This window comes from Rathayibacter sp. AY1E3 (assembly GCF_002932235.1).
Lineage (GTDB): Bacteria > Actinomycetota > Actinomycetes > Actinomycetales > Microbacteriaceae > Rathayibacter.
Genome location: NZ_PSVN01000017.1, coordinates 1 through 57,137 on the forward strand (window position 1 = coordinate 1; position 57,137 = coordinate 57,137).

The following is a 57,137-nucleotide window of genomic DNA, read 5'->3' on the forward strand; positions in this document are numbered from 1 at the left end:
CCCGCGCAGCCCTCGGCTCCCGCCCCGGTGCACCCCGCCCCGGAGGGATCGTTCTCGTCCCGCCGCGACCGCCGCGAAGCGGAGGGGCACCGGCTCCGCACCGCGCCCGCCCGCCGCGGAGCCTCCTTCTTCCGCCCGTCCCCGCGCACGCTGGCGCTCGCCGTCTCCGGCGGGCTCGTCGTCGTGGCCGTCGCGTCGAGCCTGAGCCTCACCGTCGGCACCGGCTCCTCGGCCGAGTCGGCCACCGCGACGCCGTCCGCTGCTCCGACCTCGACCAGCGTCGCCGTGCTCCCTGCGACGACCGCCTCCGCCCGGGTCGTCCTCAGCTCCGTCTCCACCACCTCCGGCACCGTCGCCGGCGGCACGAGCGTGACGCTCGAGGGATCGAACCTGGACTCGGTCGCCACCGTGCGCTTCGGCGAGGCCGAGGGCAGCGTCGCGGTCGACAACCCCGACCAGATCACGGTCACCGCCCCTCCGGCCGACGGAGAGGCAGCGGGCGAGGTCCCGGTCGCCTTCTTCGACGCCGACGGTCAGGCCATCACGTTCGACGCGGTCACCGACTCCGCCGCGGCGGTCACCGTCGACGGGACCCCGGCCGACGCGGTGCAGCCGGCCGTCGACACGTCGGGCGCCGCGGAGGGCACGACGGCCGAGGCCTCGACCGACCTCGCCGCCCCGACCGCGACCGCCACTCCCAGCCCCGCCGCGACCGGCGTGCTCGCCAGCACGAAGGTCGTCGCCTCGGCGATCACCTTCGCCTACACGCCCGACCCGGCGATCGAGGCCGCGAAGGCCCAGGCCGCGCTGGACGCGAGCCGCCTGGCCTCGCAGCTCGACTACCTCTCCACCTACTGGAACGACTACAACTCGGCCCAGTACGGCGTGATCTCGGGCAACGACTGCGTCAATTTCACCTCGCAGTCCCTGATCGCCCGCGGCTGGGAGATGGACGGCGAGTGGAGCTACTCCTCCTCCGGCGGCTACAGCTCCGCCTGGGCGTCGTCGACAGCGTTCAACGCCTACCTCGCCGCGCACCCCGAGCGCGCGACCGCCATCCCCGACTCCGAGCGGAGCCGGGTGAAGCCGGGCGACATCGTCCAGTTCGACTGGGACGGCTCGGGCGACTGGGACCACACGGGCGTCGTGACCAGCGTCGACGGCGACAGGATCCTCTACTCCTCGCACACCGCCGACAACCACGACCAGAGCATCGACGCGGCCTCCGCCGGCCGGATCATGTTCTGGGGCGTCTGACGCTCGACGCACCCGCTCCACGCACGACGACGGGGCCGCCACCGCTGATGCGGTGACGGCCCCGTCGAGGTTCCGGTCAGATCACTTCTTGAAGACGTCCTTGACGTCCTCGCCGACCTTCTTGGTGTGGGCCTTGGTCTGGTCGGCCTGGCCCTCGGCCTCGAGGCGCTCGTTGTCCGTCAGCTTGCCGACGGCCTCCTTGGCCTTGCCGACCAGGTTCTCGGCTGCGTTGCGGATCTTGTCGTCTGCACCCATGAGGGGCTCCTTCTGTTCGGTGTGACCATCCGCCGGCGGGTGCCGGGGAAGCTGCGGGACCGGGGTCAGGCGACCCGGTCCTCCTTGGAGAAGCCGGCCCGGGCGCTCGAGGCGACCTCGAGCAGGACCGGCAGGCGGGCGCCGAGCAGGGCGTCGAGCGCGTCGACCTCCTGGTGCACGGCGTCGACCACGGTGCGGGGCGAGACGCCGCCGCGGGGGAGGACGCGCACCTTCAGCGCCGTCTCGGAGCCGTGGCGGTAGGCCGCGACCGTGACGTCGAGGAGCTCCGTCCGGCCCGCGAGGGCCGTCTCGAGGACGTCCTCCGCGAAGCCGGTCGCGATCTCGATCCCTCCGGCGGGCGCGCCCTCGGCCTCGTCGCGGAGGACGGTGCCGGTGCGGCCGTGACCGTGGGCGAAGGCCATCACCAGCGCGAGGACGATGCCGAGGAGGCAGATCCCGACGACGGCGTAGAGCGGCCAGAGGACGGCGGCATCGCTCCAGGCGGTGCCCTCCTCGGGGGAGAGGCGCGACACCAGGGCCGCGCCCTCGCCGTCGGCGAAGGAGAGGACGGAGTCGCGGACCGGCTGCGAGACGGCGATCAGGACGGCTCCGGCGCTGACCAGCGCGAGCACGAGGCCCACGACGAGCAGGACGAGCCGGTTGACGAAGCGGTTGCTCGTGGTCATCAGATCCTCCCGGAGGTCGAGACGCGGACGGTGGAGCGCGGGGCCGGCTTCGCGCCGATGCGGGCGAGCTCCTCGTCGACGGCGCTCTGCACGGCGTCGCGGTCGACCGCGATGCCGGAGGCGGGGGTCACCTCGACCAGTGCGGTGCGCCGGCCGAGCGAGGCGCGGGTGTCCTCGCGGCGTGAGTGGGCGGCCGTGCGGGCTGCGCGGGCCAGGGAGGAGGCGATCACGCCGTCGTCCACGACCACGGCGAGGCGGTCGTCGTCCACGGTGTGGCGGGCCCGGGCCCCGGGCGCCAGTGCGAGCACCAGAAGGACCAGAGCGAGGACGCCCGCGCCGACGGCCACGCCGATGAGGGCGGGGTTCGCCAGCGACGCGACTCCGACGATCGCGCCCAGCAGGGCGGACGGTGCGGCGAGCAGGGGCGCGGCGCCGAGGATCGCGAGCACCGCCTCCGTGCCGACGTAGGCCGCGACCAGGGCGATGAGCACCAGGACGACGATCTGCGCGGCGGAGCGGGACTTGTGGGTCTCGCGACGGAGGTAGCGGCTGTAACGGGTGTCGGGCGCCGACGGTGCGGGGCTCATGCGACTCTCCTCGTGCTTCGGGTGCGGGTGCCCGTGACCCGGATGTCGATCCGGCTGACGGTGCGCCCGGTCAGCGCCTCCATGCGGGAGGCGATGCGGGTGCGGTCGCCGTGCAGGCGCTCGAGCAGGGAGCCGCCGGCCGGGGCGGTGCCCGGCTCGACGACGACCGGCGCGGTCACCGCGAGGGCGAGACCGCCCCTGTCGTCGGAGAGGCGGACGCGGATCGCGGAGACCTCCACGCCCAGCTCCTCGTGGACGATCGCCACGGCGGCGCGCTCGATGGAGCGGACGGTGATGGTGACGGTGCCCGCCACCGGCGATGCGGGACGCGTGTCGAGAGCGGTCACAGTGGGCTCCTAGCGAGAGGTGGTGCGGCCGCGGAACACGTCCACGAGGCTGCGCACGTCGAGGGTGCCGTCGGCGATGCGGGCGATCACGACGCCGAGGGCCATGAAGAGGGCGGTGAGGACGAAGCCCCAGAAGCCGAACATCAGGGCCGCGAAGGCGAGGATCGCGCCGACCACGACACCGAGGACGGTGCTGCGGCCGCCGGGGGCGGTGGGCGCGGGGCGCTGGAAGTCGCTCATCGGACGCGGCTCTCGGTGGCCTCGTCGTCCTTGTCGTCGCCGGGGATGTGCACGTCGACGACGGCGACGTTGATCTCGGAGACGGCCATGCCGACCAGCTCGGTGATGGCCTCGGAGACGGCGGCGCGGACGGAGTCGGCGACCTTCTGCATCGGCACGGGGTACTCGACGACGATGGTCACGTCGGCCGCGACCTGGGTCTCGCCGACCTCGACGCTCACGCCCTGGGCGTGGTCGGCACCGCCGACGGCCTGGCGGATCGCGCCGAAGGCACGGGCGGCGTTGTTTCCGAGGGCGAAGACGCCGGGCACCTGGCGGGCCGCGATGCCGGCGACCTTGGCCACGACGCTGTCGTCGATGACCGTGGTGCCCTGGGCGGTGCCGGAGGTCCGGGAGCCGCCGAGGCTCGTGACCGTGTCGACGGAGGTCTTGTCGACGCGGGTGGTGGAGGGGGTGCGCGTGGTGTCGCTCATGAGGTCTCCTGGACGTCTCATCGGCTGCCGTTGCTGAGCAGACCGGGGTCGAAGGCCCGTCGGAAATCCGGTCGGGCTGTGCTTTCATGAGTGAGACGGAGCCCGGACGGCGTTCGTCACGGTGCTCGGTGGACTTTTTCCTGAGCGTCACCTGAGAGGCGGCCCGAGGCCGCGTGAGCGGAGAGGGAGGAGGCGCCGTGCCCGGACTGGAAGCGGCGAGCGACGCGCTGCTCGCCGAGCGCTCCGCCGAGGGCGACGTGCGCGCCTTCGAGGTGCTCGTCAAGCGGCACCAGTCCATCCTCCGCGCCTACGCCTGGCGCCTCACCGGCTCGCAGGCCGACGCCTCCGACGCCGTGCAGAACGCGCTGATCACGGTCTGGGCGCAGCTCCCGCAGCTCAAGGAGCCGGCGAGCGTGCGCAGCTGGATGATGCGGATCGTCAGCCGCTCCAGCGTCGACCTGCTGCGCCAGCGCCGCCCGACCGACGACGTCGACGCCGTGGAGCATCCCCCGGCCCGAGAGCCCGGCCCGTTCGAGGCCGCCGAGCAGAGCGACGCCATGCGGGCTCTCGCGCACGCCCTGTCCGAGCTGCCGGAGTCGCAGCGGCAGTGCTGGGTGCTGCGCGAGGTCGGCGGGGAGTCGTACAACGAGATCGCCGATCACCTCGGTCTCACGGTGACCGCCGTGCGGGGCAAGCTCGCGCGCGCGCGCGAGTCGCTGGTCGTGGCGATGGAGGACTGGCGATGAGGGAGCAGACGCGATGAACGCGGACCAGGGTCCCGGCGACGGGCCGGAGCGCGCGGGGGAGCACGACGTCGTGCTGCCGCCCGCGCTCGAGCAGGAGGCGGACGCGACGGAGCAGGAGGGCGACGGCATCGGCATCGACGAGCTGAGCGACTACCTCGACCGCGGGCGCACTCCGTACGACCCCGCCATCGAGGAGTCGCCGGAGCACCGGCGCACTCTGCGCGCCCTCGAGCGCGTGCGCGCCCTCTCCGGCGCGCTCATCGACGACGACGCCGCACGCCTGCCCGCGCCGGAGGAGAGCTGGTTCGGCTCGATCCTCACCCAGGTGCGCCGCGAGTCGCGGGCCGGACGCGACATCCCGCTGGCGAGCGTCCAGCCCGACGTGGCGCTCACGATCACCGAGGGAGCGGTCCGCGGACTCGTGCGCGAGGCGGGCGACAGCGTCGCCGGCGTGCTGGTCGGCCGCTGCCGCCTGGTCGGCGACATCGCCGAGCCGGGCGCGGAGGTCGTGGTGGAGCTGACGATCTCGGTCTTCTGGGGGGTGCCGATCGCCGAGGCGGCCCAGCAGGTGCGCGAGCGCGTGCACTCGCGGCTGCTGACCCAGACCGAGCTGCGGGTGTCGAGGATCGACGTCCGCGTGGAGGACGTCTACGTCCCCGGGACGGAGGAGTCGTGAGCGGCCTCGAGGCGGCGGCCCCGGTCGATCCGGCGTCCGCGCTCGCTGCGGAGCTGCGCGCCCTGGAGGGCGTCGCGACCCTGATGCCGGCCAGGCCCGAGGTGCGCGACGTGCTCGCGCACGCGGCGACGGCGCTGAGCGCGACCGGGATCGTGGTCGAGCCGCTGGGCACCGCGAGCGGCGGCACGTTCGCCGATCCGGTCCTCGTCCGCGTCGCGGGGGACGAGGTGTCCGTGGCCGTCGATCTCTGCGTGACCGCGGAGGCGTCCGCGCCGGACGTGGCGCGCGCGATCGGAGCCGCGGTGCGCGAGTGGTGCGTCCGGGTGCATCCGGAGCTGCGGCCGCGGGTGACCGTCCGGGTCGCCGCGATCGACTAGCCGGATCCGCTAGCGGGCGCGGCTCTCCGCCGGGCGGGACGCCCCGCCGCGAGGAGCGGAGCCGGGCCGGGCGCTCTCGTGCTTCTTCGGAGTGCACCGTGCCGACCGGAGCGACGGTGCTCCGGGCCGCCCGGGGTCGGTGTCCGCTCCGTCCTCCTTGAGGAGCTTCCCCCTCAGGCGCGCTCGGCGAGGAACGCGTCCGTCTCGGCCGCCGTCGGCGCGGACACCGCCGCTCCGGCGCGGGTGACCGAGATCGCCGCGGCCGCGCTCGCCCAGCGGGTGAGGGCGACCAGCTGCTCCGGATCGTCGAGCCGTGCTCCCGTGGCGGCGAGCCGGGCCGAGAAGGCGCCGCAGAAGGTGTCCCCGGCGCCGGTGGTGTCCACGGCCTCCACCCGGAAGGCCGGGGTGCGCACCGGCTCGCGGTCGCGGACCGCCACGACGACGCCGTCGGAGCCGAGGGTGACCAGCACGAGCGGCACCAGCGCGGTGAGGGCAGCGGCGAGCGCGTCGTCGTCGGCGGCGGTGATGCCGCGATCGGCGGCGAGATCGCGGGCCTCGTGCTCGTTGACGATCAGCACGTCGAGCACCGCCAGGAGCTCCTCCGGCAGCGGTCCGATCGGGGCGGCGTTCAGGATCGACACCGTGCCGCCGGCGCGCGCGGCGCGGGCCGCCTCCGTCACCGTCGCTGTCGGGATCTCGAGCTGGAGGAGCAGGGCGTCGGCCGCCGCCACCAGGGCCGACTCCTCGGCGGTCAATCCGACCAGGGCGGCGTTCGCTCCGGAGTCGACGACGATCGCGTTCTCCCCGCGCTCGTCCACGGTGATCTGCGCGGTGCCGGTGCGGACGTCGCCGCGGCGGGCGCGCAGCTCCAGCGGCTCCTCGCCGAGGACCGCGGCGAGCCGGTCTCCCGCCGAGTCGCGTCCGAGGCTCGTGACGAAGACGGTGCCGGGCTCGGTCCGTGCGGCCGCGACGGCCTGGTTGAGGCCCTTGCCGCCCGGGAAGGTGCTCGCGTCGAGGGCGAGCACCGTCTCTCCGGGAGCGGGGATGCGGGCGACCCGGTGGACGTGGTCGAGGTTGGCGCTTCCGAGCACGAGGAGGGGCATGCCCTCGACGTTAGAGCACGCGCAAGGGGGTCCGCCGCGGGCTCGGCCGCACCTACGGTGGAGGCATGGAAACTCGAATCCTCGGACGCACCGGCGCCCCCGTCTCCGTCGTCGGCCTCGGAACCTGGCAGCTCGGTGCCGACTGGGGGGATGTCGCCGAGACCGACGCCCTCGCCGTGCTCGACGCAGCGGTGGAGTCGGGGGTGACCCTCTTCGACACCGCCGACGTCTACGGCGACGGCCGCAGCGAGCGGACGATCGGCGCCTACCGCGCGGCGCACCCCGACGCGCAGGTCTTCGTCGCCACCAAGATGGGCCGTCGCGCGGAGCAGATCCCCGCCAACTACGTGCTCGACAACTTCCGCGCCTGGACCGACCGCTCGCGCGCCAACCTCGGCGTCGACACCCTCGATCTGGTGCAGCTGCACTGCCCGCCCACCTCCGTCTACTCCGACGACGCCGTCTACGACGCCCTCGACACCCTCGTCGCCGAGGGCGCGATCGCCGCCTACGGCGTCTCGGTCGAGCGCACGGAGGAGGCGCTGACCGCCATCGCCCGCCCGAACGTCGCGAGCGTCCAGATCATCCTGAACGCGTTCCGCCTCAAGCCGCTCGACGAGGTGCTGCCCGCCGCCCGCGAGGCCGGCGTCGGCATCCTCGCGCGCGTCCCGCTCGCCTCGGGCCTGCTCAGCGGCCGCTACACGACCGAGACCGTGTTCGCGCCGGAGGACCACCGCAGCTACAACCGCGACGGCTCCGCCTTCGACGTCGGCGAGACCTTCTCGGGCGTCGACTTCGCGACCGGCGTGGAGGCCGCGCAGGAGTTCTCCCGCCTCGCCGACGACCACGGCCTCGCCCCCGCGGCGGCCGCACTCGCCTGGATCATCCAGCAGGAGGGCGTCACCTCGGTGATCCCCGGCGCCCGCTCGCCCGAGCAGGCCCGCGCCAACGCGGCCGCCGCCTCCGCCGCGCCCCTCGGCCCCGCCTGCATGGAGGCCGTGAACGCCCTCTACGACACCCACTTCCGCCCCACCGTCCACCCGCGCTGGTAGCCGGCCCTTTCCTCACCGCCGCTGAGTCGCCCGAGAAGGCTCGTCCTCCTGGGCGGGAACGAGCCTTCTCGGGCGACTGAGCGCAGCGCCTAGGAGTTCAGCGCCGCGTCCACGATCGTGCGCGCCTCGGCCTGGACCTCGTGCAGGTGGTCGAGGCCGCGGAAGCTCTCGGCGTAGATCTTGTAGACGTCCTCGGTGCCGGAGGGGCGCGCGGCGAACCAGGCGTCCTCCGTGACGACCTTGACGCCTCCGACGGCCGCGCCGTTGCCGGGCGCCTTCGAGAGCTTCGCGGTGATCTCGGACCCTGCGAGGGTCGTCGCCGCGATCGCGTCGCCGTCCAGCTTGCCGAGGGCCGCCTTCTGCGCCTTCGTCGCCACCGCGTCCACGCGCTCGTAGACCGGGTCGCCGAAGCGCTCGGTCAGCTCGCGGTAGAGCGCCGACGGGCTCTTCCCGGTGACCGCCACGATCTCGGAGGCGAGCAGCGCGAGGAGGATGCCGTCCTTGTCGGTGGTCCAGACGGTGCCGTCGAAGCGGAGGAACGAGGCGCCCGCGGACTCCTCGCCCCCGAAGCCGACCGAGCCGTCGACCAGCCCGGGGACGAACCACTTGAAGCCCACCGGGACCTCCCAGAGGCGCCGGCCCAGCGACTCCGCGACCCGGTCGATGATCGAGGAGGAGACCAGCGTCTTGCCGATCGCCGCGTCCTCGCGCCAGCCGGTGCGGTGGCGGTAGAGGTAGTCGATCGCGACGGCCAGGTAGTGGTTGGGGTTCATCAGCCCGCCGTCGGGGGTGACGATGCCGTGCCGGTCCGCGTCGGCGTCGTTGCCGGTGAGGATGTCGAAGTCGCCGGCGCGCGCGACCACCGAGGCCATCGCGCTGGGGGAGGACGGGTCCATCCGGATCTTGCCGTCCCAGTCGAGGGTCATGAAGCCCCAGGCCGGGTCGACCTCCCCGTTCACCACGGTCAGGTCGAGGCCGTGCATCTCGGCGATCAGCTGCCAGTAGTGCACGGAGGCGCCGCCGAGGGGGTCGGCCCCGATCCGCACGCCGGCCTTCCGGATCGCGTCGAGGTCGATGATGTTCGCCAGGTCCGCGACGTAGTGCGTGCGGTAGTCGTAGGTCTCGACCGCGGAGGGCTCGGCCGAGGTCACGCCGCGGTTGCCGTCGGCGATGAGCTCGTTGGCCCGGTCGGCGATCCAGGTCGTCGCGTCGGAGTCGGCGGGGCCGCCGTGCGGCGGGTTGTACTTGAAGCCGCCGTCGCGGGGCGGGTTGTGCGAGGGGGTGACCACGATGCCGTCGGCCCGGTCGGTGTGCGCGGGGTCGTTGTTGTAGCGGAGGATCGCGTGGCTGAGCGCCGGGGTCGGCACGAAGTCGTCGAACTCGTCCACGAGCACGCGGACCTGGTTGCCCACCAGGACCTCGAGGGCGGTGGTGAGGGCCGGGCGGGAGAGCCCGTGCGTGTCGGCGCCGATGAACAGCGGGCCGGTGATGCCCTGCTCCGTCCGGTACTCGACGATCGCCTGGGTGACGGCGGCGATGTGGTCCTCGTTGAAGGCCGTGTCGAACGAGGATCCGCGGTGGCCCGAGGTTCCGAACACCACCTTCTGAGCCGGGTCGGAGACGTCCGGCTTCTTCTCGTAGTACGCCCTCACGAGGGCCTCGACGTCGATGAGATCGGAGGCCTGTGCCGGCTTCCCTGCGCGATCGGTCATGCGGTCCATAGTGGCAGTTCGGCCCCCTCCAGGGGTACCGCGGCTGGCTAGGCTTGCGCCATGCCCGACAGCGCCCCCGAGACCCGTGCCTACAGCTATCTCGGGCCCAGCGGCACGTTCACGGAGGCGGCCCTCGCGCAGGTCCCGGAGGCGCGCGGACAGCTGTGGCGCAGCGTCGCGAACGTGGGGGAGGCGCTGAGCGATCTGGTCACCGGCCGCAGCGACGGCGCGGTGATCGCGATCGAGAACTCGGTCGAGGGCGGAGTGACGGCCGCGCAGGACGCGCTGGCGCGGATCCCGGGGCTGCGCATCGTCGGCGAGTACCTGGTGCCGGTGTCGTTCATCCTGGTCGGCCGCCCGGGGACGAGCCTCGAGGAGGTGCGCACCGTCGCCGCGCACCCCGTCGCCTACGGACAGTGCCGGGTGTGGCTCGACCGCGAGATCCCCAGCCACGAGCACCTGCCGGCCTCCAGCAACGTCCAGGCCACCGTCGACCTGCTGGGCGGATCGCCCGCGGACGCGGCCATCGCCCCTCCCGGGATCGTCGCCCACCACGACGTCGCGGTGCTGGCGGAGCGGATCGGCGACAACCCGAACGCCGTCACGCGCTTCGTGCACGTCTCGCGCTCGCACGCGCTGCCCGAGCCGACCGGCGCCGACAAGACCAGCGTGATCGCCGAGCTCCCGGCCGACCAGCCGGGCGCCCTGCTCGACATGCTCGAGCAGTTCGCGACCCGCGGGGTGAACCTGAGCATGATCCAGTCGCGGCCGATCGGCGACGCCCTCGGCCGGTACCGGTTCGTCATCGACCTCGACGGGCACGTCCAGGACGAGCGGGTCGCCGACGCGCTGATGGGGCTGCGGCGCTTCAGCCCGAAGGTGATCTTCCTCGGCTCGTATCCGCGCGCTGACCGCCGCCCGGTCACCTCCGTGCGACGCTACGACGACGAGGTGTTCCTCGAGGCCCGCGACTGGCTGCGCGGGATCCTCTCCCACGAGCCGGAGGTCGACGATGACCGGGGACGACGATGACCGGGGACGACGATGACGGGTCGCGACGATGACTGACGACGACGAACGGGTCGACCCGCGCTACGACCCGGCCTTCCAGCGCGGGTTCTCGGGACCGGTGGAGCGTCTGAGAGGCGACGAGCGGGCGTTCGCCAGGCCCGGCACGGGTGCCGCCCCCGGCGCTTCCGCCGCCACGTCCGGAGCCGCCGCTCGTCCCGCGCCCCCGGAGTCGCGCGTGGTCCGCCCCGGCTCCTCGTCCGTGCCGGGACCGCGCCGCATCATGGCCCTGCCCGACATCGCCGGAGCCGCCGAGGGCCGGCGGTCGCACCGCCTCGGCGCCGAGACCGCGCCCGCACCCCTGCCGGAGCCGGCCGCCGACCCCGCTCCCGCACCTCCCGCCGAGCCCGTGCGCGAGGCGCCCCTGCTGCGGAACCCGTGGCTCCTCGTGCTCCTGCTCGCCGGCCTCGCGGGGACCCTGATCGGCCTCGCGCTCCTCTACACCGGCTACTCCTCGCCGCCTCCGCCCTACTACGGCGACTCCGACGTGCCCTCGCCCGCGTGGATCCAGCGGCAGCTCCTCTACTACTCCTGCATCCCCCTGCTGGGCTGCCTGCCGGCGTCGCTGCTGCTGGCGGTCGGAGTGGCCGCGCTGCGGTGGCGCGGCGTCGTCGTGCGGCCCCGCGCCGAGGAGCCGCGCGAGTCCGCGCAGCTCCTCGAGGCCGAGGCTCAGACTCCGGACGCGCCGAAGAGCAGGCCGAGGAGGTAGGTCACCAGTGCCGCGCCGTAGCCGATCCCGAGCTGGCGCAGCGCCCGGGCCAGCGGCGGGGCGCCTGAGAGCAGCCCGACGACCGCGCCGGTGGCGAGCAGGGCGATGCCCACGAGCACGCAGGCGACGACCACCGCGGCGAGCCCCGTCAGGCCGAGCAGGTAGGGCAGCACCGGGATGATCGCGCCCGAGGCGAAGAAGCAGAAGCTCGACAGCGCCGCGCCCATGCCCGTGCCGATCGACTCGTGCTCGTCGACGTCGGGGTCTCCTGCGGGACCGCCCAGCGTGATGGGGGAGGTGACGGCGCCGCCGCGCAGGCCCGTGAAGACGGAGGCGGCACGCGCGTCGGCCTGCTCCTGGGTCATCCCGCGAGCGCGGTAGACCAGGGCGAGCTCGTTCGCGTCGACGTCCAGATCGGGGACGATGCGGTTCGCGTCGAGGTCCGGGCTGGAGGCCGAGAGCAGCTCGCGCTGCGAGCGCACCGAGACGAACTCGCCCGCGCCCATCGAGAGGGCGCCGGCGAGCAGGCCCGCGATGCCCGTGAACAGGACGACGCCCGTCCCGACTCCGCTCGCCCCCACTCCGAGCACGAGGGCGAGGTTCGAGACCAGGCCGTCGTTCGCTCCGAAGACCGCCGCGCGGAACGTCCCGGAGAGGCGGTTGCGACCGCGCTCGGCGAGCCCGCGGACGACCTCGCCGTGGATCCGCTCGTCGGCGGCCATCGCCTCGGTGGCGTCGTCGTCGTCGGCGTAGGGGGAGCGGGCCTCGGCGCGCTGGATCAGGGCGAGGACGAACACGGAGCCGAAACGGCGGGTGAGGAAGCCGAGGAAGCGCGTGCGGAGGTCCGGTCGGGGCGCGGGCTCCGCCGCGGAGCCGAGCAGCTCGCGCCAGTGCTCCTCGTGGCGTCCCTCGGCCACGGCGAGCGCGAGCAGGATCTCCCGCTCCTCGCCGGAGCGGCGGCCGGCGAGGTCGCGGTACACGGAGGCCTCGGCGAGCTCGTCGGCGAGGTAGCGGCGCCAGCGGCGCACCTGGTCGGGACTGGGGGTGGGGGCGGTGGTCGCCATGCGATCTCCTGGCTCAGGTCCGCCGACCCGCGCGAGAGGACCGGTCAGGACGTGCGTCGACTGACCGAAGGTCTCGTTCGCCCCGGCCGGAGCCGGGGTGGAGCGCCGGGCCCGGATCGTCCCGGACCAGCATGTCGACGCGCCTCGTCGTCCGCTCGGCGGACGGTGGGAACTACTCCCCTTCGCGGGGACCACCGTAGCCGAGATCGGAGGAGAACGCCCGGCCGATCCGCGGGCCGTCGGGCGGACGTCCGCCCGGCCCGGAGCCGGAGCGTCGTCGAGGACGCTTGCGCCGGGTCAGAGCGAGGCGGTCGCCCGGGCGGCGCGGCGGGCCTGGCGCTCGTGCTCGGCGTCCAGGAGCGTGCGCGTGGCGGGGACCGCCAGGAACTCGACCAGGGTGTCCGTCTCCTCGACGATGCGCTCGGCGCGGTCGAGCGGGTCGGTGCGCAGGAGGCGGCGGGCGGCGGACGCGACGTGCGCCGGCTTCGCCGCCAGGGCGCGCAGGCGCTCGTCGACGCGGCCGGCGAGGTCGGCGCGCGGCACGACCTCGGTCACGAGCTGCCACTCCAGCGCCTCGGACGCGCGGACCGGGCGGCCGGACAGCACGAAGTCCAGCGCGCGGCGGCGGCCGACGACGCGGGGGAGCGCGGCGGTGACTCCGACGTCCGGGACGAGCCCGACGTCGCCGTACGCGCTGAGGAAGAGGGCGGCGGGAGTCGCTATCACGATGTCGGCGGCCAGAGCGAAGGCGATGCCGGCGCCGGCGACCATGCCGTCGATCGCGCAGACGACGACGGCGCGGCTGTCCTCGAGCAGGCGGATGACCTGGGCGGTCGTGGTCGCGACGTCGCGCAGGTAGTGGTCCGGGTGCTCGGACCCCATGATCGCCGAGATGTCGCCGCCCGTGCAGAACGCGCGGCCGGCCGCGGCGATCACGATGACGGAGCAGCCGGCGTCGGCGTCGAGGTCGGCGACGGTGCTCAGCAGCAGTCGCGCGGTGCCGAGGTCGATCGCGTTGAGGGCGTCGGGGCGGTTGAGGGTGATCCGGGCGACGGAGCCGTCGCGCTCGAGGACGACGCCGGGGGTCGCGTCGATGAGGGGGGTGGCGTGCATGGAAGAGCCTTCAGGGGAGCAGGGGTGTCGAACGCGGGGGGACGTTCTCGGGGGACGACTCAGATTCGCAGCCGTCCGCGCGATCGGATGCCTCCTCGCGGCCGATGCTCAGCCGGCCCCGGGGGTACGCGCGGGCGGCGGCCCGTCCCGGCCCTCCTCTACACTGCTGGGGTGATTGATCCCGTACTTCTGCGCGAGAACCCGGACGTCCTGAAGCGCTCGCAGGAGGCGCGCGGCGACTCCGTCGAGCTGGTCGACGAGGCGCTCGAGGCCGACCGCGTGCGCCGTGCGGCGATCACCGAGGCGGAGCGGCTCCGAGCCGAGCAGAACGCCTTCGGCAAGACCGTCGCCAAGGCTCCGAAGGACGAGAAGGCGGCGCTCGTCGCCGAGGCCCAGCGCCTCGCCGCCGCCGCCAAGCAGGCACAGCAGGAGGCGTCCGAGGCCGACGACGCCTTCACCGTGCTGGTGAAGCGCATCGCCAACCCGATCATCGAGGGCGTCCCCGCGGGCGGCGAGGAGTCGTTCGAGCTCGTCAGGACGGTCGGCGAGCGCCCCGTCTTCGACTTCGCCCCGCGCGACCACCTCGAGCTCGGCGAGCTGCTGGACGGCATCGACATGCAGCGCGGCGCGAAGGTCAGCGGCGCGCGCTTCTACTTCCTCAAGGGCCTGGTCGCCCGCCTCGAGATCGCCCTGATGAACCTGGGCCTCGAGAAGGCGCTCGCCGCCGGCTTCACCCCGCTGATCACGCCCACCCTCGTGCGCCCCGAGATCATGGACGGCACCGGCTTCCTCGGCGAGCACGACGACGAGGTGTACCGCCTCCGCGACGACGACCTCTACCTCACCGGCACCAGCGAGGTCGCCCTCGCCGGCTACCACGCCGACGAGATCCTCGACCTCTCCGGCGGCGCGAAGCGCTACGCGGGCTGGAGCACCTGCTACCGCCGCGAGGCGGGCTCGGGCGGACGGGACACCCGCGGCATCATCCGCGTGCACCAGTTCAGCAAGCTCGAGATGTTCGTCTACACCCTCCCCGAGGACGCCGAGGCGGAGCACGCGCGCCTCCTCTCGTACCAGGAGGACGTCCTGCAGAGCCTCGGCCTGCACTACCGCGTCATCGACACGGCAGCCGGCGACCTCGGCCAGAGCGCGGCGCGCAAGTTCGACGTGGAGGCGTGGGTCCCCACGCAGGAGACCTACCGCGAGCTGACCTCGACCTCGAACTGCACCACGTTCCAGGCCCGCCGCCTCGACACCCGCTACCGCACCGAGTCGGGGAAGACGGCTCCGGTCGCCACCCTCAACGGCACGCTCGCGACCACCCGCTGGATCGTCGCCCTCCTCGAGACCCACCAGCGGGCGGACGGCTCGGTGCTCGTCCCCGAGGCGCTGCGGCCCCACCTCGGCGGCCTCGAGGTGCTCGAGCCCGTCGCATGAGCGCGGCCCGCGCCTCCGGCCGCCGCCTCGTCGCCCTCGACATCGACGGCACCGTCATGCACGAGGACGGCACCATCACCCGCGCGGTGACGGACGCGATCACCCGCGTGGCCGCCCAGGGCGACGAGGTGATGCTCGCCACCGGGCGCTCGCCCTCCTCCACCCTGCCGGTCGTCGAGCGCCTCGGGATCTCGCCCGAGTACGTGATCTGCTGCAACGGAGCGGTCACGCTCCGCCGCGACGCGTCCGGTGCGTACGTCCCCGAGACGGTCGAGACCTTCGACCCGACGGAGGTCCTCGAGACCATCCGCCGCTCCCTCCCCGACGCGCACTACGCCGTCGAGGACGCGGACGGCGCCTTCTTCTACACCGAGGCGTTCCCGGGCGGTGCCGTGATGGGTGCCGAGACGACCCACGTCCCCTTCGAGGAGCTGCTCGGCCGGCTGTGCACCCGCGTCGTCGTGATCTCGCCCGAGACCGGGATCGAGGAGTTCACCTCGCTGGTCGAGGAGATGGGCCTGCACCAGGTCAGCTACGCGATCGGCTGGACCGCCTGGCTCGACATCGCCCCGCACGGCGTCAACAAGTCCACCGCGCTCGAGGTCGTCCGCGAGGAGCTGGGCATCGAGCGGAGCGACGTGGTCGCGCTGGGCGACGGCCGCAACGACATCGAGATGCTCACCTGGGCCGCCGCCGAGGGCGCAGGGCTCGCGATGGGGCAGGCGCCCGACGAGGTGCGGGCCGTGGCCTCCGCCGTGATCCCCTCGGTTCACCAGGACGGCGTGGCGGTCGCGCTCTCGGCGCTGCGCTGACCACGGTCCCGCGCGCTCGGCGGTTACTATCGGGTGTCGCTCCTGCGGGAGCGGCCGGGAGGGCTGTCCGAGCGGCCGATGGAGCCAGTCTTGAAAACTGGTGGGCGGAAACGTCTCGTGGGTTCGAATCCCACGCCCTCCGCCACGCCGTCCGCCACGGAGCCCCGTTCTTCGCACCGCTTCCCGCCGGCGCCTTCCGACGCCCGTCCTGGCGCGCGACGACGGAGGGCCGCCCGCTCTCCTTCGGAACGCGCCACCCCTCTGTATAGGATTGCGCGACGCCCGGGACCGACGCCCGGCCCTCACCTCCGCACCACTGACGCCTCGACACCGGGAGACGGATGCGCCGCACGGGCCCTTCGACACAGACTCGCGACACTCCGCGCACGCCGCGCCCCTTCGTGCGGCACGGCCGCCAGAAGCGGCACACCCTCGCGCGGACCCTGGTGAAGGGAGCCGCCCTCGTGGGCGGTGTCGGCGTGGTCGCCTCGGTGTCGGTGGTCGCGATCGCGGCGACGCTGATCGTCCAGTCCGTGCAGCCCTCGGTCGACCTGCACCCGGGCGCGGCCGGCTCCAGCGTCGAGGCCGGAGGCGCCCCGGAGATCGGCGCACTCGAGGGCGGCTTCAACGTCCTCGTCGTCGGCAGCGACTCGCGGAAGGGCCAGGGCGACGCCTACGGCGACCCCGACGAGGAGACGAGCGTCCTCAACGACGTCAACATGCTGATGCACGTCTCGGCCGACCACAGCAACGCGACGGTCGTGAGCTTCCCCCGCGACATGTACGTCGACATCCCGGAGTGCGTGAACGCCGCCACGGGTGAGACGATCCCCGCCCGGTACGACACCAAGATCAACGAGGCGATGGGCAGCGACGTCAGCCTCGGCTGCGTGGCGGGGGTCGTCGAGGACCTCATGGGCGTCCGGGTGGACTACGGCGCGGTCGTGCAGTTCAACGGCGTGATCGAGATGTCGAACGCGGTCGGCGGAGTCGACGTCTGCGTCGCGACCGAGATCGCGGACCCCTACACGAACACCTACCTCGAGCCGGGCGTGCACTCGCTCGAGGGCATGGCGGCGCTGCAGTTCCTCCGCAGCCGCCACGGCATCGGCGACGGCAGCGACCTGACCCGCATCAGCAACCAGCAGGTCTTCCTCTCGGCGCTCGTGCGCCGGATCAAGAGCGCGGACACCCTCCTCAACCCGGTCGCGCTCTACGGGCTCGCAAAGGCGGCGCTCGGCAACATGACGCTCTCGACCGGTCTCGACAACGTGAACACGATGGTCCAGATGGGACTCGCGCTGAAGGACGTCGACCTCGCGGACGTCGTCTTCGCGCAGTACCCGACCGGGGCGACTCCGAGCGGAGTGGAGCCGGACCGCGCCGCGGGCGACGTCCTGGCGAGCGCCCTGCAGACCGATCAGCCGATCGCCATCACCGGCGGCACGGGCGCCGGCGCGACCGTGGAGGGCGAGGCGGCGGCCCCGGCCGACACCGCCGCTCCGTCGGGCCCGGCGACCGCGGATCCGCTGGCGACGGCCGAGGCGGCACCGGGCGCTCCTGCACCCGGCACTCCTGCAGCGACTCCCGAGGACGGATCCAAGGTTGCCCTGCCAGAATCGGTCACCGGCCAGAGCGCCGACCAGCAGACCTGCTCGGTCGGCTTCTTCGGCTGAGCCGAGGGCGGGCGGCACCACGGGTGCTCTCCACCTCGCGCGCTGACTCCGGGACGACACGCGTCCCGCAGCCGAGAGAGAGTACGACCCGATGAGCGAACGCGCGTCCACCCGGACCACAGCAGCACGGCACGGCCGCCTGCGCCGCCCGAGCGGCATGCGCTTCGCCGCGCGGATCCTCGCGGCCTGCGTGGGTGTCGGCGTGCTCAGCGCGGTCTGCATCGTGGCGATCGCCGCCTCGCTGATCGCCGGGAGCGCGCGTCCCTCCGTCGACCTAGGGATCGATTCGGGCGGAGGCGACGTGCCCGGGATCGGGGCGATCGAGGGCGGCGTCAACATCCTGCTCGCCGGCAGCGACAGCGCCGACGGATCGGCCGCCGGGGCCTACGGCGACCGTGCCGAGAACCTCAACGACGTCACGATGCTCATGCACATCTCGGCCGACCACTCGACCGTGGAGGTCGTCAGCTTCCCCCGCGACCTCTACGTCCCGATCCCCTCCTGCACCGACCCGGCCACCGGCGCCGTCTCGGACGCGGTGGACTCGGCGAAGATCAACACCTCGCTCGAGGCCGGCGGGCTGGCGTGCACCGTGCAGACGGTCGAGCAGCTGACCGGGCTCGAGATCCCCTACGCGGCGCTCATCCAGTTCGAGGGCGTCATCGAGATGTCGAACGCGGTCGGCGGAGTGGACGTCTGCGTCGCCACCCCGATCCAGGACGAGTACACGGGCCTGAACCTCGACGCGGGCACGCACACGCTCGTCGGCGCCGAGGCGCTGGCGTTCCTCCGCACCCGGCACGGCGTCGGCGACGGCAGCGACCTCACCCGCATCTCGAGCCAGCAGGTGTACCTCTCATCGCTGGTGCGCAAGGTGAAGAGCGCGTCGACGCTCTCGAACCCGGTGAACCTCTACGGCCTCGCGAAGGCGGCCGTCTCGAACATGCAGCTCTCCACCTCGCTCGAGAACGTGAACACCCTCGTGTCGATCGGCCTCGCGGTGAAGGACGTCGACCTCGCGAACGTGGTCTTCGTGCAGTACCCGACCTTCATCGACGGCAACGGCGTGTACCCCAGCGAGGACGCGGCGGCGGCGCTGAACGCGGCGCTCCTCGCCGACCAGCCGATCGCGCTGAGCGGCACCACCGGCGGCGGCTCGCAGTCGACGGGGGAGGAGCCCGGGGCGACCAACGCTCCGGCGGCCACGGAGTCGCCGGCCACCGACGCCCCCGCGACCGACGCCCCCGCGACGAGCGCACCCGACGGGCCGGTCACCCTCCCGAGCGACGTCTCCGGGCAGACCGCGCAGCAGGAGACCTGCACGATCGGCCGGCCCCTGTCGGACCAGTAGGCGGCTTCTCGCCTTCCCGCGGAGGGGCGGGCGCCCGTGTCGCGAGGCCCTCGCGGGTGCGGTTATGATGGTCGTCGTGCGTCCGCCAGCGGGCGCTCGGGAGTCGTCGCATAGTCCGGTCGAGTGCACCACCCTGCTAAGGTGGAGAACCCTTTATTGGGTTCCGTGGGTTCAAATCCCACCGACTCCGCATCGTCCGAAGGCCCCGCTCAGGCGGGGCCTTCGTCGTTCCCGGCGGTGACTGCGCCTGCCGCAGTACCGGCGTCTCCCGGCGGTGCGGGTGCCTGCCGCAGTACCGGCGTCTCCCGGCGGTGCGGGTGCCTGCCGCAGTACCGGCGTCTCCCGGCGGTGCGGGTGCCTGCCGCAGTACCGGCGTCTCCGGGCGGTGCCGGTGTCGCCGCAGTGCCGGGGTCTCGCGGTGCCGGAGCCTTCCGGCCGGTGCTCCGCCGCTCGCGCGCGGCGTCGGCGGCCGATGCGACCCGGCGCCTCAGCCGGCCGGGATCCGCCGCCGATCCGCCGGGCGGGTGCGCTCCCGGAGCGGCTACCCTGATCGGATGCTCAGCCCGATCCTCGACGCCCTGTCCGCCCCTCCCGCGCGGAGGGACGTCGCCTCGATCCGCGGTGCTCTCGCCGAGGTCGCGATCGGCGACTCGGTGCGCGTCCTCGTCCGCTCCCCGCGCTACGGCCTCTACGGGATCGAGGGGGTCGTCCGGCAGGCCGTCGGCGGCGAGCTCGTCGTCGCGGACGTCTTCCTCGGCACGGGGACCGAGATCCAGAGCATCGCCCTGGCTCCGGACGCTGACGAGGTCGGCGGGGAGCGCTCGGCAGAGGGACTCGAGCACGGGGATCCGGTGCGCGTGGCGTTCTCGACTCCGGCGCTCGGGTCGTTCACGATCACGGGCCCGCTGACGGCCGGCGGCCGCGACGGGTTCCTCCTCGTCGGCAGCTGGATCGTCGCGGACGGCGGCGAGCCAGGCCGCCACGTCGACCGCATCGAGCGCCTGACGGACGTCGGCGTGCACGAGAAGCACGTCCCCGGGCGCCGCTCCGCGGTCGAGGAGTAGCCCCTCAGCTCTGGCAGTGCGGGCACCAGTAGGTGACCCGCAGCTGCAGCTCGTCGTCGCCGAGCTCACCGCGCTCGATCGGAGTGCCGCAGCGCCGACACGGCTTGCGGTCGCGGCCGTAGACCCAGAGCTGCTGGCCCGGGCGCAGGTTGCCGGTCGTCGTGCGCTCGATCCGCTCGCGGTTCACGGTGATGAGCCGCTTCGCGAGCGCGATGGTGCGCACGAGGTCGCCGCTCCCGCCGACCGGGCGCGTGGGCAGCACGCCGCGCAGGAAGCACAGCTCGGCGCGGTAGACGTTGCCGAGTCCGGCCATGATCCGCTGGTCGAGCAGCGCGAGCCCGATCGGCCGCTCCGGATCGGCGGACAGGCGTCGCAGCGCCTCGTGCGCGTCCCAGTCGGCGCCGAGCAGATCGGGGCCGAGGTAGCCGACCACGTCCTCCTCGGCCGAGCGCGGGACGATCTCGAGGAGCCCGAGCTCGAAGCCGACCGCCTGCCAGTCCTCGGTCTCGAGGACGATCCGGGCCTGGAACGCCGGCCGGTGCCACTTCGGCCGCTCGCCCTCGCCGCGGGCGTAGAGGTGCCAGCTCCCCTCCATCTTGAGGTGGGAGTGGATCAGCGCGTCGCCGACCCGCATCAGCAGGTGCTTGCCGCGGGGGACGACCTCGTCGATCGTCTCGCCGGTGAGGTCGACCGTCGCGTACTTCGGCACGCGGACGTCGCATCGGGTCAGGACCTCGCCGTCCAGCGCCTCGGCGAGGTTGTGGGCGGATCGGTAGACGGTGTCACCCTCGGGCACGCGGGCTCCCTCCGGCGCTCACGAGCGCATCCTCAGGCCGCGCGGATTCGCGACGAAGCCGGCGGCGACGAGGGCGTCGCCGAAGGGCGTGCCGAGCGCGAAGACGCCGTCGATCTTCTCGACGGTCAGCTTCTCGACCCCGCGGGAGCGGACCAGCTGCGAGAGGGCGCCGGCCGCGTCGGCGAGAGCCGCCTCGTCGGCGGTGAAGGTGAGGGCAGTCTTGCCGCCGCGCTCGAGGTAGACCGCGAGCGCTCCGTCGACGACGGCGACCAGCGCGCCGGCCTTCCGACCGGGGCGGTGCCCCTCGCCCTGCGGCCACGGCAGAGCGGCGCCGAACGGATTGGCGGGGTCGGTCGCCGCGAGCGCGAGCACCGGACGTGAGCGCTCCTGCGCCTCGTCCTGCGGGGCGAACGTGCGGAGCCGGTCGACGCTGCCGGCGGTGCCGAACTGCGCTGCTCCCAGCTTCTCGATGAAGTAGCCCCTCCGGGCGCGGCCCTGCTGCTCGAAGCCGCTCAGCACCTTGTAGGCGAGGGCGAAGCCGCCCAGGACGCCCTCGGCCTGCACGGAGCCGCGGGTGACGATCCCGTACCGCTCGAGCAGCGTCTCGCCGAGCGCGTGCCCGCGGATCGTCGCGTCCGACTCCGCGAGCGGCACGATCGACCAGCGGCCGCCGGCGGTCGGCGGCCCCACGCGGGTGGCCATCGTGGGGCGGGCGGTCATCCGGCCCCGGGGCGCGCGGGCGCGGGCGGGGGCGCGCGGCTGGCGGTGGGCGCCGCCGGTCGAGCCGACGAGGGTGCGCAGCGGCGCCAGGGTGTCGTTCGTGACGAGCCCGGCCCAGACCAGCTCCCACAGGGCCTCGACGAGGCCCGCGTCGTCGGTGGAGCCGACCGCGTCGGAGAGCTGGCGGAAGAAGTAGCCGCCGCCCGATCCGAGCACACCGACGATCTCCTGCTGGAGCTCGGTCAGGGTCACGGACTCGGCGGCGGGGACGGGGAGGGTCAGCCCTGCCGTGTCGGCGAGGTGGAGGCTCACCCAACCGTCGTTGCCGGGGAGGGAGCCCGCGCCGGCCCAGAGGACCTCGCCGGTCGCGGTGAGCTCGTCGAGCATCGCGGGGGAGTAGTCGCGCACCCGGGCGGGCAGGATCAGCGACTCCCAGGCGGACGCGGGGATGGGCGCGCCGGCCAGCTGGTCGATCACGGAGGCCACGCCGTCGATACCGCGGAGCGAGCCGCCGACGTGCTGCCAGGCGGGGAGGAAGCGGGCGTACGCGGCCGCGTCCACCGGCTCCACCTCCTTGCGGAGCGCGGCGAGAGAGCGGCTCCGCAGGCGGCGCAGCACCTCGGCGTCGCACCACTCGGTCCCGGTGCCGGTGGGGCGGAACTCGCCCTCCGAGACGCGGCGCTCGCCCGCGAGGCGGCGCAGGGTGTCGGTGACGACCGCGACGCCGAGGCCCAGGCGGGTGGCGACGGCGGCGGCGGTGAAGGGGCCGTGGGTGCGCGCGTAGCGGGCGACGAGGTCGCCGAGCGGATCGCGGACGGGGTCGATGAAGGCGACGGGGACGCCGATCGGCAGGGGCACGCCGAGAGCGTCGCGGAGCCGGGAGGCGTCCTCCATCGCGGCGTACCGCTGCTCGCCGCCGAGGCCCACGGGCAGGACGCGCTTGGCCTTCACGAGCGCGGCCACGTCGGCCTCGAGCACCGCGCGCTCGATCGCGGGCGCCTTCGCGACGTCCGCCGAGGCGACCGACTCGTCGACCAGGCGCTCCCCGAGCTCGTCGAGCGTCAGCGGGCCGAGCAGCCGGAGCAGGTCGGCGGCGCCCTCGAGCCCGCGGAGGCGGCGCTCGGGCTCGACGCGCTGCAGCTCGCGCTCGATCTGCGCGAGGACGGCCGGGTCGAGCAGCTCGCGCAGCTCCGCCCGGCCGAGCAGCTCGCCGAGGAGCGTCGCGTCGACCGAGAGCGCCGCGGCACGGCGCTCGGCGAGCGGGCTGTCGCCCTCGTACATGAAGGCCGCGACGTAGCCGAAGAGCATGGACCGCGCGAACGGACTGGCGGTCGGCGTCTCGACCTCGAGGATCCGCAGCTCGCGCCCGTCCAGGCGCGCGGCGAGCCGGAGTAGCGCGGGCAGGTCGTAGACGTCCTGGAGGCACTCGCGGACGGTCTCGAGGATGATCGGGAAGGTCGGGTAGGTGCGGGCGACGTCGAGCAGCTGCGCCGCCCGCTGCCGCTGCTGCCAGAGCGGGGAGCGCTTGCCCGGGTTGTACCTCGGGAGCAGGAGTGCCCGCGCCGCGCACTCGCGGAACCGGGCGGCGAAGAGGGCGGAGCCGCCGACCTCGCTCGTGACCAGCTGCTCCAGCTCCTCGCGCTCGAACAGGAACAGCTCGGAGCCCGGCGGCTCCGACTCCGTGTCGGGGATCCGCACGACGATGCCGTCGTCCCCGGCCATCGCCGCTCCGTCGACCCCGTGCCGCTCGCGGACGCGAGCGCCGATGGCGAGCGCCCACGGCGAGTGCACCTGCATCCCGTACGGGGAGTGCAGCACCAGCCGCCAGTCGCCCAGCTCGTCGCGGAAGCGCTCGAGCACGAGGGTGCGGTCGTCCGGGATCTGCCCGGTGGCCAGGCGCTGCTCGTCGAGGAAGGAGAGGAGGTTGCTGGTCGCGTACTCGTCGAGCCCGGCCGCCGTGCAGCGCTCGCGGGCCGTCTCGGGGGCGGCGGCGCCCACCTCGCGGGTGAACGCCCCGATCGCCTCGCCGAGCTCGGCGGGGCGCCCCTGCGAGTCGCCCTTCCAGAACGGGAGGCGCCCGGGCTCACCGAACGCCGGCGTCACGATCACGCGGTCGTAGGTGATCTCCTGGATGCGCCAGCTGGTGGCTCCGAGCGCGAAGACGTCGCCGACGCGGGACTCGTAGACCATCTCCTCGTCGAGCTCGCCGACGCGGTTGCCGGTCGAGCCCGGCTCGCCGACCATGAACACGCCGAAGAGCCCGCGGTCGGGGATGGTGCCGCCGCTGGTGACGGCGAGGCGCTGGGCGCCGGGCCGGCCGGTGAGCGTGTTCGCGTCGCGGTCCCAGACGAGGCGCGGCCGCAGCTCCGCGAACTGGTCGGAGGGGTAGCGGCCCGAGAGCAGGTCGAGGGTCGCCTCGTAGGCGGAGCGGGGCAGGGACACGAACGGGGCGCTGCGGCGGACGGTGTCGAACCAGTCGTCCACGTCGAGGCTCTCGAGGGCCGTCGCGGCGACGGTCTGCTGCGCGAGGATGTCGAGCGGGTTCGCGGGGACGGCGATCGCCTCGATCAGGCCCGAGCGCATCCGCTCCGTCGTCACGGCGGAGTGGAGAAGGTCGGCCCGGTGCTTGGGGTAGAAGGACCCGCGCGAGACCTCGCCGACCTGGTGGCCGGCTCGACCCACGCGCTGCAGGGCGCTCGCGACCGAGGGCGGCGTCTCGACCTGGACGACGAGGTCGACCGCGCCCATGTCGATCCCCAGCTCGAGGCTCGAGGTCGCGACCACGCAGCGCAGGCGGCCGGACTTCAGGTCGTCCTCGATGATCGCGCGCTGCTCCTTGCTCACCGAGCCGTGGTGGGCGCGGGCGAGCAGCGGCTCCTCGTCGGGCGCGGACTGCCCGCTGCCGCTCGTGCCCCCGGCCGCTCCCATCGCCTCGGCCGGGGAGCGGCGGACGGAGGAGGAGGCCGCCTCGGCGAGCAGGGCCCCGACGGCGACGGGCTCGCCCGCCTCGCGCGCCCGCTCCGCGGCGAGCTCGCGGCGCTCGGCGTAGATCTCGTTGAGCCGGGCGGTCAGCCGCTCGGCGAGACGGCGGGAGTTCGCGAAGACGATGGAGGAGGTGTGCGCGAGGACCCGGTCGACGATCGACTCCTCGACGTGCGGCCAGATCGACCCGCTCTGCGGACCGGTTGCCCCCATCGTCGATCCGTCCTGCGGAGCCGCCGTCCCCAGCTCGGACATGTCCTCGACCGGGACGACGACGCTGAGGTCCCACTGCTTCTCGGACGCCGGAGCCACGATCGCGACCGGGGAGCGGCCGGCGAGGAACCGGGCCACCTCCTCGCGCGGGCGCACCGTCGCCGAGAGGCCGATGCGCTGCACCGGCTTCGGGAGCAGGGCGTCGAGCCGCTCGAGGGAGACGGCGAGGTGCGCCCCGCGCTTGGTCGACGCGACCGCGTGGACCTCGTCGACGATGACCGTCTCGACGCCGCGGAGCGACTCGCGCGCCGCCGAGGTGAGCATGAGGTAGAGCGACTCGGGGGTCGTGATCAGGATGTCCGGCGGCGTCTTCTGCAGCACGCGCCGCTCGGCGGCGGGCGTGTCTCCCGACCGCACCCCGACGGTGACCGTGGCCGGCGCGCTGCCGATGCCCTCGGCGCTCAGCCGCAGCGCCGTCTGGGTGACGCCGACGAGCGGCGAGCGGAGGTTGCGCTCGACGTCGACGCCGAGAGCCTTCAGCGGCGAGACGTAGAGCACGCGCGTGCGGTGCTGCGGATCCTCCGGCGGCGGGCCCTGCACGAGCCGGTCGATCGCCCAGAGGAAGGCCGAGAGCGTCTTGCCGGAGCCGGTGGGAGCGACCACGAGGGCATGCGCTCCACTCGAGATGGCCGACCAGGCGCCCTCCTGGGCGGCGGTCGGCGCCGGGAACGCGCCCTCGAACCACGCGCGCGTGGCGGGGGAGAAGCGCTCGAGGACGTCCGGCATGCACCCATCCTCCCTGCCACCTCCGACATTGCCGGGGCCGCGGCCCGGGGGCGAGCCCTTGACGCGGGGGAGTCCGCCCGTCAGGCGAAGCCGAGACGCACGAACGTGCCGATGTCGGCGAGCTCGGCCTGCCCGACTCCGTGGGCGACGCCCTCGTAGACCCGGGCGTCGAGCGCCGTGTGCTCCGGGAACCAGGCCGCCGCGTCCCGCACGAGCTCCTCCGGGATCACCGTGTCGAGCGTCCCGCGGCCCCAGAACACCGGCGGACGCTCGCGGGCGAGCCGCTCGTCAGCGTCGTCGCCCTCGGCGAGCGGGACCACGAACCCGGACAGGGCGACCGCGAAGGCGAAGCGGCCCGGCGCGCGCCGAAGCAGCTGCACCGCCAGCGCGGCGCCCTGGGAGAAGCCCAGCAGCCCCACCGGGCCCGGGTGCTCCAGACCGTCGAGCCACTCGATCACCCCCGCCGCCGCCGCTTCGACGGCCTCGGGATCGGCCCGCGGCTCGTCCGGCACCAGCGGGACACGGAGGGGCCACCACGCGTTCGCCCCGCCGCCCAGGGCGAGAGGCGCCCGGAGGGACGCGAGGACCGGCTCCAGCGGCAGGTAGGCGCCGAGCGAGAACAGGTCCCCCTCGTGCGAGCCGTAGCCGTGCAGCAGCACCAGGAGGGGCCTGCCGACGCGGTCGCGCTCGGAGGAGGACCACAGCACCGCGTTCGCGTCGATTCCCATCGCACCATCATCCCCCTGAGTGCGGGATCGCCGCCGCCGGTCGGAACACCAGCCGCGAAGGGTGAGAATGGCTGCATGAGCGTGCGCACCCCTGACCCGAACTCCGGGTGGCTGTCCGACGACGAACTCGCCGAGATCCGCCGGCGGCTCCCGCTGCTGTACGTGGAGGCCGTGCCCGTCCGGGTCGACGGGCTCGGGCAGGTCACCGAGGTCGGCGTGCTCCTGCGCGCGACCCCCTCCGGCCAGATCACCCGCACGATCGTCTCGGGCCGCGTGATGTACGGCGAGACGCTGCGCGACGCGCTGTTCCGCCACCTCGAGAAGGATCTCGGCCCGATGGCCTTCCCCCTCCTCCCGGCGAGCCCGCTCCCCTTCCACGTCGCCGAGTACTTCCCGATGCCCGGCATGGGACCGTTCACCGACGACCGCCAGCACGCGGTCTCCCTCGCCTACGTCGTCCCCGTCACCGGCACCTGCGACCCCCGCCAGGACGCCCTCGAGCTCACCTGGATGACCCCCGACGAGGCCTGCTCCGACGCGATCTCCGCCGAGATGGAGGGCGGGCGGGGCGCGCTGATCCGCGCCGCGCTCGCTTCCGTCGGCCGCCTGTCCTAGCGGTGCGGATCGGCCGCGGCGCTCCCTTCTGCGCGCCGATAGCGGCGCGCCGCGGCCGGCTCGCAAGCATGGCGGGCCGGCTGGAGCGTCGGGCGTCCGCCTGGACCGATCCGCCGGCACGCGACCCGGCCGTTCGGCTCGTGGATCCGGCGTCCACGGGACCTCTGTGACCGGGCGAGGAGAGGCGGCGCCCCTGCCCGACGACGGCGCAGCAGGGGATCGTCTGATCAGGACACGGTGAGGACTTCCGGAGCTCCCTGCGCGGGACTTCGCTCGAAGAGGTGAAGCGTGAACGACGAAGGGCCGGGGCCCGCGACCAGTAGTCGCGGGCCCCGGCCCTTCGTGATGTCGGCGCCCTGATCAGGACGAGCGCTGAGGTGCGATCACCGAACGCTCAGCCCCCGGTCGCGACATGCTCTGCGTATCGCAACCGTGCTTGAAGCCGACTGCGGTGCGCCGCTCCGCGGCGCACAATCGGACTCAGCCCTGCGCGCGGCGGCCGCCGCGGCGGGCGCCGCCGCCGGCGGACTCGCGGGCGGGAGCGGCCGAGGCCGCTCCGCCGGTCGCGGTGCTGTAGAACGAGCGCGATCCGCCCGAGGTCGAGGGGGCACCGGCGGCCGAGCGGCTGCGGCCTCCGCGGGCGCCGCCGCGGGCGGGTCCCTCGGCGGCGGTGCGGTCGCGGCGGGGGCGGTCGCCTCCGCCGGTCGCGGCACCCGTCGAGCGTCCGCCGCGGGGTGCGGCGGTGCCCTCGGTGCGGGCCGCGCGCTTGCGCTGCGCGTTGGCGCCCTGCGAGCGTCCGCCCTGCGACTGGCCGCGGACGGGCTCGACGACGGCGCTGGGGGTGACGTACGGAGCGACGTCGCCGACGAGCTTCGCGACGGCGGCCGAGTCAGCCGTCACCTGCTGGGGCGCGACCTGGATCGCGGCCTTGCGGAGGAGGGTCTTCACGTCGCTGCGCTGCGTGGGCAGGACGACGGTGACGACGTCTCCCTCGCTGCCGGCGCGGGCGGTGCGGCCCGAGCGGTGCAGGTACGCCTTGTGCTCCATCGGCGGGTCGACGTGGATGACGAGCTCGACGTCGTCGACGTGCACACCGCGGGCGGCGACGTCGGTGGCGACGAGGACCTTGACGGTGCCGGCGCCGAACGCGGCGAGGTTCCGGTCGCGGGCGACCTGCGAGAGGTTGCCGTGCAGGTCGACCGCGGGGATGCCCTGGCCGGTGAGCTGCTTGGCGAGCTTCTTCGCGTGGTGCTTGGTGCGCATGAAGAGGATGCGGCGGCCGGTGCCGGACGCGAGCGTCTTCACGAGAGCGTTCTTGGCGTCGAGGCCGTCGACCTCGAACACGTGGTGGGTCATCAGCGCGACCGGCGAGTTGGCCTCGTCGACCGAGTGGAGCACCTCGTTCTGGAGGTACTTCTTGACCAGCTTGTCCACGCCGTTGTCGAGCGTCGCGGAGAACAGCAGGCGCTGCCCGCCGCGGGGGGTCTTGTCGAGGATGCGCGTGACGACCGGCAGGAAGCCGAGGTCGGCCATGTGGTCGGCCTCGTCGAGGACGGTGATCTCGACGGCATCGAGGTTCACGAAGCCCTGCTTCATCAGGTCCTCGAGGCGGCCCGGGCAGGCCACGACGATGTCGACGCCCTGCTTGAGCGCGGCGACCTGGCGCTGCTGCGAGACGCCTCCGAAGATCGTGGTGGTGACGATGCCGTACGCGTCGGCGAGGGGCTGCATCGCGGCGGTGATCTGCGTGGCGAGCTCGCGGGTCGGCGCGAGGACGAGTCCGAGCGGGCGGCCGGGGCGGCGGCGTCCGCCGGCGAGCGAGCCGCCGAGTCGGGCGATCATCGGGATGGAGAAGGCGAGGGTCTTGCCGGAGCCGGTCTTGCCGCGGCCGAGGACGTCGCGTCCGCCGAGGGTGTCGGGCAGCGTGTCGACCTGGATCGGGAAGGGCTCGGTGATGCCGCTCGCGGTGAGCGCGGCCACGAGGGGGGCCGGCACGCCGAGGGCGCTGAAGGAGAGGGGGGTGTTCGACATGGAGTGGTGCCTTTCGGGGGCATCATGCCGATCGAGGACGCGCGGGCGGTGGCCGGGGCGCGGGTGATCGGCGTTCGGGCGAAGGTGACGGTGGTCACATCCGTTCGCCGTACGATTCGGTGCGCGCGGCCGGGGGCCTCATGCACGTGCGCCAGATGGTCGGGACGGATCCTCGACGGTCAGAGTCCTAGGGGACAAGGGGCGTTCTACGACGCGGGGGAGCGCAGTCGCTGCGCTCGCACCGTCCCACTCTAGTGGATGCCGATCCATCCGCGCATCGCGGCCTGCACGCGGGAGCCGTCGCGGTCGCTCAGCTTGGTCCCGACGAAGTCGCCCGCCCAGTCCGAGGTCTGCACGCGGAAGGCCGGCTCCGGGTCGCGCAGGGTCTTCAGGATGACGGCGGCGACGTCGGACGGGTCCTGCGCGTGGGTCGAGGAGAAGGACGACGCGGCGCGGTCGAGGTAGGCGCCGAGCGCCGGCGAGTAGGGGCCGGCCTGCGCGAGCATCGCCGCCGCGTCGATGCCGACGTTCTCGACGAAGCTGCTGCGGACCGCTCCCGGCTCGATCAGCGACACGTGGACGCCGACGGAGGCGGCGACCGGGGCGAGCGCCTCGAAGAACCCCTCGACCGCGAACTTCGCCGCGCAGTAGTCCTCGTTGAACGGCTGCCCGATCGCGCCGCCGACGCTCGAGACGGTGACGATGCGACCGCGGGACGAGCGCAGCATCGGCATCGCGGCGCGGGTGACCGCGACGGTGCCGAAGAAGTTGACCTCCATCACGCGGCGCAGCTCCTCCGGATCCTCCAGCTCGAGGGTGCCGAGGTGGCCGGCTCCGGCGTTGTTCACGAGGGCGTCGAGACCGCCGAGCTCCTCCTCCACGGCGCGGAGGCAGCCGGCGACGGAGTCCGCGTCGGTCACGTCGAGCGCCCGCAGGTCGAGCTCGACGCGTGCCTCGGCGGCGGCGGCGCGCAGGCCCTCCGCCCGCTCCGGATCCCGCACGGTGGCGACCACCCGCCAGCCCGCGCGCGCGGCCTCGATCGCGGTGGCGCGGCCGATGCCGGTGGAGGTTCCGGTGACGAGGAGGACGGGACGGGGCATGCGGCTTTCCTGCTTTCCGGCGCACGACGGCGCCGCCCGGAGGCTATCGGCCGCCCCTCCGAGAACGTCCAGGGTCGGTGTCAGCCCCGGTAGCGCTCGCCGACCGGCACCTCGACCGGCAGCCGGTTGCCCGCCTGGGCGAGCGGGCAGGCCCAGGCCGGGTCGTAGGCGCAGGAGGGGTTGTAGGCGAAGTTGAAGTCGAGGACCAGCGTCCCCGGGGCGGAGCCCGGACCGAGGTCGGCGCCCTTCACGGTGTCCAGGAGGTAGCGGCCACCGCCGTATGTGCCGCCGGGTGTCCCCGCGAGGGCGTCCTTGACCGGCAGGAACAGGCCTCCGCCGTAGGACGCGAGGCGCCAGACGTCGAGGCTGCCGGCGTCCGGCACCTCGACCGTGCCGATCAGCTCGAAGGGGACGGTACCGTCGGTGCCGGTCTCCACGTCCATCCGCCGCGCCTCCTCGGCGGGGGCCACCTCGAGCTCGAAGCGCCAGGCCGCGTCGTAGGGCGCGATCGGCAGCGAGCGGAAGTGCGCGCGGTCGGCCGGAAGGAGGGGGGTGGAGGGGTGCTGCGCGAAGAGCGCGTTGCGCCCGCGGATCCAGGACGCGTGCGCGGCGAGCAGGTCCACGTTCGAGAGCCGGCGCACCTCCGCGTAGAGGGCCTGGACGTGGCGGCGCCAGTCCGACACCTCGACCGCGGTCGTGAGGCGGCGGCGGGGCGAGACGCCGTCGTCGTCCTGCTCCTCCTCGTCGGTGGAGGGCCACTGGAGGCGCAGGAGCTCCGAGCGCGACAGCTCGGTCTCCTCCTCGGCGACACCGTCGGGGCTCATGCGGCGGACTCCCCGCGCGGGCGGGTGTCGGCACCGACATCGTGGCGCCAGGACGGGGCTAGGGAGCGGATGCGGATGCCGCGCCACTGCCAGAACGCCCACATCGACGGCCAGAGCGCGGCCGAGGCGAGGCCCGCCGAGAACTCGAGGCGGTCGCGGAAGAGCGTGCGCCCGTCGGGGAGCGGGGCGACGGCCATGCGGTGGTCCCACGCGGTGATCAGTCGGAGGGAGCCGGTGAGGGGACCGCCGCTGTCGCGCAGGATCCGCACGTCGGGCATCGAGGGGACGCGGCGGTAGGAGAGGTCGATCTCCTGCGCGCCCATCGGCACGATCCCGAGGGCGTCCATCGCGACCTCGTGGGAGCCGAGCCCCCAGGTCGGGCGGAAGCCGCCCTCGTCCAGCGACGCGGCGGTCAGGAGCGGGGACATCACCTCCCGGAACACGGCCGGACTCTGCAGGGCGCGCCAGGCGGAGTCGGCGTCGGTGTCGAGCACGTGCTTGAGCATCACCTTCACGAGGGACATCCTCCTCCGCCCGCCCCTGCGCGGGAACCGGGTGCGCGCGGAGCCCCGGACGTGTATGCGCCTCCGGTGCTCGCTACCGTGTCAGGGTGACCGCTCCCGCCGCCTCCGTCGACCAGTCGACCTACCAGATCCGCTTCGAGTGGGGGGCCCGCGCCCTCCGCGTGCTCGCCCCCGCCCACGTCACGGTGCTCGTCGACGCTCTGCCCGGAGGCGAGAGCCCCGACCTCGGGGGAGTGGAGGGCCGCGTCGTCCGCGCGAGCCTGGCCGACCGCTCGGCCGTCGCCCGCTGGATCCTGGAGCGCCAGCACGAGAACGGCGGGCGCACCAGCGTCAACGTGATCGCCCTCGGCGACATCGATGACAGCGGAGCGGCGCGGTTCGCGATGGAGGACCAGCTGGCGGCCGGCGCCGTCGTCGACGCGCTCATCGGACTGGGCATCGACCACGTCTCGCCCGAGGCCGCGGTGGCCTGCGCGTCCTACGAGGGCCTGCGCCGGGCGTGCGCGCACCTGCTCACCGCGTCCGAGTCCGGCCGCCTGCTCGCCGCCGAGGGGCGGGCGGACGAGGTCCGCGCCGCCGCCCGGGTCGACACCGTCGACGAGGTGGCGGTCCTCCGCTGACCCGCCGCTCCGGCGGGCGCGGCCTCCGAGAGGTGCAGGGCGTCCGCGGAGCGCACAAGCCCCTGCGGATCCGAGCCGCCGCCTCGACCACTCGCCCGCCCCCGGCGTAGCGTTCGGCGGAGGCGGTCCCTCCGCCCCCCCCGCCCCGACCGAAAGCTGGCCCGCATGAAAGCCGTCCTCAACGACGTCGTCCTCGCCGACGCCCCCGACTCCGACCTGATCTCGATCGAGGGCAACTGGTACTTCCCGCCGTCGAGCATCGCCGAGGGCGTGCTCGTCGAGAGCCCCACGCCCTACACCTGCCCGTGGAAGGGCGAGTGCCAGTACTTCTCGGTGCAGACCGGCGACGGCCTGCAGAAGGACAAGGCCTGGTCGTACCCGCACCCCTACCCGACGGCGTTCGACCGCGTCGGCAAGGACTTCTCGGGCTACGTCGCCTTCGACCGCTCGGTCCGCGTCTCCGACTGACCCGTCCCGCCGCGGTGCCGCTCCCGGTGCCGCGGCGGTGCCTCAGCCGCGCGGTGCCTCAGCCGCGCGGTGCGTCAGCCGCGCGGGGCGGCGGCGCGCGCGGTAGGCCCGGACCTTCGACCGGTTCCCGCAGCGCTGCATCGAGCACCAGCGGCGCGAGCCGGCGCGGGACGTGTCGAGGTAGAGCATCCGGCACTCCGGATCCGCGCAGCGCCTCAGCCGTCCGGCCACGGCCGGGCCCAGCAGCCCCACGGCCTCCCGGGCGATGGACGCGAGCGCCTGCCTGCCCGCCGCGTGGAGCCGTCCTGCCTGCCGCGACCCTCCGCCCAGCACCGGTGGGATGTCGGGCATCGCCGCGACCAGGTTGACCACGTCGACGTCGCGCGGGTCGAGCGCGGTGCCGGCCTCGGCCGCGACGGCCAGCCGGGCGATCGCGCCTCGGAGCATCAGCGCGTCGTCCAGGCGCGCGTCCCTGCTCTCGGGGCCGACCGCCTCGAAGCGCTCGGCGAGCCAGGCCGCCAGGGCGGCGTCGGAGTCGAGGTGCTCGGCCGCTCCCGGAGGCAGTGCTCCGGTCGTGGCGAAGTCGAGTGCGAGGCTTCCGGAGTCGAACCACCAGCGCCGGCCGTCGGCCTCGGGGAGCCACTGCCCGGTGACCGGCGTGCGGCCGCCGTGAGAGGCCTCGTCCGGGGTCACGGCGCCGGGACCGGTCGGCGCCGCCACTGGATCGCGTTCGCGGGCTCGAACCGGCGCGCGCAGCGGCCGCAGGCCAGGGGCCGGGTGGGCCGGCGATGGCGGTAGAAGAGGTGTCCGCCCGGGCAGGTGCCGACCCACGGCGCGAGCTCGTCCGCGGTCGGGTTGCTGTGGGTGCGCGATCCCGTGTAGCCGAGCCGTGCTGCGATCCACCGCCACGGCGGTCCGTGCCCGGCGTCGGGCCCCGCGAGCGCGTGAGCGACCTCGTGCAGGAGGGTCTGCCGGACCTCCTCGTCGCTCCAGCGGGCGGCGAGGTGGCGCGAGACCGTGATCCGGCGGCGCGTCCAGTGGCAGGCGCCGCCGCGGGTGCGCGCGTGGTCGAGCGCGAAGGACCAGGAGGGGTCGAGGTGCTCCTCGATCAGCGCGTCGGCCCAGCGGGCCACGTCCTCGAGGTCGGCCACCGGTGGCGCTGCCTAGGACTCGTCGCCGTCGGCGCGGCGGCGGCCGCGGGCGGTGCCGTCGGTGCGGGCTTCGCGGTCGGTCCCGTCCTGGAACTCGGAGGCGGCGGCGTAGCCCAGGCGCGCGACCTCGAGCTCCTCCTCGGGGACCCCGACGCGCTCGCCGAGGACGGTCGCGGCGTCGAAGTCGCGCATCGCCCGGCCGTACTCGCCCAGCTCGAAGAAGGTGAGGCCGCGGTGCTTGAGCGCGAAGGAGTGCTCGAGGTGCCACTCGTGCGTGCGCGCCTCCTCGACGCAGAGCGCGAGCTCCGAGAGGGCCTCGTCGGTGCGGCCCCGCAGCTGCATGAGGCGGGCGCGGCGGACACGGGCGGTGAGCAGCTCGGCGCGGTCGCCGGAGAAGCGGGTGCGGCGGACGGCCTCGTTCGCGAGGTCCCACGCCTCGTCGACGCGCCCGAGCAGGCGCAGCAGCTCCGCCTTCTCGGTGAGCGCGGCGAGGCTGCGCAGCGCGCCGATCTCCTCCAGGCGCTCCTGGGCGGCGTCGACGTCGATCTCCTCGTGGAGGGTCGCGGGGTCGTGGCGGATGATGATGCTCAGGGCGATGCTTCCTCGTGGAGTGCGGATCCGGGTCGTCGCGCGCGGCGGACGAGAGGACGGTCGGGGTCGCTGACCCCGGCGTCGAGTGTACCGGCGGGTCCCCGGACGGCGCCCCGACGCGCGGCCCGGATCAGCCCCGTCGCACCTGGAAGATGCTCCGCGCCGGCAGCGGCGACGGGGTGGCGGTCGCGTCCGTGACGACGAGGGCGCCGGCGATGAAGTTCTCGAGCTCCCGCCCCTGCACCAGCTTGGAGGGGGCGGGGTCGGAGGCGAGGCGCCGCGGCAGGCCGTCGAGCGGCAGCGGATCGGCCGAGGCGAGCATCACCACGTTCCCGAAGCGCTTGGCCTTGAGCATCTGGGTGTCGGTCATGATCGCGGTGTGCGCGAAGACGGAGGCGAGCGTCGCGGCCTGGGCGCGGGCGAAGGCGAGCGCGCCGCCGTCGGCCACGTTCACAGCGATCAGGCCGCCGGGGGCGAGCAGCGGCGCGATCGCCCCGTAGAACTCGGCGCTGGTCACGTGCGCGGGAGTGCGCGCGCCCGAGAAGATGTCGACGACGACCACGTCGACCGTGCCGCGCAGCCCGGGCGGCAGCTTGCCGAGCACCTCGCGGGCGTCGCCCTGGCGGATGCGGATCTGCGCCCCGCGGGGGAGCGGGAGCGCCTCGCGCACCAGCTCGACCAGAGCGCCCTCGATCTCGACGACCTGCTGGCGCGAGCCCGGCCGGGTCGCGGCGACGTAGCGGGGGAGGGTCAGCGCTCCGGCGCCCAGGTGGAGCGCCGTGACGCTCTCGCCCTCGGGGGCGACGAGGTCGATCGCGTGGCCGATCCGGCGGACGTACTCGAACGAGAGGTGCGTCGGATCCGCGAGGTCGACGTGCGACTGCGGAGTGCCGTCGACGACCAGGGTCGCCGCGTCGGGCGAGTGGCGGTCGGGCTCGATCCGCGCGGTGTACCCGCTGGCGAGCACGGTGCGGGGGTGCTCGGAGTCGTCTCCGCGTCGGCGGCCGGTGCGTTCCTGCATCCGACCAGTCTGCCGCGGCGGCGGGACGGCGGGGCTCCGCGCCCGCCCGGTCGGATCGATCCTGGAGGCCGTGGCCTCGTATACCGGACCCCGCGGGGCGGCGCAAGCATCCGCACTTGCGCGGCGTGGCGCGATGCGGCTATATTCGTACTTTGCGCTCCCGAGTACCCATGCCCTCATATCGCGGTCGGCAGGTCACCGGAACCCGGCATCAGATGGTGGATGTCGTTGCCACACTCTAGCCCCGCCCCCAAGACCGAGTCGCCTCGGTCCGCACGGCGTGCGGGCAGGGGTGGCGGCCCGTCCGGCGGGAGCCCACTCCACACATCCCACAGATTGAGACCCGCGAGGGTCTACGGAGGTTCCTTCCTTGGCTGCTGCGTCCACCGCGACCACCACCTCACCCAAGAACGGACGCGGAGCTTCGCGTCTCTCGTTCGCCAAGATCAGCGACACCCTGACCGTTCCGGATCTGCTCGCGCTGCAGACCGAGAGCTTCGACTGGCTCGTCGGCTCGGAGGCGTGGAAGACCCGCGTCGCCGAGGCGAAGGCCGCCGGCCGGGAGGACCTCCCCGCCAACTCCGGCCTCGACGAGATCTTCGAGGAGATCTCCCCGATCGAGGACCTCAGCGAGACGATGCAGCTGAGCTTCACGAACCCGTACCTCGAGCCCGAGAAGTACACGATCGAGGAGTGCAAGGAGCGCGGCAAGACCTACGCCGCTCCGCTGTACGTCGAGGCCGAGTTCATGAACCACCTCACGGGTGAGATCAAGACCCAGACGGTCTTCATGGGCGACTTCCCGCTGATGACCGAGAAGGGCACGTTCATCATCAACGGCACCGAGCGTGTCGTCGTGTCCCAGCTCGTGCGCAGCCCCGGCGTCTACTTCGAGCGCCAGCAGGAGAAGACGTCCGACAAGGACATCTACTCCGCCCGCGTCATCCCGAGCCGCGGCGCCTGGCTCGAGTTCGAGATCGACAAGCGCGACCAGGTCGGCGTGCGCATCGACCGCAAGCGCAAGCAGTCGGTGACCGTGTTCCTCAAGGCCCTCGGCCTGACGAGCGAGGAGATCCTCGAGCAGTTCGCCGGCTACGAGTCGATCGAGCTGACCCTCGAGAAGGACAACATCCTCACCAAGGAGGACGCCCTCCGCGACATCTACCGCAAGCTCCGTCCGGGCGAGCAGGTCGCCGCCGAGGCCGCCCGCGCGCTGCTGGACAACTTCTACTTCAACTCCAAGCGCTACGACCTCGCGAAGGTCGGCCGCTACAAGATCAACCGCAAGCTCGGCATCGACAAGGCGCTGTCCGACTCGGTGCTCACGGTCGAGGACATCATCGCGACCATCAAGTACCTGGTCGCCCTGCACGACGGCCGCACCGCCCTCCCCGGCGTGCGCGACGGCGAGCCGGTCGAGCTGCGTCTCGACGTCGACGACATCGACCACTTCGGCAACCGCCGCATCCGCGCGGTCGGCGAGCTGATCCAGAACCAGGTCCGCACCGGACTGTCCCGCATGGAGCGCGTCGTCCGCGAGCGCATGACCACGCAGGACATCGAGGCGATCACCCCGCAGACCCTGATCAACGTGCGCCCCGTCGTCGCCGCGATCAAGGAGTTCTTCGGGACCAGCCAGCTGTCGCAGTTCATGGACCAGAACAACCCGCTCGCGGGTCTGACCCACAAGCGCCGCCTGTCGGCGCTCGGCCCCGGCGGACTCTCTCGTGAGCGCGCCGGCGTCGAGGTCCGCGACGTCCACCCCTCGCACTACGGCCGCATGTGCCCGATCGAGACCCCGGAAGGCCCGAACATCGGCCTGATCGGATCGCTCGCGTCCTTCGCGCGCATCAACTCGTTCGGCTTCATCGAGACCCCGTACCGCAAGGTCGTCGACGGCACCGTCACCTCGCAGATCGACTACCTCACCGCGTCCGAGGAGGACGAGTACCTGGTCGCCCAGGCGAACGCTCCCCTCACGAAGGACTTCCGCTTCGCGGAGGGCAAGGTCCTGGTCCGCCCCAAGGGCGGAGAGGTCGAGCTCGTCGACGCCGAGCGCGTCCACTACATGGACGTCTCGCCGCGCCAGATGGTCTCGGTCGCGACCTCGCTGATCCCGTTCCTCGAGCACGACGACGCGAACCGCGCGCTCATGGGCGCGAACATGCAGCGTCAGGCCGTCCCGCTGCTGCGCAGCGAGTCGCCCGTCGTCGGAACCGGCATGGAGGGCTTCGCGGCCATCGACGCCGGCGACGTCATCACCGCCGACAAGGCCGGTGTCGTCCAGGAGGTCTCCGCCGACTCCGTCACCGTCCAGCTGGACGAGGGCGGCACGCAGACCTACTTCCTCCGCAAGTTCGACCGCTCCAACCAGGGCACCTCGTACAACAACCGCGTGGTCGTCTCGGCCGGCGAGCGTATCGAGGTCGGCGAGGTCGTCGCCGACGGCCCCGCCACCGAGAACGGCGAGCTCGCGCTGGGCAAGAACCTGCTCGTCGCGTTCATGCCGTGGGAGGGCCACAACTTCGAGGACGCGATCATCCTCAGCCAGAACCTGGTGAAGGACGACGTCCTCTCCTCGATCCACATCGAGGAGTACGAGGTCGACGCCCGCGACACCAAGCTCGGCAAGGAGGAGATCACCCGCGACCTCCCCAACGTCAGCCCGGAGCTCCTGGCCGACCTGGACGAGCGCGGCATCATCCGCATCGGCGCCGAGGTCCGCCCCGGCGACATCCTCGTCGGCAAGGTCACGCCCAAGGGCGAGACCGAGCTCTCGGCCGAGGAGCGCCTGCTCCGCGCGATCTTCAACGAGAAGAGCCGCGAGGTCCGCGACACGTCGCTGAAGGTGCCCCACGGCGAGCAGGGCACGATCATCGGCGTCAAGGTGTTCGACGCGCAGGACGGCGACGACGAGCTCGGCTCGGGCGTCAACCAGCGCGTGGTCGTCTACATCGCCCAGAAGCGCAAGATCACCGAGGGCGACAAGCTCGCCGGCCGCCACGGCAACAAGGGCGTCATCTCGAAGATCCTGCCGGTCGAGGACATGCCGTTCCTCGCCGACGGCACCCCGGTCGACATCGTCCTCAACCCGCTCGGCGTCCCCGGCCGCATGAACTTCGGCCAGGTCCTCGAGATCCACCTCGGGTGGATCGCGAAGCAGGGCTGGAAGGTCGAGGGTCAGCCGGAGTGGGCCGCGCGCCTGCCCGAGCACGCCCGTGAGGCGGCGCCCGGCACCAAGGTCGCGACCCCCGTCTTCGACGGTGCGGCGGAGGAGGAGCTCGCAGGGCTCCTCGACTCCACCACCCCGACGCGCGACGGAGAGCGCCTGATCGGCTCGTCCGGCAAGACGCAGCTGTTCGACGGCCGCTCCGGGGAGCCCTTCCCGGACCCGGTCTCGGTCGGCTACATGTACATCCTGAAGCTGCACCACCTCGTCGACGACAAGATCCACGCGCGCTCGACGGGCCCGTACTCGATGATCACCCAGCAGCCGCTCGGTGGTAAGGCGCAGTTCGGCGGACAGCGCTTCGGCGAGATGGAGGTGTGGGCCCTCGAGGCCTACGGCGCCGCCTACGCCCTCCAGGAGCTCCTCACCATCAAGTCGGACGACATCCTCGGCCGCGTGAAGGTGTACGAGGCCATCGTCAAGGGCGAGAACATCCAGGAGCCCGGCATCCCGGAGTCCTTCAAGGTCCTCATCAAGGAGATGCAGTCCCTGTGCCTGAACGTCGAGGTCCTCTCGGCCGACGGCACCGCGGTCAGCCTGCGCGACACCGATGACGAGGTCTACCGCGCCGCGGAAGAGCTCGGCATCAACATCTCCTCCCGGTTCGAGTCGTCCTCCGTCGACGACATCTGATCCGCGCCAGCATCTGACGACCTCCCGTCTCTGACGAGACACCCTGTTTTCCGACAAGGAGAAAACATTGCTCGACGTAACCACTTTCGATGAGCTGCGCATCGGCCTCGCAACGGCCGATGACATCCGTCGCTGGTCGCACGGTGAAGTGAAGAAGCCCGAGACCATCAACTACCGCACCCTGAAGCCCGAGAAGGACGGCCTGTTCGGCGAGCAGATCTTCGGACCCTCTCGCGACTGGGAGTGCTCCTGCGGCAAGTACAAGCGAGTCCGCTTCAAGGGCATCGTCTGCGAGCGCTGCGGCGTCGAGGTCACCAAGTCCTCGGTCCGCCGCGAGCGGATGGGCCACATCGAGCTCGCCGCCCCCGTCACCCACATCTGGTACTTCAAGGGCGTCCCCTCGCGCCTCGGATACCTGCTGGACATGGCGCCGAAGGACCTCGAGAAGGTCATCTACTTCGCGGCGTACATGATCATCGACGTGGATGACGACGGCCGTCACGCCGACATGCCCGGCCTCGAGAACGAGCTCCGGCTCGAGATCAAGACCCTCTCGGACCAGCGCGACTCCCGCATCGCGGACCGCCTGGCGCGCCTGGAGACCGACCTCGCCGCCCTGGAGGCGGAGGGCGCCAAGAGCGACCAGAAGCGCCGCACCAAGGACGGCGCCGAGAAGGAGATGGGCCAGATCCGCAAGTCCTTCGACGAGGACATCGCGCGGCTCGAGAGCGTGTGGGAGCAGTTCCGCACTCTCAAGGTCGGCGACCTCAAGCCCGAGGACGCGGTCTTCAACGAGCTCGTCGACCGGTACGGCGTCTACTTCGAGGCCTACATGGGCGCCGAGGCGATCAAGAAGCGCCTCGAGCAGTTCGACCTCCAGGCCGAGGCCGAGACGCTGCACCTGCAGATCGCCGAGGGCAAGGGTCAGAAGAAGATCCGCGCCATCAAGCGCCTGCGCGTCGTCAACTCGTTCCTCGCCACCGGCAACTCGCCGGCCGCGATGGTCCTCGACGTCGTCCCGGTCATCCCGCCGGAGCTGCGCCCGATGGTGCAGCTCGACGGAGGCCGGTTCGCGACCAGCGACCTGAACGACCTCTACCGTCGCGTGATCAACCGCAACAACCGACTCCGCCGCCTGCTCGACCTCGGTGCCCCCGAGATCATCGTGAACAACGAGAAGCGCATGCTCCAGGAGGCGGTCGACGCCCTCTTCGACAACGGCCGCCGCGGCCGCCCCGTCACCGGAACCGGCAACCGCGCCCTGAAGTCCCTGAGCGACATGCTCAAGGGAAAGCAGGGTCGCTTCCGCCAGAACCTGCTGGGCAAGCGCGTCGACTACTCGGGCCGCTCGGTCATCATCGTCGGCCCGCAGCTCAAGCTGCACCAGTGCGGTCTGCCCAAGCAGATGGCGCTGGAGCTGTTCAAGCCGTTCGTGATCAAGCGCCTGATCGACCTGTCGCACGCGCAGAACATCAAGGCCGCCAAGCGCATGGTGGAGCGCTCGCGCCCGCAGGTGTGGGACGTGCTCGAGGAGATCATCCGCGAGCGCCCCGTCCTGCTGAACCGTGCGCCCACGCTGCACCGTCTCGGCATCCAGGCCTTCGAGCCCCAGCTGGTCGAGGGCAAGGCGATCCAGCTGCACCCGCTCGTCTGCGCCGCGTTCAACGCGGACTTCGACGGCGACCAGATGGCCGTCCACCTGCCGCTGTCCGTCGAGGCCCAGGCCGAGGCGCGCATCCTGATGCTCGCGTCGAACAACATCCTCAAGCCCTCGGACGGCCGTCCGGTCACCCTGCCCACGCAGGACATGATCATCGGCCTCCACCACCTGACGACGATCCGCGAGGGCGCCGCCGGCGAGGGCCGCGCGTTCTCCTCCGTCTCGGAGGCGATCCTCGCGAAGGACCAGGGCTCGCTGCACCTGAACTCGAAGGTCAGGATCCGCATGTCGGACGTGTACTTCGCGCAGGGTCAGGCACCCGAGGGCGTCGAGATCGACGAGAACGGCAAGGTCACCGCGCCGGTCCTCCTCGAGACCACGCTCGGCCGCGCCCTCTTCAACGAGGCGCTGCCGGTCGACTACCCCTACTTCGAGCAGGTCGCCGACAAGACGACCATCTCCGGGATCGTCAACGACCTCGCGGAGCGCTACCCGAAGGTGGAGGTCGCCGCCTCCCTCGACCGGATCAAGGACGCCGGCTTCTACTGGGCCACCCGCTCGGGTGTCACCGTGGCGCTGTCCGACATCCTCACGCCTCCGTCGAAGCCCGAGATCATCGCGGGCTACGAGAAGAAGGCCGCGAAGGTCGAGTCCGAGTACGACAAGGGTCTGACCACTCAGGCCGAGCGCCGCCAGGAGCTCGTGAAGATCTGGACCGAGGCGACCGACGAGGTCGCCAAGGCCATGCGCGCGAACTTCCCGACGGACAACACCATCAACCGTATGGTCACCTCCGGTGCCCGCGGCAACTGGCTGCAGGTGCGCAACATCGCCGGCATGCGAGGCCTGGTGAACAACCCGAAGGGCGAGATCATCGCCCGACCGATCATCTCCTCGTACCGCGAGGGCCTGTCGGTCGCCGAGTACTTCATCGCCACGCACGGTGCCCGCAAGGGCCTGGCCGACACCGCGCTCCGCACCGCGGACTCGGGCTACCTGACGCGTCGACTCGTCGACGTCTCGCAGGACGTCATCATCCGCGAGGAGGACTGCGGCACCTCGAAGGGCCTCGACCTGCCGATCATGCTCCAGGACGCCACCGGCGCCTGGATCAAGGACTCCAACGTCGAGAACTCCGTCTACGCCCGTTCGCTCGCCACCCCGGCGTCGAACGAGGCCGGCGAGCTCGTCGCCGAGGCCGGCGAGGACGTGGGCGACGTGCTCATCGAGAAGCTGGTCGGAGCGGGCGTGCGCCACATCAAGGTGCGCTCCGTCCTGACCTGCGAGTCCGCCGTCGGCGTCTGCGCGGCCTGCTACGGCCGCTCGCTCGCCACCGGCAAGCTCGTCGACATCGGAGAGGCCGTCGGCATCATCGCGGCCCAGTCGATCGGCGAGCCCGGCACGCAGCTCACGATGCGCACCTTCCACACCGGTGGATCGGCCTCGGCCGACGACATCACGCAGGGTCTTCCCCGCGTGCAGGAGCTCTTCGAGGCCCGCACCCCCAAGGGCGCGTCGCCGATCGCGGAGGCCGCCGGCCGGATCACCATCGAGGACACCGACCGTGCCCGCCGCGTCATCCTCCAGCCGGACAACGGCGACGAGGCGGTCATCTACCCGGTGCTCAAGCGCTCGCAGCTCCTCATCGAGGACGGCCAGCACGTCGAGCTCGGGCAGCAGCTGCACGTCGGAACGGTCGACCCCAAGGAGGTCCTGCGCGTGCTGGGCGTCCGCGAGGTCCAGAAGCACCTGGTGGGCGGCGTCCAGGGCGTCTACCGCTCGCAGGGTGTGCCGATCCACGACAAGCACATCGAGGTCATCGTGCGTCAGATGCTCCGCAAGGTCACCGTGGTCGACCACGGCGACACGGAGCTGCTGCCGGGCGAGCTCGTCGACCGCTCGCGCTACAGCGAGGTCAACCGTGCGGCTCTGACCGAGGGCAAGCGGACCGCGTCCGCCCGCCAGGAGGTCATGGGCATCACCAAGGCCTCGCTCGCGACCGAGTCGTGGCTGTCGGCCGCGTCCTTCCAGGAGACCACCCGCGTCCTGACGCAGGCGGCCATGGAGGGCAAGCGCGACCCGCTGATGGGCCTGAAGGAGAACGTGATCATCGGAAAGCTGATCCCGGCGGGAACCGGTCTGCCCAAGTACCGGAACGTGTCGGTCGAGGCGACCGAGGAGGCGAAGGCCGAGCGGTACCCCAACCGCATCTTCGCGGACGACGCCGCGTTCAGCGACGCCGACCTCTCGTTCGTCGACTTCGACTCGTTCTCGAGCGACGGCTACGAGCCGGGCAACTACAGCTGATCCAGGTGAGCTGAACGATCGAAGGCCCCGTCGGGACACCGGCGGGGCCTTCGTCGTCCCCGACCCGCGGTCACCCGCACGGGGGGCCGCCCGTTCGCGACGAGCGGCCTTCCCCGCAGGAGCGGGGTGATTGACTCGATGGGTGCTCGTCGGGTCGAGCCTGTACCCGTTCCCCGTCCTGGTCGCGGCACGTGAGGAAACGCGCGGATGAGACTCGTGATCGTCGTGCTGGCCGCACTGCTCGTGGTGGTCGGCGTCGTCGTGGTGCCCGCGGTGCGGGCGGAGGCGGCAGAGGCGGTCACACCCTCGTCCTGCGGCGTCGCGGAGCTGGCTCCCGTGCTCGCGGGCGACGACGTCCGGCCGCGCTCCGCCGCCGCGCTGGTCCCCATCGTGATGCTGCACGGCTGGCTGGGCACGGCGACGCACGACGCCGACCGCACAGGGGCCTTCTCCCATCTCGTCGACATGGTGTCGTCGGAGTCGGCGACCGCTCCGCTCGACGCTCCCGAGCCGTCCCTCCTCGGCCGGCTGCAGCAGATCGACGGCGCCGCGGTCTACACCTTCGACTACCGCCGGCTCGCTGCGCGCTGGGTCACCGACCCGGGGATCAGCGACGCGCTCGCCTCCTCGATCGCCTGCCTCGTCTCCGCGACCGGGCACCGCGCCGTCGTCGTCGCGCACTCGATGGGAGGGCTCGCCGCCCGCCAGGCGCTGAGCGGCTCGGTCGACGGGACCGCCGTCGCCTCGATGGTCTCGTCCGTCCTCACCTTCGGCACCCCGAACACGGGATCCGACGTCGCGGAGCGCCTCGGACGGATGGTCGACGACTCCGGTCAGGTCAGCCCCGCGGTGATCGCAGGACTGGACCCGCAGAGCCGGCTGAGCGTCTCGGCGATGCTCGCCTCCTGCGGGGACGCCGTCTCGGAGGACGCCGAGCACGCGGGGGAGTGCACGGGAGTGCCGATGATCGACGCCCTCGCCTCGGCGGCGGGCAAGGGCCTGCGGACGGGATCGACCGAGCTCGGCTCCCTGCCGCCCTGGCCCGCCGGCGTGCACGTGACGGCGCTGGTGGGTGACATCCAGGTGACCGCCGCGGTGGCGCTCGGCCTCGCCACCGCGCCGGTCGACCTCGGCGACATCATGGTCGCGACCGGATCGGCGACGGCCGGAGTCGACGACTACGTGGTCTCGACCTGCCGCTACACCTACCTCGCCGCGGCGGACGTGCCGTCCCTCGTCGCCGAGCTCTCGCCGTTCGCGCGGCTCGGCGACGCTCTGCGCTTCGCGAAGCTCGTGGTCGACGTCGACGCGAGCCCGTGCCACCACGCGCGGCTGACCCGGAACGTCGACCTCGTCGAGCACGCCACCGGCGTTGTGTCGGACGTCGTCGCGGGCGAGCTGTCCGCTCCGCACGCCTCTCGAGCGCAGACCGCGGCGAGGGCGCTCCCGGCGGCGGAGGAGTCTCGGAGGCGGTCCTCGTGACCGGTGGGGGAAACCGCCGAGGAGACACCATGTCGCGTCAGTTGACGGACGTCTGTCGGGAAGCATACGGTCGGACCGGCCCATGGGGAGGCCGCCTGGGGGACAGGCAGCGCGGCCCGCGCGGCACCCGAGCCGTATGCGCGGGCCGCGCCCGTCTCCGATCTCCTCTCACGTTCCGCGCTCCCTCCGGGTACGCTCGGCTGGACAGTAGATGTCGGAGGCTCCTCCGTGCATCCCGGCGCCGGAGGCCTGATGAGCGACGACCCCCTCGATGCGGAGGAGCCGGCGCGTCCTCCCCGCCTGACCCGCGAGCAGGTCCGCACCCGCCTGCTGGACGCCGCTCTCGCGGTCGTCCGCGCCGAGGGCCTGCGCGTCGGAGTCGCCCACCTGCCCCTCGAGGACGTCATCCGCTCGGCGGGTGTTCCGCGCAGCACCGTGTACCGGATCTGGCCCACTCGCCAGTCGTTCTACGACGAGCTGATCGCCGCGATCCCGGAGCGGGTCCTCGCCACCCGCCTCGACCAGCCGTCCCTGCGGGCCGGGAACTCCCACCTCCACCGCAGCCTCGACCCCGAGCCGACCCCGGCGCAGCGCCGCGAGGCCCTGATCGCCTCCGTCCGGGTCGCCGTCGACGCGAACGTCGACAACGTCTTCTCGTCGCAGCACTGGCGCAACTTCATCGCTCTCGCCGGCGCGGTGGGCTCGCACGAGGAGCCGGCGCGGACCGCCATCGGATCCGCTCTGCGGTCCCGCCAGCTGCACTTCATCGACAACATGGCGAAGTACTACGAGCACACCCTCGCTGAGGCGGGGCTCCGGCTGCGCCCGGACCGCGGCGCCGCCGCTCTCGCCTCCGCCGTCTCGGCCCTGATCGAGGGTCTGTGCATCGCGCGGATCGCGGCACCGGAGCTGGTGACCGGCCCGCTCGACCCGGCCGATCCCGACGGACCGTCGCTGGCGGTGGTGTCGGTGCTGCTGCTGATCGACGGGTTCACCGAACCGGACGAGTGATCCGGGTCGCGAGGTCCGCTCAGTCCTCCGCGACCGGCTCCAGCATCCCGTCGACGATCGAGCGGATCGTCCAGGCCGCCAGGGTCCACTCGACCGGCTCGCCGTCGAGGCCGGGGGCGGTCACCGGAGTGTCGAGGTCGTCGTCGAGGAGCCGGCCGCGGTGGGCGAGCCCGTCGATCACGATCGCGGTGAGGTGGGCGAGCTGGAGCGTCGTGAATCCCGGGCGCATCGTCCCGCCGAAGACCTGCAGCGTCTCCTCGTAGAAGTCGCGCATCCGGCGCGTGAGCATGCCCTCGATCCGCTTCGCCGTGGCGCGCACGGCGTCGCGTGCAGGCCCCTCCTCCATCGAGAAGGTGCAGGCGAGCAGTGCGTTGTACGACGACCAGTCGGCGGAGCGGCGGAGCGACTCGGCATTGGCCCGCGCGCCGATGCGGATGGTCTCCCAGGCGACCCGGCGGCGGCCGGCGGCCGTGGAGAGCAGATCGGTGGAGCGCTCGTAGACCTCGCGCATCTCCTGCTGGGCCTCGGGATCGGCGCCCTCCGCGTACCGGTCCCGCACGAAGACCTCGCCGACCAGGTCGGCCACGAACTCCTCGCGCGTGCTCCAGATCCGGTAGACGGAGCTGCGCGGCACGCCGGCCAGGCGGATGTACTCCTCCATGGGCAGGTGCGCGAAGCTCACCGTGAGGCCGTGGTCGGAGACGACGTCGCGCGCCGTGGCGATCATGCGGCTGCGGACCTGCTCCGCGGGGATCCTCCGGGCCCGCCGGGAGCCCTCTGCGCTGTCGTCCATGGAGAGGGACACTAGCCGGACACGGTGCCGCGGGTGGTCCTCCACGCGCTCCGTGAGCCGATCCGGAGCGCTCTGGGGGCTTCCTCCCACTGAGACGGAATGTCCCATCACGTGCACGACGACGTCGCGGACCGCTACGGTGCAGCCGGGGCGGACCCGAACCTGCCCCTGCTAGGGGACCCCCGTGACCGGATTCGATCGGTTCACGCTGGCCGTCGTCGACGGACCAGCGATCGAGCGCGCCGCGCTGCAGGCGCTGCTCGCGCAGCTGCTGCCGCAGTTCTCGCACGACGAGGAGGGCGTCGACCGCATCGCGGTCCTCGACCTGGACGGCGTGCCCGGCGAGGAGGTGGCCGACACCCTCGAGCGTGCGGCTACCCGGACCGTCGGCCTCGTCGTGCTCTCCTCTTCCGACTCCCTGGAGCCGGTGCGGGCCGTGCTGCGACGGGAGAGAGCGGCCTACGTCTGGAAGGGCGACGACCCCAGCGAGCTCGCCGCGGCGGTCGTCTCCGTCGCCTCCGGCCGCACCTGGATCTCGGACACCGCCCGCCACCGGCTCGTGCACGGGCGCGAGGAGCGCCGCCCGGTGCTGAGCCCCCAGGAGAGCCGTGTGATGCGCGCCTACGGAGCGGGTGCCGCGGTCCGCACCGTCGCGGTCGACCTCAGCGTCGCCGAGCACACCGTCCGCACCTACATCAAGCGGATCCGCGCCAAGTACCTCGAGACCGGCGTCACTCTCGACTCACGGGTCGACTTCTACCGCCACCTCGGCGACCACGACGTCGCCATCCGCCGCGGCGGAGACCGGGTGCGGGCCGGCCTGCAGCAGGCGGCCGGCGACGTGGTCGGCGAGCGCCGAGCCTGAGGCGAGCAGGATCGCGTTCCCGCCGGTGCGCCCCTCGACGAAGGCGGTCGATCCGACCGCTGCGGTCACCGGGAGCAGCTCGCGGACGACCCCGCGCAGGCGGTCCAGCCTCCGGTGGTCGGCGTCGTCGGCGACATTGACCGCGAGGAGCCCGTCGGCGCCGACCCGGGCGGCGAGCGGAGCGAGGACGGACGCGCGGTAGAACGCCTCCGGGATCTCGTCCCCGTCGTAGACGTCGAGCACGACGAGGTCGGCGCTCCAGGGCGGCAGGGGCCCTGCGGCGTCGGCCGTGAGGAGTCGGACGCGCGCGCCGCGGGGGAGCGGCGCGTGCTCGAGCACGAACTCCACGAGTCCCGCCGCGCTCTCCACCGCGAGCTGCTCGGAGCCCGGCCGGGTCGCGGCGACGTACCGGGCCAGGGCCAGGGCTCCGGCTCCGAGGTGCAGCACGCGCAGCGGCTCGCCGGGCGGGGCGGCGGCGTCGACCACCGCGCCGAGGCGCGCGAGGTACTCGAGGTGCAGAGCCCGGGGATCGCCCGGATCGATCAGCGACTGCTCCGCGCCGTCGACCGTGAGCAGCAGCGCCTCCGGCCGCACGGGATCCGGCCCCAGCACGGCTGTGCGGCCTCCCGGCAGCAGGAGGGACGGAGGCATCCCGTCACCCTAGCGCTCCTCGCGCGATCCGCCCCGCCGCCGCTACGGTGACAGGCATGGCCGCCCTGATCCTGCTCGACGTCGACGGCGTCCTGAACCCCTCCGTCCGCAGCGATCGCGCCTCGGGCTCGCACCGCCTGGAGCTCGAGCCGGAGCGGGCGGCGCTCGTCGCCCGCCTGGCCGCGGTCGGCACGATCGTGTGGGCCACGACCTGGCCGCCGCGCTTGACGCGGGTTCTCGCCCAGGACCTCGGGCTGCCGGCGGGCACGGAGGCGATCGTCTTCGACGGCGGCCTCCCGCGCGACCCGCGGTTCCCGGGCCGGACGGGCAAGCTCCAGCCCGTCGCGGTGTGGCTGGAGGCGGCCGCCGAGCGCGGCGCGATCGACGCCGTGGTGTGGATCGACGACAACCTCCACGAGGACGCCTACGACTGGGCCCGCGAGCAGAGCACCCCCTTCCACCTGGTGCGTCCGGAGTCGACGACGGGCCTCACGAGGGACGAGGTCGCCGGTGCCGAGCGCTTCCTGGCCGGACTCCCGGCGTCACACGGCGACATCCGGGAATAGGGCCGCCCCCTCCACTGGTTATCGTCACTCCGGGCGGTTCCGCCGAGCAGCGGTCCGCCCCGGGACGACCCGTCCCCGCGCCGCATCCGGCGCAGCGGGACCGCCACGACTCCGTGATGCACCGAAGGACAACACCGTGACCCTCTCCGCCCGCACCTCCCTGCGCGTCCTGCTCGGCACGACCGCCGCCGCCGCCGCCCTGGTCCTCGCCGGCTGCGCGCCCGCCTCGACCGACGACGTGGTCTCCGGCTCGAGCGGCGAGGGCACCGCCTCCGCGAGCTCCGGCCTGACCCTGGCCGAGGTCGAGGACTCGGGGAAGCTCACCATCGGCACCGAGGGCACCTACCCGCCCTTCTCCTTCCACGCCGACGGCGGGACGGGAGCCCTCACCGGCTACGACGTCGACGTGATCACCGCCGTGGCCGAGAAGCTGGGCGTCGAGCCCGACTTCCAGGAGACGCAGTGGGACGCGATGTTCGCGGGCCTGGACGGAGCGCGCTTCGACGTGATCGCGAACCAGGTCTCGATCAACGACGAGCGCGAGGCGAAGTACGACTTCTCGGAGCCGTACTCGGTCAGCCCCGGCGTCGTGATCGTCCCCTCGAGCGACACCTCGATCACCGACCTCGCCGGCCTCTCCGGCAAGACCACCGCGCAGTCGCTCTCGAGCAACTGGTACACCGTCGCGCAGGAGAACGGCGCCGAGGTCGAGGGCGTCGAGGGCTGGGCGCAGGCCATCGCCCTCGTCGAGCAGGGCCGCGTCGACGCGACCGTGAACGACCGCCTCACCTGGCTCGACTGGTCCACGACCTACCCCGACCAGGCCGCGGGCCTCAAGGTCGCCGTCACCACCGACGACACCTCCGAGAGCGCCTTCACCTTCCCGAAGGGCTCGGACGACCTCGTCGAGGCCGTCGACTCCGCCCTCGACGAGCTGCGCGAGGATGGCACCCTCGCCTCCATCTCCGAGCGCTACTTCGGAGCCGACGTCTCCCAGTAGCCCCACCCCGAGGCGGCTCCTCCCCTTCCGGGAGGGGCCGTCTCGTGCGTGAGCGGCTCCGGCGCGGGGGAGCGGCGGAGTGGCTCAGGCAGCGGGTCCGCCCGCAAGGGCGCCCGCCCCGGCGCGAAGCGTGCCAGCATTCCCCAGGAGGCGGAGACGATCCGCCCCCGACGCCACCACCCGATCGAGCCGACCGCGGATCCTCCCGCGAAGGCGGGAGAACACAATGGACCTCGTCCTCCGGTCGTTCTGGCCGATCCTCTCCGGGGGCATCGTCGGGACGATCCCGCTCGCGCTGGCGAGCTTCGCCATCGGGCTCGTGCTCGCGCTGGCGGTCGCCCTGATGAGGCTCTCCCGGGTGCGGATCCTCTCCTGGATCGCGCGCGCCTACATCTCCGTCATCCGGGGCACGCCGCTCCTGGTGCAGCTGTTCGTGATCTTCTACGGGCTGCCGAGCCTCGGACTGAAGATCGACCCCTGGCCCAGCGCCACCATCGCGTTCGCCCTCAACGTGGGCGGCTACGCGGCGGAGGTGATCCGCGCGGCGATCCTCAGCGTCCCGAAGGGGCAGTGGGAGGCGGCGCACACGATCGGCATGAGCCGCTCGCTCTCGCTGCGGCGCATCATCCTCCCGCAGGCCGCGCGCGTCTCCGTCCCGCCGCTGTCGAACACCTTCATCTCGCTGGTGAAGGACACCTCGCTGGCCTCCCTCATCCTGGTGACCGAGCTCTTCCGGCAGGCGCAGAAGATCGCCACCGCGTCGAGCGAGTTCATGCTCCTCTACCTCGAGGCCGCTCTGATCTACTGGCTCATCTGCCTGGTGCTCTCCAGCGGCCAGGGCCTGCTCGAGAAGCGATTGGACCGCTATGTCGCCCGCTGACACTCCGACCGACGCCCGGCCCGTACTCACGGCCCGCGGCCTCCGCAAGTCGTTCGGCGGGGTGGAGGTGCTGCGCGGCATCGACCTGGAGATCCGCCGCGGCGAGGTCGTCGCCCTGATCGGGCCGTCCGGCTCGGGCAAGACCACCGTCCTGCGCTCGCTGAACAGCCTCGAGGTGCCGGACGGCGGGGTGGTCGAGCTCGCCGACGGCAGTGTCCTCGACTTCGACCGCGGCGTCGGACGGAAGGCGCTGACCGGGCTGCGCGACCACTCCGCGATGGTCTTCCAGCACTTCAACCTCTTCCCGCACCTGACCGTCCTCCAGAACGTGACGGAGGGGCCGCTGCGAGTGCAGCGCCGTCCCGCGTCCGAGGTGGTCCCGGAGGCGGAGCGCCTGCTCGAGCGCGTCGGCCTCGGCGGCCGGGGGAGCGCCTACCCCTTCGAGCTCTCCGGCGGTCAGCAGCAGCGCGTGGGCATCGTCCGGGCGCTCGCGCTGCGGCCCGATCTGCTCCTCTTCGACGAGCCCACCTCGGCGCTGGACCCGGAGCTGGTCGGCGACGTGCTCTCGCTGATGCGGGAGCTGGCGGGGGAGGGCTGGACCATGCTCGTCGTGACGCACGAGCTCGAGTTCGCCCGGCAGGTGGCCTCGGAGGTCGTCTTCATGGCCGACGGCGTGGTCGTCGAGCGGGGCGCCCCTGCGCAGATCCTCCGGGAGCCGCGCGAGCCGCGCACCCGGCAGTTCCTGCACCGCCTCCTCCACCCGCTCGAGTAGACGGTCGGCGCTGTCCCCCGTCGACGGGGAGCCGCGCGGCGCACCGGGCGCGGCGGAAGGCGTGCCTATGCTGTCCGGGTGACCTGGAGCAGCGACGCCGAGACCACGCGGATCCCCTCCGCGACCGAGACGTCCGGCGGAACCGGACCCCAGCCGACCCGGGAGTACGTCTGGCCCGAGCCCGTGACGGGCCGGCAGCCGACCGTCGAGCCCGCCGCCCCGGCCGCCGCGGCGTCCGCCCCCAGCGCCCTCGGGCCGGTCGAGGCCGAGCCCGAGCCGGTCCGGCGCTCCGGCAACCGCCTCGCGGGCCTCGCGCTCGCCCTCCTGACGACCGCGGTCTTCGCCGTCCTGTACCTCGTCGCCCTGACGGCGATCCGCCTCCTCGTCGACCGCGTCGACGGCGACCCGGTCGCCCTCGCGCTCGACGCTGCGCCGACCGCGCTCTTCCTCGCCCCGGTGGCCGCGTTCCTGGTCGGCCTGGCGCTGATCGTGCTGGTCGTGAACCGCGCGGGCTGGTGGGCCTACGTCTTCGGCGGCTTCCTCGTCGCCCTCCTCACGGCCGCGGCCGCGCTGGTCGGCGGCTGGAGCGCCGTCGGACCGCTCGCCCTGCCGATCGACCGCTCCCTCGCGCTCGACTACGTCAGCGATCCCGCCGTCCTCGCGGCGGTCCTCGCCGCCGGCGTCCTCGGCCGGGAGGCGAGCGTCTGGGGCGGCGCCGCGATCGCGGGCCGCGCCCGGGGCGTCAAGCGCCGCAACGCCGAGCGCGCAGCGGCCGCGCAGTCGTGACTCCGGAGGGGCAGGGGCAGGGCCGCGGAGCCGGCCTGGGCTACGGCCTCGCGCTGGCCGGCTTCGCCGCGTTCCTCTACCTCGCCCTGGTCGTCTGCGCGTTCGGGGTCCTCAGCCTCCTGCTGGACCAGGACGTCGTGCCCGAGCGTGACGCCGGCCCGCTGCTGGGGCCGGTGTCGGTAGCGGTCTGCGTCATCGCCGTGCTGGTCGCGATGGTGACCCTCGCCGCCCGTCCCGCCGTCCACCGCGTCCTCGGCCCGTCGCTGCTGACCGGGGTCGTCGTCTACCTGCTCTTCCTCGTCACGGGCGGAGCGCTCTACGGGCTCGGCCGCCAGGAGCCGGGGGAGATCCTCGGCTGGATCCTCGACCACGCCCCCACTGTCTTCGCGATCGCGACCGGCGTGCTCGCGGCCGCCGTCCAGCTCGTGTTCCTCCTGCTCCTGGCCCGTCGCGACGCCGGCGGCCGCAGCCCCCACTGGGGCTGGGAGGGCGACGAGCGGGAGTGACGACGGAGTCCCGGCGCGGCTCAGCGCGGCGCTGCGGCATCTCCCAGGGCGAACGCCGCTCGGTTGACCGGCCCCGTCACTCCCCGTAATATTCTTCGGGTGTGCGCTTTGCCGTGCGCTCGTGTCGTGCCTCCGGGTCGATGCGGTCGCCGCGCTTCGCTCCACCGGGTCCGCGAGGATCCGCGGGTTCGTCCGATCGGGCGGCCCCCACGGCATACCCCTCACCCTCCCGGTCCCGCTCGCGGGGCCGCGGGGTGCGTCGGGTCCAGATGAACTCGGCCGTTCCCGGAGACGGGAGGGCCGAATGTCGACCATCGATCCGCTGTCACCGTGCAGCATTCAAGGAGCAAAACCAGTGCCAACGATTCAGCAGTTGGTCCGCAAGGGACGCACGCCGAAGGTCACCAAGACCAAGGCGCCCGCCCTGAAGGCCAACCCCCAGCAGCGCGGCGTCTGCACGCGCGTCTACACGACCACGCCCAAGAAGCCGAACTCGGCCCTCCGCAAGGTGGCCCGCGTGAAGCTCTCCAACGGCACCGAGGTCACCGCCTACATCCCCGGCGAGGGCCACAACCTGCAGGAGCACTCGATGGTGCTCGTGCGCGGCGGTCGCGTCAAGGACCTCCCCGGTGTCCGCTACAAGATCGTTCGCGGCGCCCTGGACACCCAGGCCGTCAAGAACCGCAAGCAGGCTCGCAGCCGGTACGGCGCGAAGATGGAGAAGAAGTAATGCCTCGTAAGGGCCCCGCTCCCAAGCGCCCCGTCGTCGCAGACCCCGTCTACGGCGCCCCCATCGTCAGCCAGCTCGTCAACAAGATCCTCCTGGACGGCAAGAAGGGCCTCGCCGAGCGCATCGTCTACGGTGCCCTCGAGGGCGTCGCCGGCAAGAACGGCCAGGACGCGGTCGTCACCCTCAAGAAGGCGCTCGACAACGTCCGCCCGACCCTCGAGGTCCGCAGCCGCCGCGTCGGTGGCTCGACCTACCAGGTCCCGGTCGAGGTCAAGCCCCACCGCGCCAACACCCTCGCGCTCCGCTGGCTCACCAGCTACGCGAAGGCCCGTCGCGAGAAGACGATGACCGAGCGTCTCATGAACGAGATCCTCGACGCGTCGAACGGTCTGGGCGCCGCTGTCAAGCGTCGCGAGGACACCCACAAGATGGCCGAGTCGAACAAGGCCTTCGCGCACTACCGCTGGTAGCGCACCCCGCGGCCGCCTCCGGGCGACCGCGACCACCGGGCCCGCGGCGTCACCGCTGCGGGCCCGGTCCCGGCGGCGGATCGCCCGATCCCCGCGACCGGGCGACCGCCACCACCAGAATCCCAGCCATTCGGCCATGAACCCGGTGCGCTGGCTCCATCACCTATCGGAGGAACTCCGTGGCACAAGATGTGCTCACCGACCTGAACAAGGTCCGCAACATCGGCATCATGGCCCACATCGATGCCGGCAAGACCACCACCACCGAGCGCATCCTGTTCTACACGGGTATCACGCACAAGATCGGCGAGGTCCACGACGGCGCCGCGACGATGGACTGGATGGCGCAGGAGCAGGAGCGCGGCATCACGATCACGTCCGCCGCGACGACCTGCTTCTGGAACAAGAACCAGATCAACATCATCGACACCCCCGGTCACGTCGACTTCACGGTCGAGGTCGAGCGCTCGCTCCGCGTCCTCGACGGCGCCGTCGCCGTCTTCGACGGCAAGGAGGGCGTCGAGCCCCAGTCCGAGACCGTCTGGCGTCAGGCCGACAAGTACGACGTCCCGCGCATCTGCTTCGTCAACAAGATGGACAAGCTCGGCGCCGACTTCTACTACACGGTCGACACGATCATCAAGCGCCTCGGCGCGAAGCCGCTGGTCATCCAGCTGCCCATCGGCGCGGAGTCCTCCTTCGAGGGCGTCGTCGACCTGGTCGAGATGCGCGCGCTCACGTGGCGCGGCGACTCGAAGGGCGACGTCGCGCTCGGCGCGAAGTACGAGATCGAGGAGATCCCGGCCGACCTCGCCGACAAGGCGGCGGAGTACCGCGAGAAGCTCCTCGAGACCGTCGCGGAGACCTCCGACGAGCTGCTCGAGAAGTACTTCGGCGGCGAGGAGCTCACCGTCGCGGAGATCAAGGGCGCCATCCGCAAGATGACCGTCAACTCCGAGATCTACCCGGTGCTCTGCGGCTCGGCGTTCAAGAACCGCGGCGTCCAGCCGATGCTCGACGCTGTCGTGGACTACCTCCCCTCCCCGCTCGACGTCCCCGCCATCGAGGCGCACGACGTCCGCGACGAGGAGAAGGTCATCATGCGCCACGCGGACTCGACCGAGCCCTTCTCGGCGCTCGCGTTCAAGGTCGCCGTGCACCCGTTCTTCGGCCGCCTGACCTACGTCCGCGTCTACTCGGGCAAGCTCGACTCCGGCGCCCAGGTCATCAACTCGACCAAGGGCAAGAAGGAGCGCATCGGCAAGATCTTCCAGATGCACTCCAACAAGGAGAACCCGGTCGACTCGGTCACCGCCGGCCACATCTACGCCGTCATCGGCCTCAAGGACACCACCACCGGTGACACCCTGAGCGACCCGGCCGCGCAGGTCGTGCTCGAGTCGATGACCTTCCCGGAGCCCGTCATCGAGGTCGCCATCGAGCCCAAGACGAAGGCGGACCAGGAGAAGCTCGGCACCGCGATCCAGAAGCTCGCGGAGGAGGACCCCACCTTCCGCACCGAGCAGAACCAGGAGACCGGTCAGACGGTCATCAAGGGAATGGGCGAGCTGCACCTCGACATCCTGGTCGACCGCATGAAGCGCGAGTTCAACGTCGAGGCCAACGTGGGCAAGCCCCAGGTCGCGTACCGCGAGACGATCCGCCGCACGGTCGAGAAGTACGACTACACCCACAAGAAGCAGACGGGTGGCTCCGGCCAGTTCGCGAAGGTCCAGATCACCATCGAGCCGATGGAGGTCGAGGCCGACAAGACCTACGAGTTCGTCAACGGCGTCACCGGTGGCCGCGTCCCGCGCGAGTACATCCCCTCCGTCGACGCGGGCATCCGCGACGCCATGCAGGTCGGCGTGCTCGCCGGCTACCCCATGGTCGGCGTGAAGGCGACCCTGGTCGACGGAGCGGCGCACGACGTCGACTCCTCCGAGATGGCGTTCAAGATCGCCGGCTCGATCGCGTTCAAGGAGGCCTCGCGCAAGGCGCAGCCGGTCCTCCTCGAGCCGCTCATGGCCGTCGAGGTCCGTACTCCCGAGGAGTACATGGGCGACGTCATCGGCGACATCAACTCGCGTCGCGGGATGATCCAGTCGATGGAGGACGCCACCGGCATCAAGGTCATCCGGGCCAACGTCCCGCTGTCCGAGATGTTCGGCTACATCGGAGACCTGCGCTCGAAGACCTCGGGCCGCGCCGTCTACTCGATGACGTTCGAGACCTACGCCGAGGTCCCCAAGGCCGTGGCCGAGGAGATCGTCCAGAAGAACAAGGGCGAGTAGCTCCGCCCCTGGGCCGTCGCCGTTCCCCGGAACGGCGGCGGCCTGGTAGTGTCGTGCGGGTTTGCTGCCGAGTGCAGCGCGCCCCCTGTCGCAGCGGGACGGCCGCACGACCACTGCCGGTAACATACGTACACAAAACCCCCGCAAGTCCTCCTGTCCTCGTGCCGCCCCGTGCGGCCGCCCGGATGCGGATGCTTGCACCTAAGTCCTGAGGAGGACCCACAGTGGCTAAGGCCAAGTTCGAGCGGACCAAGCCGCACGTCAACATCGGAACCATCGGTCACGTCGACCACGGAAAGACCACGCTCACCGCGGCGATCTCGAAGGTTCTGGCGGACAAGTTCCCGTCCGCGACCAACGTCCAGCGTGACTTCGCGTCGATCGACTCCGCTCCCGAGGAGCGCCAGCGCGGCATCACGATCAACATCTCGCACGTCGAGTACGAGACGCCGAAGCGCCACTACGCGCACGTCGACGCCCCGGGTCACGCCGACTACATCAAGAACATGATCACCGGCGCGGCCCAGATGGACGGCGCGATCCTCGTGGTCGCCGCCACCGACGGCCCGATGGCTCAGACCCGTGAGCACGTCCTCCTCGCCAAGCAGGTCGGCGTCCCCTACCTCCTCGTCGCGCTGAACAAGGCCGACATGGTGGACGACGAGGAGATCCTGGAGCTCGTCGAGCTCGAGGTCCGCGAGCTCCTCTCGTCGCAGGGCTTCCCCGGCGACGACGCCCCCGTCGTGCGCGTCTCCGGCCTCAAGGCCCTCGAAGGCGACGACACCTGGACCCAGTCGATCCTCGACCTGATGGACGCGGTCGACGAGTCGATCCCGGACCCGGTGCGCGACAAGGACAAGCCGTTCCTCATGCCGATCGAGGACGTCTTCACGATCACCGGTCGTGGAACCGTCGTCACCGGCCGTGCGGAGCGTGGAACCCTCGCTCTGAACTCCGAGGTCGAGGTCGTCGGCATCCGCCCGACGCAGAAGACCACGGTCACCGGAATCGAGATGTTCCACAAGCAGCTCGACGAGGCCTGGGCCGGCGAGAACTGCGGTCTGCTCCTCCGCGGCACCAAGCGCGAGGACGTCGAGCGCGGCCAGGTCGTCGTCAAGCCGGGTTCGGTCACGCCGCACACGGACTTCGAGGGCACCGCGTACATCCTGTCCAAGGATGAGGGTGGGCGTCACAACCCGTTCTACGCGAACTACCGTCCGCAGTTCTACTTCCGCACCACCGACGTCACCGGCGTCATCACGCTGCCCGAGGGCACCGAGATGGTCATGCCCGGCGACACCACCGACATGACGGTCGCGCTGATCCAGCCGATCGCCATGGAGGAGGGCCTCGGCTTCGCCATCCGTGAGGGTGGACGCACCGTGGGTGCCGGTACGGTCACCAAGATCATCAAGTAGGTCCGTCCTACCGATCTCTCGAGAGGGGTCGTCCGCTTCGGCGGGCGGCCCCTCTCGTCGTTCCCGGGGACGCCCGGCTAGCGTGGCGGCATGCCCTTCGTGAAGAGCG

At 72.5% G+C, this 57,137-nt stretch carries 53 protein-coding genes and 2 tRNA genes (1 of these 55 running past the window's edge); 33 read left to right on the plus strand and 22 right to left on the minus strand.

From position 1 onward, the window contains the following. Positions 1-1,257, plus strand: a 1,257-nt coding sequence (locus C5C53_RS13225) for an amidase domain-containing protein (RefSeq protein ID WP_104267749.1), incomplete at its 5' end; no start/stop codon positions are given. An 81-nt stretch (positions 1,258-1,338) separates the two neighbouring features. Here C5C53_RS13225 and C5C53_RS13230 read toward each other — a convergent pair. From C5C53_RS13230 to C5C53_RS13255, 6 genes are all read right to left on the minus strand, one after another. After that, positions 1,339-1,512 (minus strand): CsbD family protein, encoded by a 174-nt coding sequence (locus tag C5C53_RS13230; protein WP_104226788.1) that lies wholly within the window; start codon positions 1,510-1,512, stop codon positions 1,339-1,341. Between the two features lie 65 nt (positions 1,513-1,577). Beyond that, entirely contained in the window at positions 1,578-2,198 is a 621-nt protein-coding gene (locus tag C5C53_RS13235) for a hypothetical protein (RefSeq protein WP_104224951.1), read from the minus strand. Further along, positions 2,198-2,785, minus strand: coding sequence for a DUF6286 domain-containing protein (locus tag C5C53_RS13240; RefSeq protein WP_104226787.1), 588 nt, complete (start codon positions 2,783-2,785; stop codon positions 2,198-2,200). Before C5C53_RS13240 ends, C5C53_RS13235 begins: the two co-directional genes overlap by 1 nt. Beyond that, positions 2,782-3,132: a hypothetical protein gene (locus tag C5C53_RS13245; protein ID WP_104224953.1), complete on the minus strand. Its 351-nt coding sequence runs from the start codon at positions 3,130-3,132 to the stop codon at positions 2,782-2,784. The genes C5C53_RS13240 and C5C53_RS13245 overlap by 4 nt, the downstream gene beginning before the upstream one ends. A gap of 9 nt (positions 3,133-3,141) precedes the next feature. Further along, on the minus strand, positions 3,142-3,372 hold the full coding sequence (locus C5C53_RS13250; protein ID WP_104224954.1) for a DUF2273 domain-containing protein: 231 nt from the start codon (positions 3,370-3,372) through the stop codon (positions 3,142-3,144). Continuing rightward, positions 3,369-3,845: an Asp23/Gls24 family envelope stress response protein gene (locus tag C5C53_RS13255; protein ID WP_104226785.1), complete on the minus strand. Its 477-nt coding sequence runs from the start codon at positions 3,843-3,845 to the stop codon at positions 3,369-3,371. The genes C5C53_RS13250 and C5C53_RS13255 overlap by 4 nt, the downstream gene beginning before the upstream one ends. A 197-nt stretch (positions 3,846-4,042) precedes the next feature. On the opposite strand from C5C53_RS13255, the gene C5C53_RS13260 reads away from it, so the two are divergent. Genes C5C53_RS13260 through C5C53_RS13270 form a run of 3 tightly spaced genes read left to right on the plus strand, consistent with a single transcriptional unit; the run spans position 4,043 to position 5,644 of the window. After that, complete coding sequence (locus C5C53_RS13260) at positions 4,043-4,591, plus strand: RNA polymerase sigma factor (protein WP_104224956.1); 549 nt, start codon at positions 4,043-4,045, stop codon at positions 4,589-4,591. Between the two features lie 13 nt (positions 4,592-4,604). Then, complete coding sequence (locus tag C5C53_RS13265; protein WP_104233947.1) at positions 4,605-5,267, plus strand: Asp23/Gls24 family envelope stress response protein; 663 nt, start codon at positions 4,605-4,607, stop codon at positions 5,265-5,267. Continuing rightward, positions 5,264-5,644: a hypothetical protein gene (locus C5C53_RS13270; RefSeq protein WP_104267750.1), complete on the plus strand. Its 381-nt coding sequence runs from the start codon at positions 5,264-5,266 to the stop codon at positions 5,642-5,644. The genes C5C53_RS13265 and C5C53_RS13270 overlap by 4 nt, the downstream gene beginning before the upstream one ends. Positions 5,645-5,817: 173 nt before the next feature. On the opposite strand, the gene C5C53_RS13275 is transcribed toward C5C53_RS13270, so the two are convergent. Continuing rightward, a complete protein-coding gene (locus C5C53_RS13275; RefSeq protein WP_104233945.1) occupies positions 5,818-6,747 on the minus strand; it encodes a ribokinase in 930 nt (309 codons plus the stop codon). A 65-nt stretch (positions 6,748-6,812) separates the two neighbouring features. Here C5C53_RS13275 and C5C53_RS13280 point away from each other — a divergent pair, with 65 nt between their 5' ends. Then, a complete protein-coding gene (locus tag C5C53_RS13280; protein ID WP_104267751.1) occupies positions 6,813-7,799 on the plus strand; it encodes an aldo/keto reductase in 987 nt (328 codons plus the stop codon). A gap of 89 nt (positions 7,800-7,888) precedes the next feature. Here the strand turns inward: C5C53_RS13280 and pgm are convergent, their stop codons facing one another. Next, positions 7,889-9,511, minus strand: coding sequence for a phosphoglucomutase (alpha-D-glucose-1,6-bisphosphate-dependent) (gene pgm / locus C5C53_RS13285; protein WP_104226793.1), 1,623 nt, complete (start codon positions 9,509-9,511; stop codon positions 7,889-7,891). 60 nt (positions 9,512-9,571) lie between these two features. Between pgm and pheA the strand changes: the two genes are divergently transcribed. Further along, positions 9,572-10,543, plus strand: a complete 972-nt coding sequence (pheA, locus tag C5C53_RS13290) for a prephenate dehydratase (protein ID WP_104247578.1) — start codon at positions 9,572-9,574, stop codon at positions 10,541-10,543. Positions 10,544-10,571: 28 nt separating this feature from the next. Next, the gene (locus C5C53_RS13295) at positions 10,572-11,288 is read left to right on the plus strand and encodes a hypothetical protein (protein ID WP_104267752.1); all 717 of its coding nucleotides are present in this window, start codon (positions 10,572-10,574) and stop codon (positions 11,286-11,288) included. On the opposite strand, the gene C5C53_RS13300 is transcribed toward C5C53_RS13295, so the two are convergent. Together C5C53_RS13300 and C5C53_RS13305 are read right to left on the minus strand one after the other, a co-directional pair. Next, positions 11,249-12,352, minus strand: a complete 1,104-nt coding sequence (locus tag C5C53_RS13300; protein ID WP_104267753.1) for a VIT1/CCC1 family protein — start codon at positions 12,350-12,352, stop codon at positions 11,249-11,251. The genes C5C53_RS13295 and C5C53_RS13300 overlap by 40 nt on opposite strands. A 297-nt stretch (positions 12,353-12,649) precedes the next feature. Beyond that, a complete protein-coding gene (locus C5C53_RS13305; protein WP_104267754.1) occupies positions 12,650-13,465 on the minus strand; it encodes an enoyl-CoA hydratase/isomerase family protein in 816 nt (271 codons plus the stop codon). A gap of 171 nt (positions 13,466-13,636) precedes the next feature. On the opposite strand from C5C53_RS13305, the gene serS reads away from it, so the two are divergent. The 7 genes from serS (at position 13,637) to C5C53_RS13340 (ending at position 19,805) form a co-directional block, all read left to right on the plus strand. Further along, positions 13,637-14,902, plus strand: coding sequence for a serine--tRNA ligase (serS, locus tag C5C53_RS13310; RefSeq protein WP_104224965.1), 1,266 nt, complete (start codon positions 13,637-13,639; stop codon positions 14,900-14,902). Beyond that, positions 14,899-15,714, plus strand: coding sequence for an HAD family hydrolase (locus tag C5C53_RS13315; protein WP_104247582.1), 816 nt, complete (start codon positions 14,899-14,901; stop codon positions 15,712-15,714). Before serS ends, C5C53_RS13315 begins: the two co-directional genes overlap by 4 nt. Before the next feature lie 57 nt (positions 15,715-15,771). Further along, positions 15,772-15,859: transfer RNA gene (locus tag C5C53_RS13320), tRNA-Ser, on the plus strand. Between the two features lie 301 nt (positions 15,860-16,160). Beyond that, complete coding sequence (locus tag C5C53_RS13325; protein ID WP_258075429.1) at positions 16,161-17,390, plus strand: LCP family protein; 1,230 nt, start codon at positions 16,161-16,163, stop codon at positions 17,388-17,390. A gap of 91 nt (positions 17,391-17,481) precedes the next feature. Then, entirely contained in the window at positions 17,482-18,741 is a 1,260-nt protein-coding gene (locus C5C53_RS13330) for an LCP family protein (RefSeq protein ID WP_104267756.1), read from the plus strand. Between the two features lie 99 nt (positions 18,742-18,840). Next, positions 18,841-18,931: transfer RNA gene (locus tag C5C53_RS13335), tRNA-Ser, on the plus strand. 364 nt (positions 18,932-19,295) lie between these two features. Beyond that, positions 19,296-19,805 (plus strand): hypothetical protein, encoded by a 510-nt coding sequence (locus tag C5C53_RS13340; protein ID WP_104267757.1) that lies wholly within the window; start codon positions 19,296-19,298, stop codon positions 19,803-19,805. Positions 19,806-19,809: 4 nt separating this feature from the next. Here the strand turns inward: C5C53_RS13340 and C5C53_RS13345 are convergent, their stop codons facing one another. From C5C53_RS13345 to C5C53_RS13355, 3 genes are all read right to left on the minus strand, one after another. Further along, positions 19,810-20,601, minus strand: coding sequence for a DNA-formamidopyrimidine glycosylase family protein (locus tag C5C53_RS13345; RefSeq protein ID WP_104247584.1), 792 nt, complete (start codon positions 20,599-20,601; stop codon positions 19,810-19,812). A gap of 18 nt (positions 20,602-20,619) precedes the next feature. Then, positions 20,620-25,302, minus strand: coding sequence for an ATP-dependent helicase (locus C5C53_RS13350; RefSeq protein ID WP_104267758.1), 4,683 nt, complete (start codon positions 25,300-25,302; stop codon positions 20,620-20,622). An 80-nt stretch (positions 25,303-25,382) separates the two neighbouring features. Continuing rightward, positions 25,383-26,030 (minus strand): alpha/beta hydrolase, encoded by a 648-nt coding sequence (locus C5C53_RS13355; protein ID WP_104260904.1) that lies wholly within the window; start codon positions 26,028-26,030, stop codon positions 25,383-25,385. Positions 26,031-26,105: 75 nt separating this feature from the next. Between C5C53_RS13355 and C5C53_RS13360 the strand changes: the two genes are divergently transcribed. Beyond that, entirely contained in the window at positions 26,106-26,645 is a 540-nt protein-coding gene (locus C5C53_RS13360; RefSeq protein WP_104225113.1) for an NUDIX hydrolase family protein, read from the plus strand. 480 nt (positions 26,646-27,125) lie between these two features. Here the strand turns inward: C5C53_RS13360 and C5C53_RS13365 are convergent, their stop codons facing one another. From C5C53_RS13365 to C5C53_RS13380, 4 genes are all read right to left on the minus strand, one after another. Continuing rightward, complete coding sequence (locus C5C53_RS13365) at positions 27,126-28,676, minus strand: DEAD/DEAH box helicase (RefSeq protein ID WP_104225114.1); 1,551 nt, start codon at positions 28,674-28,676, stop codon at positions 27,126-27,128. Between the two features lie 251 nt (positions 28,677-28,927). Beyond that, positions 28,928-29,776, minus strand: a complete 849-nt coding sequence (locus C5C53_RS13370) for an SDR family oxidoreductase (RefSeq protein WP_104233932.1) — start codon at positions 29,774-29,776, stop codon at positions 28,928-28,930. 80 nt (positions 29,777-29,856) lie between these two features. Beyond that, positions 29,857-30,600, minus strand: a complete 744-nt coding sequence (locus tag C5C53_RS13375; protein ID WP_104267759.1) for a DUF1684 domain-containing protein — start codon at positions 30,598-30,600, stop codon at positions 29,857-29,859. After that, positions 30,597-31,124 carry a hypothetical protein gene (locus C5C53_RS13380; RefSeq protein WP_104238079.1) on the minus strand — a complete coding sequence of 176 codons (528 nt, stop codon included), beginning with the start codon at positions 31,122-31,124 and terminating at the stop codon, positions 30,597-30,599. Before C5C53_RS13380 ends, C5C53_RS13375 begins: the two co-directional genes overlap by 4 nt. Before the next feature lie 86 nt (positions 31,125-31,210). Here C5C53_RS13380 and C5C53_RS13385 point away from each other — a divergent pair, with 86 nt between their 5' ends. Continuing rightward, the gene (locus C5C53_RS13385; RefSeq protein ID WP_104267760.1) at positions 31,211-31,744 is read left to right on the plus strand and encodes a 2-phosphosulfolactate phosphatase; all 534 of its coding nucleotides are present in this window, start codon (positions 31,211-31,213) and stop codon (positions 31,742-31,744) included. 165 nt (positions 31,745-31,909) lie between these two features. Further along, a complete protein-coding gene (locus C5C53_RS13390; RefSeq protein WP_104224584.1) occupies positions 31,910-32,212 on the plus strand; it encodes a DUF427 domain-containing protein in 303 nt (100 codons plus the stop codon). Between the two features lie 42 nt (positions 32,213-32,254). Here C5C53_RS13390 and C5C53_RS13395 read toward each other — a convergent pair whose 3' ends face one another. From C5C53_RS13395 to C5C53_RS13410, 4 genes are all read right to left on the minus strand, one after another. After that, positions 32,255-32,905: a CGNR zinc finger domain-containing protein gene (locus C5C53_RS13395; protein WP_104267777.1), complete on the minus strand. Its 651-nt coding sequence runs from the start codon at positions 32,903-32,905 to the stop codon at positions 32,255-32,257. Beyond that, a complete protein-coding gene (locus C5C53_RS13400) occupies positions 32,902-33,363 on the minus strand; it encodes a SprT-like domain-containing protein (RefSeq protein WP_104267761.1) in 462 nt (153 codons plus the stop codon). The genes C5C53_RS13395 and C5C53_RS13400 overlap by 4 nt, the downstream gene beginning before the upstream one ends. Before the next feature lie 12 nt (positions 33,364-33,375). Then, entirely contained in the window at positions 33,376-33,705 is a 330-nt protein-coding gene (locus C5C53_RS17185; protein WP_181127771.1) for a hypothetical protein, read from the minus strand. Between the two features lie 379 nt (positions 33,706-34,084). Further along, a complete protein-coding gene (locus tag C5C53_RS13410) occupies positions 34,085-34,975 on the minus strand; it encodes a spermidine synthase (protein ID WP_104267762.1) in 891 nt (296 codons plus the stop codon). Positions 34,976-35,345: 370 nt separating this feature from the next. Between C5C53_RS13410 and rpoB the strand changes: the two genes are divergently transcribed. The 4 genes from rpoB to C5C53_RS13430 all read left to right on the plus strand — a co-directional run bounded on the left by rpoB (position 35,346) and on the right by C5C53_RS13430 (position 45,297). Then, entirely contained in the window at positions 35,346-38,837 is a 3,492-nt protein-coding gene (gene rpoB, locus C5C53_RS13415; protein ID WP_104224581.1) for a DNA-directed RNA polymerase subunit beta, read from the plus strand. 67 nt (positions 38,838-38,904) lie between these two features. Beyond that, positions 38,905-42,804: a DNA-directed RNA polymerase subunit beta' gene (locus C5C53_RS13420; protein ID WP_104224580.1), complete on the plus strand. Its 3,900-nt coding sequence runs from the start codon at positions 38,905-38,907 to the stop codon at positions 42,802-42,804. A 207-nt stretch (positions 42,805-43,011) separates the two neighbouring features. Beyond that, a complete protein-coding gene (locus C5C53_RS13425; RefSeq protein ID WP_104267763.1) occupies positions 43,012-44,286 on the plus strand; it encodes a triacylglycerol lipase in 1,275 nt (424 codons plus the stop codon). Positions 44,287-44,538: 252 nt separating this feature from the next. After that, positions 44,539-45,297 carry a TetR/AcrR family transcriptional regulator gene (locus C5C53_RS13430; protein ID WP_104267764.1) on the plus strand — a complete coding sequence of 253 codons (759 nt, stop codon included), beginning with the start codon at positions 44,539-44,541 and terminating at the stop codon, positions 45,295-45,297. A 19-nt stretch (positions 45,298-45,316) separates the two neighbouring features. Here the strand turns inward: C5C53_RS13430 and C5C53_RS13435 are convergent, their stop codons facing one another. After that, positions 45,317-46,090, minus strand: coding sequence for a TetR/AcrR family transcriptional regulator (locus C5C53_RS13435; RefSeq protein WP_146083740.1), 774 nt, complete (start codon positions 46,088-46,090; stop codon positions 45,317-45,319). Positions 46,091-46,274: 184 nt separating this feature from the next. Between C5C53_RS13435 and C5C53_RS13440 the strand changes: the two genes are divergently transcribed. The 12 genes from C5C53_RS13440 to C5C53_RS13495 all read left to right on the plus strand — a co-directional run. Continuing rightward, the gene (locus tag C5C53_RS13440; RefSeq protein WP_104267766.1) at positions 46,275-46,955 is read left to right on the plus strand and encodes a LuxR C-terminal-related transcriptional regulator; all 681 of its coding nucleotides are present in this window, start codon (positions 46,275-46,277) and stop codon (positions 46,953-46,955) included. Positions 46,956-47,662: 707 nt separating this feature from the next. After that, positions 47,663-48,172 (plus strand): HAD domain-containing protein, encoded by a 510-nt coding sequence (locus C5C53_RS13445; protein ID WP_104267767.1) that lies wholly within the window; start codon positions 47,663-47,665, stop codon positions 48,170-48,172. Between the two features lie 136 nt (positions 48,173-48,308). Then, on the plus strand, positions 48,309-49,172 hold the full coding sequence (locus tag C5C53_RS13450) for an amino acid ABC transporter substrate-binding protein (protein WP_374953121.1): 864 nt from the start codon (positions 48,309-48,311) through the stop codon (positions 49,170-49,172). 226 nt (positions 49,173-49,398) lie between these two features. Further along, entirely contained in the window at positions 49,399-50,052 is a 654-nt protein-coding gene (locus tag C5C53_RS13455) for an amino acid ABC transporter permease (protein ID WP_104224574.1), read from the plus strand. After that, on the plus strand, positions 50,039-50,824 hold the full coding sequence (locus tag C5C53_RS13460; RefSeq protein ID WP_104226760.1) for an amino acid ABC transporter ATP-binding protein: 786 nt from the start codon (positions 50,039-50,041) through the stop codon (positions 50,822-50,824). The genes C5C53_RS13455 and C5C53_RS13460 overlap by 14 nt, the downstream gene beginning before the upstream one ends. Before the next feature lie 78 nt (positions 50,825-50,902). Next, the gene (locus C5C53_RS13465) at positions 50,903-51,610 is read left to right on the plus strand and encodes a hypothetical protein (RefSeq protein ID WP_104267768.1); all 708 of its coding nucleotides are present in this window, start codon (positions 50,903-50,905) and stop codon (positions 51,608-51,610) included. Then, complete coding sequence (locus C5C53_RS13470) at positions 51,607-52,116, plus strand: DUF6121 family protein (RefSeq protein ID WP_104267769.1); 510 nt, start codon at positions 51,607-51,609, stop codon at positions 52,114-52,116. The genes C5C53_RS13465 and C5C53_RS13470 overlap by 4 nt, the downstream gene beginning before the upstream one ends. Positions 52,117-52,471: 355 nt before the next feature. Further along, complete coding sequence (gene rpsL / locus C5C53_RS13475; RefSeq protein ID WP_011186743.1) at positions 52,472-52,846, plus strand: 30S ribosomal protein S12; 375 nt, start codon at positions 52,472-52,474, stop codon at positions 52,844-52,846. Beyond that, positions 52,846-53,316 (plus strand): 30S ribosomal protein S7, encoded by a 471-nt coding sequence (rpsG, locus tag C5C53_RS13480; protein WP_068251443.1) that lies wholly within the window; start codon positions 52,846-52,848, stop codon positions 53,314-53,316. The genes rpsL and rpsG overlap by 1 nt, the downstream gene beginning before the upstream one ends. 179 nt (positions 53,317-53,495) lie before the next feature. Next, a complete protein-coding gene (gene fusA / locus C5C53_RS13485; protein WP_104224571.1) occupies positions 53,496-55,610 on the plus strand; it encodes an elongation factor G in 2,115 nt (704 codons plus the stop codon). A gap of 224 nt (positions 55,611-55,834) precedes the next feature. Further along, a complete protein-coding gene (tuf, locus tag C5C53_RS13490; RefSeq protein WP_104267770.1) occupies positions 55,835-57,028 on the plus strand; it encodes an elongation factor Tu in 1,194 nt (397 codons plus the stop codon). 90 nt (positions 57,029-57,118) lie between these two features. Next, positions 57,119-57,137, plus strand: the 5' end (the start) of a protein-coding gene (locus C5C53_RS13495; protein WP_104267771.1) for a fructosamine kinase family protein. Its footprint extends 746 nt past the window's final position; only the first 19 of its 765 coding nucleotides appear in the window; the start codon lies at positions 57,119-57,121; its stop codon lies beyond the right edge, outside the window.

Coding starts and splice junctions, on each gene's coding strand:
- C5C53_RS13235 (WP_104224951.1), bottom strand. CDS start 2,198: ATGACCACGAGCAACCGCTTCGTCAACCGGCTCGTCCTGCTCGTCGTG.
- C5C53_RS13265 (WP_104233947.1), top strand. CDS start 4,605: ATGAACGCGGACCAGGGTCCCGGCGACGGGCCGGAGCGCGCGGGGGAG.
- C5C53_RS13280 (WP_104267751.1), top strand. CDS start 6,813: ATGGAAACTCGAATCCTCGGACGCACCGGCGCCCCCGTCTCCGTCGTC.
- C5C53_RS13445 (WP_104267767.1), top strand. CDS start 47,663: ATGGCCGCCCTGATCCTGCTCGACGTCGACGGCGTCCTGAACCCCTCC.
- C5C53_RS13430 (WP_104267764.1), top strand. CDS start 44,539: ATGAGCGACGACCCCCTCGATGCGGAGGAGCCGGCGCGTCCTCCCCGC.
- C5C53_RS17185 (WP_181127771.1), bottom strand. CDS start 33,705: ATGCAGCTGCGGGGCCGCACCGACGAGGCCCTCTCGGAGCTCGCGCTC.
- C5C53_RS13275 (WP_104233945.1), bottom strand. CDS start 6,747: ATGCCCCTCCTCGTGCTCGGAAGCGCCAACCTCGACCACGTCCACCGG.
- C5C53_RS13370 (WP_104233932.1), bottom strand. CDS start 29,776: ATGCCCCGTCCCGTCCTCCTCGTCACCGGAACCTCCACCGGCATCGGC.
- C5C53_RS13460 (WP_104226760.1), top strand. CDS start 50,039: ATGTCGCCCGCTGACACTCCGACCGACGCCCGGCCCGTACTCACGGCC.
- C5C53_RS13410 (WP_104267762.1), bottom strand. CDS start 34,975: ATGCAGGAACGCACCGGCCGCCGACGCGGAGACGACTCCGAGCACCCC.
- C5C53_RS13390 (WP_104224584.1), top strand. CDS start 31,910: ATGAAAGCCGTCCTCAACGACGTCGTCCTCGCCGACGCCCCCGACTCC.
- C5C53_RS13255 (WP_104226785.1), bottom strand. CDS start 3,845: ATGAGCGACACCACGCGCACCCCCTCCACCACCCGCGTCGACAAGACC.
- C5C53_RS13240 (WP_104226787.1), bottom strand. CDS start 2,785: ATGAGCCCCGCACCGTCGGCGCCCGACACCCGTTACAGCCGCTACCTC.
- C5C53_RS13230 (WP_104226788.1), bottom strand. CDS start 1,512: ATGGGTGCAGACGACAAGATCCGCAACGCAGCCGAGAACCTGGTCGGC.
- rpsG (WP_068251443.1), top strand. CDS start 52,846: ATGCCTCGTAAGGGCCCCGCTCCCAAGCGCCCCGTCGTCGCAGACCCC.
- C5C53_RS13425 (WP_104267763.1), top strand. CDS start 43,012: ATGAGACTCGTGATCGTCGTGCTGGCCGCACTGCTCGTGGTGGTCGGC.
- C5C53_RS13340 (WP_104267757.1), top strand. CDS start 19,296: ATGCTCAGCCCGATCCTCGACGCCCTGTCCGCCCCTCCCGCGCGGAGG.
- C5C53_RS13300 (WP_104267753.1), bottom strand. CDS start 12,352: ATGGCGACCACCGCCCCCACCCCCAGTCCCGACCAGGTGCGCCGCTGG.
- C5C53_RS13315 (WP_104247582.1), top strand. CDS start 14,899: ATGAGCGCGGCCCGCGCCTCCGGCCGCCGCCTCGTCGCCCTCGACATC.
- pheA (WP_104247578.1), top strand. CDS start 9,572: ATGCCCGACAGCGCCCCCGAGACCCGTGCCTACAGCTATCTCGGGCCC.
- C5C53_RS13350 (WP_104267758.1), bottom strand. CDS start 25,302: ATGCCGGACGTCCTCGAGCGCTTCTCCCCCGCCACGCGCGCGTGGTTC.
- C5C53_RS13455 (WP_104224574.1), top strand. CDS start 49,399: ATGGACCTCGTCCTCCGGTCGTTCTGGCCGATCCTCTCCGGGGGCATC.
- C5C53_RS13250 (WP_104224954.1), bottom strand. CDS start 3,372: ATGAGCGACTTCCAGCGCCCCGCGCCCACCGCCCCCGGCGGCCGCAGC.
- C5C53_RS13295 (WP_104267752.1), top strand. CDS start 10,572: ATGACTGACGACGACGAACGGGTCGACCCGCGCTACGACCCGGCCTTC.
- C5C53_RS13365 (WP_104225114.1), bottom strand. CDS start 28,676: ATGTCGAACACCCCCCTCTCCTTCAGCGCCCTCGGCGTGCCGGCCCCC.
- C5C53_RS13375 (WP_104267759.1), bottom strand. CDS start 30,600: ATGAGCCCCGACGGTGTCGCCGAGGAGGAGACCGAGCTGTCGCGCTCG.
- C5C53_RS13360 (WP_104225113.1), top strand. CDS start 26,106: ATGAGCGTGCGCACCCCTGACCCGAACTCCGGGTGGCTGTCCGACGAC.
- C5C53_RS13380 (WP_104238079.1), bottom strand. CDS start 31,124: ATGTCCCTCGTGAAGGTGATGCTCAAGCACGTGCTCGACACCGACGCC.
- pgm (WP_104226793.1), bottom strand. CDS start 9,511: ATGACCGATCGCGCAGGGAAGCCGGCACAGGCCTCCGATCTCATCGAC.
- C5C53_RS13330 (WP_104267756.1), top strand. CDS start 17,482: ATGAGCGAACGCGCGTCCACCCGGACCACAGCAGCACGGCACGGCCGC.
- C5C53_RS13355 (WP_104260904.1), bottom strand. CDS start 26,030: ATGGGAATCGACGCGAACGCGGTGCTGTGGTCCTCCTCCGAGCGCGAC.
- C5C53_RS13305 (WP_104267754.1), bottom strand. CDS start 13,465: ATGCACGCCACCCCCCTCATCGACGCGACCCCCGGCGTCGTCCTCGAG.
- C5C53_RS13435 (WP_146083740.1), bottom strand. CDS start 46,090: ATGGACGACAGCGCAGAGGGCTCCCGGCGGGCCCGGAGGATCCCCGCG.